A 40,659-nucleotide genomic window follows, 5' to 3' on the forward strand; every position below is an offset into this window, starting at 1 on the left:
AAGACCTTGCCAAAGAATTGTTATATCCAGTCAAAGAAATAGAAAATGCCCCGAAGAATCTTTATGGTCGATTCTTTTGGGGCATTTTCTTTTATGTGAAACAACGTGTTCATTTTTTGACGCTTACGTGAAAAAATCATTAGAGATCATAACGGAAGCTTAACGCTGCATACTCAAATTGGTAAAGGAACAACCTTTACCGTTAGTTTCCCGAAATCCTAACTGAAATGAATCGCAACGAAAAAGAAGTTGACGCCAGTCTAGGCTCCAACTTCTTTTTTCTGAATTATCCCAATAAACTGTAGCTACTTCATTCAAATAATAACATTCAACAATATACTCAACGTCACCACACTCAACACTGTAGAGAACAACGTAATCGTCGAGACTAGCTCGGGTTCCGTGTCAAATTCAATTGCGTACATCGTCGTAGTGGCCGCTGTAGGCATTGCGGAGATAATGATGAGGACTGTACCTACTAAAGGGTCCACGTTTGCGAATAGCACGAAAATGAAAGCGAGTATCGGCGCTATGAACATTTTCAATACGACGCCTGAAATGACTACTTGCCAGTTTGGCTTCTTCCTCATGACGGATCCCAGTTGCATACCAAGCATGATCATCATGACAGGAATCGCTGCATCCCCTACCATGGAAGTCGTAGACATAATGGATTCCGGTACGGTTATTTTAAAGTACTGGAAGATGAAAGCGAAAATAGCGGCATAGGTAGTCGGCATTTTGAAGACCATTTTAACCGAGCGCATCATGCCACTCGTACTGCGCGATGCATAATACACACCGAAGAAGTTGTTTTGGAGAGATTGGATGACCATGATGAAGATCGCATACGGTAGCGCTTTTTCTCCTAAGCTGAACAACACTACGGGCAAGCCATAGTTTCCCGAGTTCATGAAACCCGTCGCCAGTATCGAGGCGCTTTCCACTTTTTTATCCCATTTAAAGATTTTCGCCAATACTTTGTTTAGAAACACCATGGCGTAAAAAAGAGCAAACATGTAAATCAAGATTGTCGTATAGCTCGCATTAAAATCCGCCTTATACAACGAAGTAAAGACGAGCGCGGGTGTTAGTATGTAAATTGAAAGAGATGAGATCGATTTGATATCTAAGTTTTTGACTCTTTGTAATAAGAATCCCACTGCGAATACTGCAATGATCGGTAAAATCACCGTGAAAAATAAGCCCATTTATACACCTCTGACGATAGTCTCTTAGTAGTTTCTTGTATATATGTAAGTGTTTTCTACTGTTTATAGATAACCTACTGAATCTATATTAATAGTAATCATGTCGATTGTCTCTCTATTTGGCGTAATGGTTTTTACTGGACACTAAGAGTGCATGCAAAAGACGTTACTTCTCCCGTTTTGGGAAGTAACGTCTTTTGTATTACGTTCTACGAATCGCGACTGCTTCATCATGCGTTTCCGTAATATACTTCGCAATTTCTGATTGTTCTTCCGTCAATTCAGTCAGCGTCGCATTTAACTCCTCTACTGTTGCTGTACTTTGCTCCACTACCGCAGCAAACTCGACTGTGTGCTTGCGGATTGTCGATGTCCGACCTGTAATGACGTCAAATTCACGTATAAATTCAGCCAATCGGTTAATTTCAGTTCTTCTATCTTCATTTTACATTCTCCTTCGACAGGCGATAGGCCTATGAGAGTTAGAGAATTCCTTATGTAAAATGTACCATTTATAGGGAATTATATATATGGGCATTATGCTTCAATTATATTAATATAACTTATCCACATTCTGACTGGAACTGGTATCATGTCCCCATAGAACATCGATACTACACGTATCTATCATACAATCCTTCCAACTCCGCATCCGTTAAACGCTCTAAATAGCCCACTGAATAACTTGCCCGTAGACAGATGACTAAAATCAAGACACCACGTTCTTCCTTGCTCATGCCCCCGCCATCCGATACAAAGTCCGCTCTCCTGCTTTCGCGTGTCCCACATACGCAGGGTACATGAGTACTTCTTTCTTATGATCATACAAACTTTCCTCAGCACCTGTATCCGCGAACGTCATCACGTTGATCATCAGTCGGTCTGCTCGCGTAATTTTATGCTGGTTTTGACGGAACAGCTCTTCGTGTAGCCGGTACGCATCGAGCGAATGCTCTGCTAAGTAGAACACGTACCAGTCGTTTTCTGTATCCATGACGAACAACTTCACCTTGCCGATATCCAAGATGTTCTGCTCCATCATGCGCTGTACTTCTGCTTCGTCGAATTCGATACCTTTTAATTCTTCACTATCGTCTTGTAAAGTGATTTGGTTGGTCATGAGCGCCCAGTAAATACTGTGCGCCAAGTGTGATAGATCGATTTCGAATGCGTAATCCAACATATCTTTCACTGTGATCATAAGTTAGCTCCCCCTTTATATTTGTTTTCATCGAAATCGTAAAGCTTGCCAGTTTGCTTGCTGTAGATGGTGGTGATCTTACCGGTCGGACCATTACGGTGTTTAGCAATTTCGATTTCCAGTAGATTCGTCGGTGCTTTTTCTTTTTCGTAGTAATCTTCCCGATAGAGAAATGCGATGACGTCTGCATCTTGTTCGATGTTTCCGGAGTCACGCAAGTCACTCATCATCGGATGCTTATCGTGGCGATTTTCAACATTTCTCGAAAGTTGGGATAAAACCACAACCGGACAGTTGAACTCTTTGGCCATCGATTTCAAATCACTACTGATTTGACCAATAGCTAATGTTTGGTTGACTACTTTGCCTTCCGGACGAATGATTTGTAAGTAATCAATGAAAATAATTGGACGTTTCGTTGGATTCGCTTTAATAACCGATCTCGCTCTAGCTTTTATTTGACTTACTGTAAGTCCGCTTTCATCATCGATACGCAATTTCGCACTACTTAAGTGATTTAATACTGTCGTCCACTCGCTCTTTTGCTTTTCCGTGAAGTATTTATATGGATCGCGCATTTTCAAACGACTATACTCACCTGTCGAAGCAATCAAACGATCAATCATCGTTTTTCGACTCATTTCAAGTGAGAAGACTAGTGGCATATGTCCTTGCCACCCAGCTTGCAGAGCAAAATGGTTCAGTGTGTCGGTCTTTCCCACGGAAGGTCTGGCAGCGACTACGATATATTCACTGTCTTGAAAGCCGTTTAGCATTTTATCCAAATCGGTAAGTCCTGTTGGTATGCCTGTCATGGTTTCCATCGGGATATACGGTCTTTCATATTGTGTAACTAAGTCTTCAGTCAAAGTGGTACGACTAGTTTCGGCGTTAAGGCCTTGCAAGTCATCAAATGCTTGCTGAATGTCCACGATACTCCAGTTTTGCTGGCTAGCCCGGTGCAAGATTCTCGACTTTTCATGCTCTTTCCATTCGGTGATGATCAATTCTTCGTATTCGTCAAAACGTGCAGGATTGGAGAATCGCTTGAGGTCGAATAGATAATTGGCTCCACCTAAGTCACTCGGATCTCTTCTCGTCAGCACGGTGATATAGTCTACCGGCTTCCCTTCTTGCGCTAATTCTCGCATGACCGTATAGATCGTTTGATTGACATGTCCACGAAAGAATTCGACTTGCATGTTGCTATCCAAAATCAAATAGTTTTCATTAAACATCGTTCCTAGTATGCTTTTTTCAGCTAATTCATAACCCATATATATTCTCCCCTTTTCCGAAATCCAGTTCCGGTGATTTGTACACTTCATATCCGATCGAACGAGCCGTTTTAACAGGTGCTTCGTTTAGATAGTTCTCGAATTTCTCCGCTTTGAATAATGTCGAAGGCTGTAAGTAGTTACGGAATTGCGGATCATTCAGCCATTGTGCTGTTTTGGTATCGATGACAAGTTTGAAGTCTTCGAGTGTATAGCCTTCTTCCATGCGGTCCTGCAAAATATTCATAGTCGCATTCGTTCGGCATTTGAATCGTTTAGAAGCTTTTTGGTTTAAATACTCAATGACAGAAGAAATAGTAGCGAGATTTTTCTCGCTCGCTCTTTTATTCTTTGTCGTTTGTTTAAGTTCTTTGGTTATTGCTGGGAGCAAAACGCTCTTCTCTGACAGACGATTTTGCTCTTCTGAGTAGACTGATTCCGTCTGCTCGAAGGGTACAAATTCGCCCCCTTGCTGTGACAGCTTTTCGTAATCAATTCGATACCACTTCGTTCTGTCCATCGGCATTTTGTTATACTCGGATGTAATGATCAATCCTTCTTTTTCGAGTTTGGTGACGAGCCGTTTAATTAGATGAATCGTCCAGCAAGGAAACTCATCCGTCCATTGCTTGTAGGTGTTATACACCCACTTATGGCCGTGATGGATGTTGGTTGATATCTGCAATCGATAATGCAATTGTTGCAAAAATAATGCTTCGTTAATGCCGACTACTGCTGCGAATTTAGGTGAAAACGGTATTCTGACACTTTGGATTGGTCTTTTCATTTCTCGCGCCCCTCTCTGGTTATTTTCTCTTTCATTAGTCATATAGAGAGTATTTTCAAAAAGGATACTGCTTTTTTATTTTTATTTTTTATTTGCTTACATTCGCGCACAAAAAAAGAAGTTACGGCTCGTATTTTGAGCTGTAACTTCTTTTTTGTGGCGTATTATTACAATTGACCAATGATAGTATTTTTCATATATGCTTCTGGACGTCGTCGACTGCGAGCCTTACTTCTTACCCGCAATAATTTCAAAAATGATATTCGCATGATCCGTATTATCTAACAGACCTGTAAAGCGCTCTTTGGACAGTCCATACGCATAAACAGGTACATCTTCACCTGTATGTCCACCGGTTGTCCAACCCGTATAGGAGCGTTTGTCGATGATTTGTTTGATAGCTGTTTCAATATCATCGGTCTCTGTATCTGCCGCTTGGACTGCTTCTATTTCCTTCTGGTCTAACGGAAAACTTTCTTGGTCGATGTAGCGTATTAATGTCTCTTCTACATCTGAACCGTTTGCTATTTCTTGAGAAATGAAGGCCGGTGTGCGTTTCACTGCTTTGATCACATCAACTGACCAATCATATACGCCATCCGCTCCTATGGAAAATCCGCCAGTTGAATGATCCGCAGTCGCAACGACTAATGTATGCTCATCTTGTTTAGCAAATTCGATGGCTGCCTGGAACGCTTTATCGAAGTCTTCCATTTCACTCATCGCACCGACAATATCATTATCATGCCCCGCCCAGTCGATTTGGCTTCCTTCAACCATAAGGAAAAATCCATTTTCGTTTTTCTTCAGTCGCTCAATCGCCGCTTCTGTCATATCTTCCAATGAGGGTGTTTCTGCTGGACGGTCGATCATTTTGGACATGCCGCCATCCGCGAACAATCCAAGTATTTTATCATTCTTATTCTTCAATAATTCTTCTTTTGTTGTGACATATCCATATCCATCCAGTTCGAATGAATGCGCATGGCTCAAGTCTTCCCTGACAAAGTGTTTTTTCCCACCGCCCAGAAGGACATCGATTGTATGCTCACCGTTGATGCGTTCATTGTAATAATCATCGGCAATCTCATCCATATTCTTTCTACTTTCATTATGGGCACCGTAAGCTGCAGGTGTCGCATGTGTAATTTCAGAAGTAGCAACAAGTCCAGTCGATTTCCCGGCTTCTTTTGCCGCTTCGAGGACAGTTTGCACACGCCCTTTCTTTTTATCCACTGCAATTGCATTATTATATGTTTTAATACCTGACGACATAGCCGTTGCTGCGGACGCTGAATCTGTAATTGACTCTTCGTCATCATCAGGATACGTCATTTGTTGTCCAACTAGATGTTGATCGAATGCTGTTAACTCGATCTCAGGGGTAGTCGGGTCATCTTTGAAGTAACGATAAGCGGATGTATAGGAACTCCCCATGCCATCTCCAATCAAAAATATGACATTCTTAATCTCCGGTGTGTCGTCCTGTTTCACTTCATCAGCTGAACTCGTTGAATAATTCCCAGTCCAGATGGCTCCACCAATTAATGCAGCCGATAGTGCTACTACGGGTACGATTTTCTTCAACAATAAACAACCTCCTGTATTTGTAATCAACTTCTACTCTACTGGAAGTTTATTAATATACGGAGAAGGCTGTGTAAATGTTTTGTAAGGAAAGAGTGGTTATAATCACTAGATTATTTTCAATTTATCATGGTAGGCGGACATTTTTTACTTTTCTATAGCCATTCCACATGCGCAAACTCGGTAATTTGTTGATATCCAATCTCTCGATAAATTTTATTCGCTGTTGGATTGGCGAGGTCTGTAAACAAGATACAAAAATCGTATTCTTTTAGTAATTCTGCAGATACTTTTGCGACAAGCGATCGTGCATAACCTTTCTTGCGTTCATCTTCAGGAGTGAATACCATCGAAACCGTCACACCATGTTTCGTCGGACGCGCTTTTTTCATCATAGACACGACGCGTCCATCCACGTCCCAAACAAATACTTCCTTGTTTTGAATGAATGCTTCTACTTGTTGCTGCACTACGTCATTTTCTGTAGGTGGCAACTTCGCATCGATTTCGAATAACGTGTACCATTTCGCTATCAACGCCACATCTTCATCCACTGCATTGCGCCAGTGGCCTTCGCTATATGTAGGGTCGGTTTGGATGGTATCGAGACGATAAATGCCTTCGTTAACTACTTTACGTCCTGTCGCTTCTACGTTTGACCACTTGCCGGCAAAGTGAAAAGCTACATGTGTAACGCCAATAACGGATGAAATGGCTACGGCTTCTTCTCGTAACCGAGCTACTAACTCGTCGATAATGGATTCTATAGAGTCTTCTTCTACAATAATGATATTCAGCGGATAAGGGGCCGTCATTTGTAATAACGCCAACACTTGTCCTTCTTTCTCAAGCACCGCCATAAACGGATTTTGATAGGTTCCTGACTTAATGGATTCGAGTACTCCATAGAACAAGCTATATACATCTTCATTACGTTCGAGTATCGGGTCTGCTTGTATGGCAAATTGGTGTGGGTTTGTGTGGATGGTGAATTTCATGCGCATACCTCCTATTTTAAATAATCTTGATATTTGATTATACACTTGTTCTAAATTCAATAAAAATGTATACTAATTTAAAAAACCGAGTATATTTGAATTAAGGAGTTGTTTATACTATGACTTATGAAAAGTTAAGCAAGCTATTTTACAAATTAGATGCGGTTTCCTTCGAGAATGAATATAAGAAACGAGTCACTAGTTATGGAAGCATGAACACATCATTACCTATTCGGGCATTCAGAAAAGGAAGGGTTGACCGGGAGCATTTTGAGCTTTTCTATGTAATGACACCCGAGCTCATAAAACTGAACAATGAAGCGCTTTTAAACAGTGGTAAAATTCTATCACTGGTTGGTAAACTTCCTGCTTTTGCAGCACAACCTTACTTTCAACGTCTAATTATTAATGACGCACAAAGTAATAATGAAATTGAAGGAGTTAGGAGTACAAAGAAAGAACTAAGCCATGCGCTTCAACGCTTACATGAGCCTAATGCAAAAATGAAACGTTTCACTGGGATGATGAAAACCTATCTTCATATTGAAGAGATCGGTCCTTTTCGTTCACTTGAGGATTTTAGAGCGCTATACGATAATCTGGTTTCCGATGAAATCCCTATGAAGTATGCTCCGGATGGTCGTCTGTTTAGGAAAGATGAAGTGGAAGTCACAGTGGGATCAAGAATTACACATGTTGGTCTGCAAACTGAAGCAAAAATTGAAGAGGGACTTTTTCTTCTTATTCAATTTTTACAAGACGATACACATCCAGAGTTATTCCGGTATTTAATTGCACATTATTACTATGAATATATTCATCCTTTTTATGATGGTAACGGTAGAACGGGAAGACTGTTAGTTGGTAGTTATCTTTCCAAATATCTAGAACGCTACTCAGCAGTTACGTTCTCCTACGCTATCAATAAAGATAAAGCTAAGTATTATCAGGCATTGGAAGACGTCCCCTTTCCTATGAATAAAGGAGAATTGACATTCTATCTGAAAAGTATGCTGGAGTTATTGGTTACTGGACAAAATAATATACTAGATGACTTATCAATTAGTGAAGCGAAACTAGTTCGTATACAACATTTTCTAATTAACAATTCTCGAGAATTAGGGAAAGAGGAGCAAGAAATTCTTTTCTACTTACTTGTATTGACTGTATTCAGTTCCCAAGACGATATATTGGTTAGTCGACTGATTACCTTATCAGGTTACTCGCGATACAAAGTCAAGCAGGCCCTTGATAAGTTAGAAGAGAAGGGAATTGTCTTTCCACAACAGCTTCGACCGATTTCATACAGTCTGACTGACGACTTTTTGCATGAAACACTACATATTTAAACCTGTTGATTCCATTCTATTCGTTCTCTTCTTCAACGGGCGGAAGCTGCTTGCTCCGACTCCTTATGAACATCTCCAAAGAACCTGAGCCGAAGATCACACCTGCCACAATAAATATCAACCCGATAAAGTGAGCGGGATAAATGGATTCTCCTAAAAATAGACTAGCGCCAATCAGTGCGAAAAATGTGTTGAAGTTTAAAAAGATGGAAGCGCGGGCTGCTCCTATTGTTTGAATGGCGGAATTATACGCCATGTGACCCACAGCGGTTGCGATCAAGGCAGAGAAGATGAAAACGCCCCAGACAGTAGGTGTTCCTTTACTTAATTCAGCAAAGCCGCCTGGTTCCTTAATGAATGAGACGATGACTAAAATGACGGATCCAACTAACATCATATATCCTGTCAATAGTCTAGCATCCATTGTTCTGGATGCTTTTTTGATCAGCATGAAACTAATGGCTTGCGACAAGATCGATAAGAAGATTTCTACATCTCCAAATGACGTTTTGCCCAATGTTCCACTGCCGCCAAGCACTACAATACTTACGCCTATACCACCGAAGATAAAACCCATAGCCCGTACGCCCGTGATTTTTTCTTTCAAAATGAAGACCGCTAACGTCGCAGTCAATAGCGGCCCTAGCCCTAAAATCAGCCCCCCGTTAGCGGCACTTGTTCTGGACAGTCCTTCTGCCAGAAAATAATGATGCAACACGACATTGGTCGCGGCGCCGCCTATGATATAGAGCCATTCTCGATTTCTAGGTAAACGAATTTGCTTAAGAAAAAACAAGATCATAAAGACTAAAATCGCGGCTGACATAATACGCATCGATGTCATCGTGATGGGATCAAAATACGTGACAAGGTATTTGAGAGCTGACACGTTAATTCCCCATAAAAACATGACGAGGATCAACGTGATGATGACTTTTAAATCTTTCATAGTGTGTATACCTTTCTTGCAGAATATTTTATAAGCAGTACATCGATTCACAAGCATAGGTGAAATATTTATTATTAGTTCGCACCAATGTGATTTTATTTAAGTAAACTTTATCAATACTTCAAATTCAAGTGAATTATAATCTAAAATAATACATTCTTCTGTCAATCTATCACCAAAAGACCGCTTGCGCAAATTCATATTTGCACTAGCAGTCTTTAACAATTAATGACTAAATTATTTACTGTGAGACGACTCCATCGAACGCAGCCCTATAAATTTTGATGATATCCTCTTTCGCAAGTTCTCTTGGACTTCTAGAAAGAAGCCTTGTTTGTTTCATCGCATCTTTTGTCAGTTGATCTAGAGCAGATTCAGGAATATCAAAACCTCTTAAAGTTAATGGAATACCTACATCCATTACCAATCTGGTCAATTCTTCTACACATCGACTAGATGCTTCTTCCTGTGACATACTAGCAGAACTGAACCCCATTGTTTCATAAATATCTTTCATCCTTTTTTCACAACTAGAACGGATATAGCCCATCACATAAGGAAGCAGAACCGCATTTGAGTTACCATGTGCAATCTGGAATTGCCCTCCAAGGGGATACGCAAGTGCATGCACACCCGCGACTCCTGCATTGAAAAAAGCTAAACCAGCCAAATAGCTACCATAACTCATATCAGTGCGCGCTTGACGATTTTCTCCGTCCTTAACAGCCGTCCTTAACGAACTGCTGATTAAGCGAATAGCCTGTAAAGCCAGCGCATCTGTTATGTTATTTGCACTTTTTGAGAGGTATGCTTCTATGGCATGAGTCAATGCATCCACTCCCGTAGCCGCAGTCACACCGGGTGGCACAGAAATGGTAAGCGCTGGATCCACGATAGCAACATCTGCTAATAAATAATCATGAGTCACGACATCTTTAGTTGTTTCTAAGGAGAGTACAGAGATATTTGTAATTTCAGATCCAGTCCCTGCGGTAGTTGGTATCAAAATAAAAGGAAGCCCTTTTTCAATGACTCTTTTTGTACCGGTTAAATTTAAATAATCTTTTACTTTTCCTTCATGAGGAGCCAAAACGGCGGCTAACTTCGTCAGATCAAGCGCACTGCCACCTCCAACACCTATCACCATGTCAAATTGATGAGCGCGTGTATAGTCGACCAATGATTCACCAAGTGCTAATGACGGCTCAGGCATTACATCTGTATAAACATCTATGTCGAACTTTCCTGATTTCAGTAGATCCGTCACTTTATCTGTTATTCCGATATCCTTTAGAAACGGATCGGTGACCACTAATATTTTTTTCACTTTAAATCGTTCCACTTCACTTAGTAAATGATCCAATGCTCCCCATCCTGTATAACTGACAGGAACAAATGTAGTTTTCTCTGTCATATCTATCTCCCCTTACTCATTTTATTACTCTTTAAATAAAAAAATAGAAAGAGATGAACTGTCCCCAATAGAACGATTCATCTCCCTCCTCAAAACGCCTTTATGCCCCTCGACCTCCGTCTACATCAATTAAGCTACCGGTAATCATGCTTGCTTCATCTGAAGCAAGGAATAATACAGCATTTGCGATATCTTCTGCTTTTGCTAATCTGCCAAGTGGTACAGTGGAAGCAAACTTCTCTTTGCCTTCACCATAATCACCATCTCCAATAAAGCCTTGTAGCATACTTGTTTCAGCCGCTACTGGATTTACACCGACTACACGTACTCCATATTCAGCCAATTCAAGTCCTAATGACTTCGTCAGCGTAATTACAGCTGATTTCGTAGCAGAATACATACTGTTGAATGGGCGTGGTTTTACACCATTGATAGATGCCGTATTGATGATAACACCAGACTTTTGCTTTTGCATATAGGGGATGACAGCTTGTATTCCAAAGAAAACACCTTTCAGATTCACGTCAATCAAAAGATTAGCTAGGTTCTCTGAGACATCTTCAGTTTTCGTCGAGGACATCGGTACTCCTGCATTATTAAACATAATATCAATTGTGCCAAATTCTTTAGCAGCCTCATCGACCATATCGATGACTTGCTGACGGTTAGATACATCACATACTGCAACTCTAGCCACGCCGCCATCTGCTTGAATTGCTTTCACTGTTTCTTTTGCTGGTTCTTCATTCAAGTCGACAACAATTACATTAGCCCCTTCTTTCGCGAATCTATATGCAGTTTCTCTACCCATACCAGAACCTGCTCCTGTAATTACTACTGTTTTATTTTCAAACTTCTTCATGTCATTATTCCCTCCTAGTAATTTATCGATAGTCGATCCATACATTTTTTACTGTCGTGTAGTTTTGGATTGCTTCCAGACCCTTTTCACGACCAAAACCGCTCTTTTTATATCCTCCAAACGGAATGGCTACGCCGCCGCCAGCTCCATATCCATTCACGAAAACTTGTCCCGCTTGGATCTGATTTGTCATATGATGAACTAACTTCAAGTCATTACTGAATACACTTGCTACAAGTCCATACTCTGTTCCGTTAGCAATCGCCAATGCTTCGTCAGCTGTATCAAACGGCATTACACTCAATACAGGGCCGAAGATCTCTTCCTGTTCAATGAAACTCCCTACTTTGACATTGTCAAATAGTGTAGGCTGGATGAAGTACCCGTTTTCCAGACCTTGTTGTTTACTACGGTTTCCACCTAATACAACATTTGCATTACTTTCACGCCCATTGGAAATGGCTTGCAGGATACTATTCATTTGTCTCTCACTAACTACTGGCCCCATATCCGGGTTATCTAGACCCCTGCCTAATTTTACTTTGGACATTTTTTCTGCAATCTTTTCTACTACTTCCGCATGAACTTTATTGTTCACTATAATACGGGAAGCTGCTGAACAGGTCTGTCCTGCATTTTGAATGATTACATTTGACGCCGTTTCAACTACTTTATCAATATCTGCATCACCAAATATTATGATTGGTGATTTACCTCCTAGTTCCAGATTAACTGGAGTGATATGATTGGCGGCTGTTTTCATAACCTGAATACCTGTATTAAGTGAACCTGTAAACGTTAAGTGATGAATATCAGGATGATCAGATAGCGCCTGCCCTGCTACTGAACCATATCCTGTGATAACATTCAATACACCTTTAGGCAAACCAGCCTCGTGAGCAATTTCCGCCAGACGCAAGATTGAAAGGGATGCATCTTCTGCAACTTTTGCCACTACCGCGTTACCTGCCGCCAAAGCAGGTGCAAAACCACGTGAAGACAATTGTAGTGGATAATTCCATGGAATTATTTGCGCAGATATGCCAATAGGCTCGCGTATCGTATAATCTGCTATTCCTTCACCCAAGGGAATACTCGTACCAAAGATCTTGTCTGCTATTCCTGCATAAAAACGGAAATAACCTATGGCTGCATCTACGTCTGCTAGTGCCTGTTTATGTGGTTTGCCCACGTCCAGACTTTCGATATATGCCAATTCTTCTTTATACTGTCCTATTCGGTCCGCTACGCTAAATAAAATATTTGCACGCTCTGAAGGCGTAAAGCGCTTCCAATCAGCTTCATATGCTTTTTGACTGGTGCTCACTGCGTGGTTAACGTCTCCCGTATCCCCCGCAGCAATCGTTGACATCACTTGTCCTGTGGAAGGATCATACACATCGATTTCCTTTCTGGAAATTGCATCTACACGTTCCCCATTTATAAACATTCTTCCATCCAATCGATATTGAGCATCCATTTTAAAACTCCTTTTCTCTATGATTTCAACTGATACTTCTTTTGAAGTACATTCCAGCTGTCAACTGTTCTTTTAGAAATCGCTACTGCTTCCCCTATATAATGAAGTGGATTACATGCTTCCTTTATGTCCGCCACAGACAGAATCCGTGTAACATCCCGATCTTTAATTAAAACATCTACAAGCTCTTTGTCTTCCTGATCAGCTCTTTGACAGACGTCATACATTTTCTCATGCGCCACCTGTTTTCCAAGCTTGTTCGTTAATTTCATCATTACGGATTCCGCCATGATCAAGCCATGATCTTTTTTTAGGTTGTTTTTCATCATTTCAGAATCAACCGCCAATGAATCTAGCGTTTCATTCATCAATAAAAGTGATCCAGCAGTACCTACACAAATCATCGGCACCATATCCCACTCTGCTTGCCATTCTCCTGTAGCGCGCTCATGCCCTGGCGCTAATGTCTGGAAAAGACCAGATACTAATGAGATGTTGATAGTCGTCATGCCGATAATTGTCTCGCTGCTTATTGGATTTTCTTTTTGAGGCATCGTGGAAGAGGCCCCACGCAACTTCCCTTTCGCTTCAGAAACTTCTTTAATTTCTGTACGCGCCAAGTCCGCAATCTCTCGTGCCATCTTTTTAAGAGTACCGCTAATCAATGCTTGTAGATTTGCATACTCTACAACGATATCTCTCGCGACATGCCATGGACCATCAGGCACATTCAGCTCCAAAATCTCACAATATCTGATACGGACCTGTTCAGATTTCCCACCGAGCGTTGCCAATGTACCGGCTGCTCCAAATAATTGCCCTACCAATAATCTGCTTTTCATTTCTTGTAGACGTTGAAGATGACGAGTGATTTCCGCCAGCCAAACAGACACTTTCATTCCGAATGTGATTGGAACCGCTTGCTGACCATGTGTTCTGCCTGCCTGTGGTGTATTCGCATGTTTCTCAATAATAACGGCACATGAATCTCCCGTATGCACCAGTAATTCTTCCAACCGATGTACTGCATTTTTTAGTTGCAGAATAATGCCGGTATCCATAATATCTTGTGTTGTCGCACCCCAGTGTACGTATCCGCCAGAATCACCTGCAGCTTGAGATAGCCTTTTGACTAAAGGTACGATTGGGTAGCCAACATTTTTTACTTCATCCCAAAAGCCCGTTATATCTAACTTTTCGTATTTTGCACTTTCTTCTATTTCTTTCGCCGCTTCTGCAGGAATGATTCCCACTTCAGATTGCGCTTTGGCTAGTGCTACTTCCGACCTCAACCAACCCTCGAACATGGCTTCCTGTGTGAAAAACTCTACAGTCGTTTCATCGCCATACGTATCAAATAACGGAAATATCATTCTGTTTTTCATAGTCTTCACTGTCAAACACCACTTCCCTATTCTTCTAGTTCGTTCAATCTGTATGAAAGTGCTTTAGTTTGTGTATGCAAGTCTTTATAGATGGAGAACAAGGACTTGTACAACTGAACCGTCTCAATATTCGGTTCTATATGTGTTGTGACGATTTGATTCACTTTAACCGCTTCAGTTAGATTTGAATACCAGCCTACTGCAGTCGCCGCTATCAAACATGCACCAAAAGCAGCGTCTTTATGCTTTGGTACTTCTATTGTGACATCCAGTATATTAGCCAAGATTTCAGACCAAACCTCGCTCTTACCTCCACCACCTAGTATTTTGACACTTTTAGAAGGCGTACCGGGCAATTCACTCGATGCGTCTTTCAATGAGTAACCGACCCCTTCCAAAACTGATCGCGCAAAATGAAAGCGATTATGTCGAGCCGTCATCCCGAAAAAGCTAGCTCGTAAATATGGGTCCCAATGCGGAGATCGTTCTCCATTTAAATATGGTTGGAATAGTAATCCTTCTGAACCTACTTTAATTTTTTCTACTTCACGGTCTAACTCCATATATACGTTCTTTATATCTGGATTCTCTAGCCAGTCACTGAAAAAAGTTTCTGTGAACCACCGATAGGAAGAAGCCGCGAAGTTCGTACCACTGTTTTGATATTTTAAACCATTTGTCGGAAAACTGTATGAGGTCAAGTTTTGATTGGTATGCCGCTCTTTAGAAAGTAATGAAAAGTTTCCTGCAGTCGCTAGCTTCACTACTGCATCACCTTCTTCAGTTGCACCGCTACCATACACCTCAGCTGCCGTGTCTGTAGTCCCCATAATAATTGGTATTCCACTTGGAAGGCCTAAGATGTCCGCCATTTCTTTTGTCAGAGAACCAGCTTGCGCCGTCGCCTCATAAATAGAAGGGAAGATGGATGCATCTAATCCCACCAAGTCCAGCAATTCTTGGGACCACTTTCCCTCATAGATATCAAACAGCATTGATCCTTCCGCTTCAATTAGATCAGTACCTAGTTCACCTGAAAAACGATATCTCACATAGTCTTTTTCGAATAACACTTTGTGGACTTGCTTTAATACATTCGGTTCATGTTTCTTCAACCAGTATAGGTGGGGGAGCGTCCATGTGGGCGTAGGATAATGATTTGTCTGTTTATATATTAGTGAACCATATTCTTTTTTTAATTTTGTTGCTTCTTTCCCACTCCTCTGATCATTCCACATGATAACGTCACGCAAGACATTCATGTCTTTTCCTAATAAAACACCAACATGTGCAGGAGCAGTAAAAGAAATACCTTTAATCTCCTTTTTCTGCTTAGGTGAAAATTCTTTTATAACCTCTCGAATACCTTTAATCGCGGCATCGATCCACTCTTCGGGTTTCTGCTCCACCCACCGTGCGTGCTTATAATAAGATGGATAAGAAACAGATGCCTCAGAGATAATATTCCCATTGGAATCCAAACAAGTTGTTTTACAGCTTCCTGATCCATGATCGATCCCCAAAACATATTGTGTACTCAAATCATCACACCTCGTTTTCTACTGAAAGAAGCACCTTGACAATCGGATTTCCATCTTCAATAGCTTGGAAAGCTCCCTCTAGTCCGTCTTCCAGATTAATCACCTTAGAGATAACATCTTGCGCGTCAAAAGACTTGGTTGCGAGAAGCTCAATAGCACTACGGTAGTCTTCAGAAGTATAAACACGTGTTCCCTTAATCAGAAGTTCTCTTTTGATGACCTCATATACATTCAGCTCACTAGTTTGTGTAACGCCTGCAATGAGAACTGTTCCACCAGGCTTTGTCGATAGGATACAGTCATTTAGTCCGATTGAACTTCCTGTTACTTCAAATGAAAATGCCACACCCTCTGGAATTTCTTTCTCTACGAACTTAGGCACCTTGATTTCTTTTGAATCAATTACATTGAATCCCAAATTCTTTGCGGTTTGTAATCGAAATTCATTAATTTCTGATATATGTACATCAGCCCCGTAAGAACGTAGAACGAGTGCAGCTATCAGGCCTATTGGTCCTCCACCTACCACTAGCACTTTGTCTGACTCTTTGACCTCTACTTGATTAATCATATGGACAACGACTGCAAGCGGTTCAATAAGTGCTGCAGATTGTGCATCCACTGAATCCGGCAATGAGTGAACTTGATATTCACTAGCCACTACATACTCAGCCATACCTCCATCAAAGTCGATACCTATCAATGTCAATTTACTACAGCGATTATAGTGTCCGCTTTCGCATGCTTCACATTTCCCACATGAGGCCAATGGCTCTACAACTACTTTTTGACCTATTGTGTACTCTGAGTTTGCGTTGGCTACTTCTACGATAGTACCGCTGAACTCATGACCTAGTGTTACAGGCGGATTGACTCTTGGATAATTTCCGTTCCATGCTACCATATCGGATCCGCAAATCCCGACATAACTTACTCTTATCAGTACTTCGTCGGCTTTAATTTGTGGTTTAGGTAAGTTCTTTATTGTTAACTTCTTATTTCCTTCATAAACAAGTGCTCTCATAATAGTTCACCTCTATTAAATTTCTTGTTAGTAGAAAGGCACATCTCAAGCGATGTGCCTTCGTTTTTCCTGTAAACTTTACTTACCAGATACCAAATCCTAATTTCCCTGGATTCATAATTCCTTTTTCATCAAGTGATTTCTTGATATTTAATAGAACTTTAAATGATTCTTCATATTGATCTTCCATGAACCAGCCAAGTTTGAATCCGATACCATGATGTTCATTTAATACCGCACCATGGTCCAGATTAATACGTGTACAATCAGCCATTAATTCATTATGCAGTCGGAATGCTTCTTCAGGATCCTCAGGTGGATGTTCAACATAGAATCTATCATAGATCATCGTGCCCCAAGGATACCAGTGAGAGAAGTGGGCCGTATATTTGGCATTCCACTTTGCATACTTCGTTTCGACAAGTTCTTTCTTTGCATCGTAGATTGCATCAATTTTATCGTATGTTGTAACCGTTTCAGGCGTACCGTACAATAACGGGAATTCTGGGTGGACCGGTGGCTTATACGCAACATATCTTGTATCCCACCAATGCTTACCCAATTCCTCGCCTAAATCTTCACCTTTATTAGCTATGCAAATTTCATATGCCTTTTTCGCTTCTATTTCCGCAATTTCTTTATACCCATCAAACATCAATACCAAGTGGTTCCCCTCAAGTTTTACGCCCGTTGAGTTAAAGGATTTGTCAGTTGAACCTGGATCATATAAACGCATGACAGCTGGCTTAATACGACTCGCCATGATTTGTCGTCCTGCTTCAATTCCGTCATGAATATCCGGGAACTTGAACATTCTGAAGACACGCGCTTCTGGTAGAGGGTCAATTCGAATACTGACTTTTGTGATAACACCTAGTGTCCCTTCGGAGCCAACAAACAGCTGAAGCAGACCTGGCCCACAAGCATGGTTTGGAACAGGTAATGTATTGATAATTGTTCCATCCGGTAAAACAACTTCTATTGAAAGAACCATATCTTCTGCTTTTCCATATTTAGTAGACATTACTCCTGATCCTCGGGCTGCTAAATATCCACCTAGGGTTGCAATATCAACAGATGAAGGATAATGCGCCAACATCAAACCTTTTTCATTTAACACATTTTCTAATACATTTCCAAAGATTCCTGCTTCTGCAGTCAATACAAGTGATTTTTCATCAATATCAATAATCTTATCCATTCTTGTTAGGTCCAGCACGATACCACCGTGGAGAGTGGATGCTCCTCCTGCACTCCCTGATCCCCCACCACGTGGAACGACAGGTACTTTATAAGAGTTACAAATTTTCATTACCTTTGAGACTTCTTCAGTATTTCCAGGTCTTACGACGAAATAAGGGATAATCATCTCCTGATCACGTTCATACCACATATGAGTTAACCACGTATAATCACGAGATAGTTCTTTACGTCTTTCTTCTGATGTAATTACGTTCTCCTGTCCAATAGCGTTTTCTAATTGTGATTTAAATAGCTCTAAAGCAAAACCTCTTAGTTCAGTCATTCAATTTCCTCCTAATGATTTTATTTATATAGTTGTATATACAACTATATGTTAAATATGAATAATGTCAACTATTCATATTATTTTATACACTTTATCTCATACTCTTTTTTCTCATTTTCATCGATCTGATTAATCCTTGCACCATTGGAAGAGCAATAGTAAATACGGATAATAGAATAAATACCAATGCGATTGGCTTCGTTAAAAATACTGACCAGTCGCCTTGTGATGCAATTAGTGCCCTTCTTAAGTTAGGCTCAGCAATAGGACCTAGCACAATTCCCAAAAGCATCGGAATAAGCGGGAATCCAAGCTTTATTAGGACGTATCCCAGTAATCCGAAAGCAATCATAACCTTAACGTCAAACAAAGTATTATTTACAGAATAAGACCCTACGAAACAAAGGGTAATTAATATTGGGATCAACACGTTCATTGGTACGGAAGTAATTTTCGCAAAGACTTTTGAAGCAATTCTCCCTTGAATATAAAGAATTACGTTGATAACCAGCAATCCGATCATAACTCCATACATAACATCAGCGTGTTCTGTGAATAATTGTGGGCCTGGATTCAACCCCTGAATCAATAATGCTCCCAAAAGGATAGCTGTTACCGTGTCACCTGGAATACCAAGGGTAAGCAATGGAATCAAGGTAGCTCCTGTAACACCGTTGTTTCCTGCCTCACTAGCGATAATTCCTTCCATCGACCCTTTTCCATACTCTTCCTTCTTCTTGGAACTACGATGGGCCTCGTTATAACTCAAGAACGATGCTAATGGTGCTCCAGTTCCTGGTATCATACCAATGAAAGTACCAATAAGACTAGATTTCAAAATAGTTTTCCAATATTTAAAGAAATGGAATAGCGACTCTTTCTTATCCGTTATCTTTGCCTGAACTTTTGCCTTCACTTCATTTGCTGATTGTGTTTGTACAAAGATTTCAGTAATAGCGAACAAGCCAACCAATACCGGAACGAGTGCTAACCCACCTAATAAATTAGTATTCCCAAAAGCAAAACGGGGTGTACCTGTTATAGGGTCCATTCCGACTACTGACACAAACATTCCCAGCATCCCCATGAACGTCCCTTTAAGAACTGACTTCGCACTTACTTTTGAAATCATTGTTAAACCGAATAACGCAATCGCAAAGTATTCAGCAGGGCCGAATTTCAGTGCGAATTTTGCCAATTGAGGTGCAACAAATAGTAAGATCAACGCACTAATAAAGCCTGCAACTGCGGAAGCAAATACCGTGGCCCGAAGTGCCTCTCCAGCTCTTCCTTGCTTGACTAATGCTGCGCTATCTTCAAGAATTGCTGCTGATGCAGGTGTACCCGGTGTTTTAATTAAAATTGCCGGAATGGAAGAGCCATAGATACCTCCACAATAAACTCCTAACAAAAACAGGATTCCAGTTGTTGGATCCATACCAAACGTTACAGGTAATAAAACCGCAACACCCATAGTAGCTGTGAGTCCTGGCAACGCACCGAAAATAATACCTAACGTCACACCCAGGAACATAAATACTAAGTTATTCAAGGCAAATACATCACCTAGACTTCCTAAAATCACCTGCGACACACCGCATCATCTCCTCTCTATGGAAGTTGGATACTCAATAGATCTCTGAACACAAAATCTATACCGAATATTATGGCAATTATAATTAAATAGAAGTACCATTTTTTAACTGAAAGAGCCAGCATTACTCCAACCATTGCAATAATGGTTGAGTAGACAAATCCTAATAAGTCCACTAATACGAATATGTGAACAAGCATAATTCCAAACACGATGGCTACATTTTTATAATTGAGATTTGAGGTTGGCTCATATGATTCATATTCGGCCTCGACACTTTCTTCCGTTTCTTCTATAGCAATAGGTCTGAATTTAGCATCAAATATACTTTTTACTATCATACCGACACTTAAAACTATCATGACTACAACTAATAATTTGGGGAAGAAATCCGAACCAAGATCACTGCCCTTTTTAGCTCCTGGAATACCATAAGGAATTAAAAAATAGAGTAGAATGCTGAAAAGCAGTAAAGCAATCCCTGAATATCTATCTTTTTTTGCTTCAGACAAATTTTCACCCCACTTACTAATTTTAGAAATCCTGTGCACTTTATTAATCAAGATAGACAGACGAAGGACTTCATACACACTTCGTCTGCAATCTATTAAAGTAATTGGCTATTATTCTGCCATTCCGGATTCTTCTATAATCTTTTTACTTGTTGTATAGCGATTTTCAATAATCTCTGCTAACTCATCAGGACCTAAGAATGCAGGTTCCAAGTTTGCGTTATTCATCTTGTCTATAAACTTCTCATTTTCCATAGCTTGTTTAAATGCGTCGACAAGCATATCAAGTGTCTCTTCAGGCATTTCTTTTGGTCCTACAATAGATGTTTTAGCATCCATGATAGGAAGATCTAAATCTTCCTCAGACAAGCTCGGAGTACCTTCGGGCATGAATGAATATTCATCTCCACCACTATTCCAAAGAATTGTAACATCGCCTTCCTTAACGTATGGAAGTAACCCTGGTACCTGTAAGTGACCACCATCAATGTGACCGCCCAAAATATCGTTAACTACTGGTGCTGCGCCCTCGTAAGGAATATGTTCGATCTTGATTCCCTCTTTCAGAGCAATCCCTTCCATTACGATGTGATCAAGCGTTCCTGCTCCGCCGGTAGCGTAAGTGAACTTTCCGGGATTTTCTTTTGCGTATTTAACAAAATCATCGTAAGTCTTCATATTGCTATCTTTTTTTATCGCAAATACTGTAGGAGTAGAAAGGACTTGCACAACCGGTTGAAAGTCTGTGTATTCATAAGGTGTAGTGGTAAAGCTTGGACTTTCCGTTACTGGTACTAGTGGAGAAATAAGTAAAGTGTGACCATCTGGTTTAGAATTTGCAACTTCTGTAGCACCAATTGTGCCACTTCCACCTGGTCTGTTTTCAACGACGATATCAGTTCCCTCAGGTAAATATTTAACCGCCTCTTCTGCTAGGAGTCGGGCAGTTACATCCGTTATTCCTCCTGCTGACCAAGGAACAATTAATTTAATTGGACTTTTGGAAAAGTCCGCATTTGCTGTATCCCCTGCTTCTTTTTCGCTACTGCAACCTGCTAGTACTAACAATGAACCCACCATTGACAACAATAGAATTTTTACCTTTTTTTTCATTACAGTTCCCTACCTTTCTATTTTAGTAAACGCTTACATAGACTAGTTGTATATACGACTAGTGGTATGTTTATATCCTAACTTGTTAAATTTTTAAAGTCAATAAGTATTTTTATAATATTTAAACTTCATTGTACAACTTAATTAGTGAATCGGCCGTAATTCTCATTCTCCTATAATAAGAGAAAATACAATTTGCAATTTTAAACGTATAAAGTAGTTTATCAATTTGTATTTCAGCAGGAGCGAAGGTATGGAATTTTGGCCATCTGGCAGTTTAGAGTATGAACAATTTATAGTTTTAACGGTTGAATAAATAGGATTAATTCTAATGTAGTTGTAGCCAATATTACCTTTTTCTTACTTACTCACTTACTTCCTCTTCTATATGGTTTGATAACTGAAGACTATACGAAAACTTATCGCCTCTAAAATAGGAATGAAAAAGCTCTACCGCTTCATTATTTGCTAAAAAAGAAACACGCTTAATCTTAAAAAAAGGAATGTTTTCAGAAATTCCTATTAATTCGTTAATCTCGGGTTTGATTGCGACTTCCATGTGTTGATTTGCATAAGATATCGGTTTTTCCAACTTATTCATATATGTGTATAATGAGCTCTTTTCTATATCCTCTTTTTTTAAATCTTGTAATAAACGAACTGGAATAACAAGTTCCTGATAGCCGTAAGGAACGTCATCTATGTAACGAATACGGTTGATTTCAAATACTTTATCATTCTTTCTAATTTTTAATTCATGCTGTTCCTTAGCATCAGGCAATCGTGTAATAAACTTTATTACCTTTGAAGATGGATTTAACCCCATTGAAAGCATATCTTCGTGAAATCCTGTTACCTTGTTCAAATTTCGTTCGATTTTATTTTTACTAACAAAAGTTCCCCTACCGTGCACGCGATATACTAAATTTTCTTCGACCAGTTGAGTGATAGCATTCCGAGCAGTCATTCTAGAAACACCGTACTCAACACCAATTTCATCTTCAGTAGAAATTTGTTCTTCTTCCAAATACTTACCACTGAGAATTTTCTTACGAATATCCATGGCTATACGTATATACATTGGTATGTGTTCTGACAATTGATCATTATATTCGTTTGACAATAGTATCTCTCCTATATATATATATTTACGCTTTTTTCTTTCATTGTACATAGTTATAAAATTACATCATATTAGAAATCTATATTCTAGCTTTGTTATTGTCAAGACAGCAAATGAAAAATATTATTAAAAAGTGTCGATGTCTCCCTCTACAACACAACTATGTGTATACTAAATAACAAAACATGTTAACTAAAAAAGAGTATAGAAAAGGTGGGGGTTCGATGATTAAATTACGCGGGCATCATATATTTTGTTTACTCGGGTACCGTGGGATGGGGTATTCAGAAGAGTACGCAGCCAATATGACGAATATCCACGACATACTACGTGAACAGCCTGATACGTTCATTCAAATCATGAAAGGGCCTGATTATTTATGTGCAAAGTTTCCTGAAGGGCAACCGTATCATTGCGAGGATGACGGAATCTATGTGAGAGATTCGGAAATTTTACGCAAGCTTGGATTGAAGGTCAGCGACGTGCTGCCTTGGCGTGAGGTCGAGAGAAGAATTCGAGTGCATGTAGTACCCGAAGATATTGCGGTGGTCTGTGAGACGTGTTCTTGGCGTTCGTATGGGTTTTGTCAGGAGGGGGTCGCAAGTGTGATTGAGTCCAAAGGTCTAAAGAAAGTGTTGCCAAGCGGAATGGATTAACAAAGTTCATCGGTAGATCAACCTTTCAGCGGCCCCCATTCCAACACCTTGGTCGCCGTGCGATATGAATTCACACAAAAAATGTGCACACCATCCCAATCGACGGTGTGCACGTTTCTTTAGTTAGTTCACAAACGAAGTGAAGCCATCTGAAGAATTGAATTTCACTTTGAAGCGTCCATTATCTGAATCCAGATTGAATGTATACTGATCAAATGTGTACTTGGCATCTGTTACGGGATCCAATTCAATTTGCTGAGTGGTTGTAACGTATTTAGCCACTATATTTTTATGTCCATAGGATGTAAACTCGGCTTCCAACACTTTTTTAGCTTCATTGATCGTCAGCTGGAAGTTCTTCGTCCCGACCTTCGTATACTTCAACGAATTCATCTTCCACTTATTATCTTGTTTTTTAAATTGATAGGCTACGAATCCGCCGACCGTATAGCCATTTTGGAATTCCACTGTGTTTACATTCAATGTAGTGGAATCGGGTTGTGTAAAATCGAAACGTACCAATGGCTCATTATTAATATATGGCAAAACGTTCATATAGCAGTCCTGGCATTTAGGGTCATAGTAACCTTTTAGATCCCCATCTACAAACGCTTTTGTCGCATTCATACGTAGAGTAGACTCTATATCCGAATATCTCCACTGATTCATCCGCGCATCCCGCATCGTCTTCTCTAGTTCAAACGTTCTGCGATTGACGAGATCCCACGCTTTACCTTTTGTTACTTTATCCGTAGCTGGACGCGCTTCCTTCACTTTGATAGCTGCGTATAAAAACTGTGCGTAGTGCGCGCGTGTAACGGATTCGTTCGGCCTGAATTCACCGTCTGGATAACCACCCGCAACTCCACTAGCTTTTAGCGCATTGGCATGTGTGTAACCCCAGTGCTCAATATACACATCATAAAATGAATTTTGTTTCGTCATGTATAGATCAAATGCGATATCGAGTACTTTCGCCATTTGAATCCGTGTAATCGGTGCTTCGGGATTGAAATAGCCATCTGTTCCACCACTGAAAATGCCTGCCGCTGTCATTTTCATGATCGAGCTATAATATGGATGATTCTTCGGTACATCATAATACGTCACGCCTGTTGTGGCTTGTGGTAATTTCAATGCTTGGTCCAGTAACTTCGCCACGTGTTTACGGGATATTTGTTCCTTCGGTCTGAATGTGCCGTCCGTATAGCCCCCTATAAAGCCTTTATCCTGTAAATAATGGATCGCTTCATAGTTCGGGTGATTCTTCGACACATCCTTGAATTCCTTTGTTGCTGCTTGCGCGGAACCAAGTGATACAAATGAAAGCATAACGATCAATACAGTCCAAACGAAAATCCGACTAGTCTTCTTCATAATCTTTCCTCCTCAGTGATTTATTTTGTCGGCTGTTGGTTACTTGTTATTAATATTCTACCAAGTTTCAAATGATTCGTATATATTTATTTTCGGAATATTTAAAATAATTAAAGGTTTTCTCGAGAATTGTCTTATTTTAGATCTTAATGACCAGAAACAAAATACGATTACTATTTTTTGAAAATATGCTTATTTTGGAACTAGTTGATTGACCAAAGTTTGGTAATTTGATAGCATTAAATTTTATAGTACTTTCGATTTTTTTCGACTTCATTCGACAGTTGGGAATAGTTCAATTGAAAGTGCCTGAGTAAGTACCTATTAAAAGTAAGGGGGAAATGAAGTGGCAGATTCTAAAAAAGGCGTTTCAAGACGTGACTTTTTGAAGACAAGCGGGATCGCGGCAGGAACACTAGTTGGTGGCGGAATAATCGGCGGGTTAGTCGGCTATAACGTCAAAAAGGATGGTCCTGCGACGACGACTGAAGATTCCCACGCAGCAGGTGACACGAATGTGAATCGGGGTTTGATGTTTTTCCAAAACCGTCATGATTTTGATGTGTTATCGCAAGCAACAGAGCGTATTTTTCCAGAAGATGATCTTGGACCAGGTGCCATCGGTTTAGGAGTACCTTTCTTCATTGATAATCAATTAGCGGGTAACTATGGCAGTAACTCCAAAGAATATATGCAAGGACCGTTTTTCCCTGGTGCGCCAACACAGGGCTATCAGTCTATACTTACAAGATCAGAAATTTTCTTGCAAGGTGTACACGTTATGGAAAGCGAAGCAAAGAGTCGATTCGATAAGTCGTTTACAGATATCGAACCTGAACAGATGGATGAGATTTTGACAGACTTACAAAAAGATGAAATTGAAATGAGAGGCGTAACAGCAGGCTTCTTCTTCAAACTACTTCGCAGCGCGACAATCGAAGGCGCGTATTCAGATCCACTATACAACGGTAACGTCAACATGGAAGGATGGAAGATGAAAGGGTTCCCTGGCCATCAGATGTCTTATCTCAATGTTATTGAAGAAGAGAAATTCCAGAAGATCGAACCAAAATCACTCAGCAGTATGCAACATTAAGAACAAGGGGGCTAGATTGTGGCTAAAACACTCGATAAAGTAGATGTAGTAACGGTAGGCGTTGGTTGGACAGGCGGCATCATTGCAGCCGAATGCGCAAAAGCTGGCATGAAAGTACGTGGTTTGGAGCGCGGCAAGGAGCGTAGCACGGCAGACTTCGCCATGATTCATGATGAATACCGCTATGCACAGCGCTATGAATTAATGCAAGATTTATCAAAAGAAACCGTGACATTCCGCAATCATCGTAAAATGCGTGCATTGCCTATGCGCCAAATGGGTTCTTTCCTATTGGGTGAAGGGTTAGGCGGATCCGGTACACACTGGAACGGCATGACGTATCGTTTTCTTCCTTATGATTTTGAAATTAAGTCAGAAACCGAAAAAAAGTATGGTAAGAACAAGTTGTCATCTGATTACCTTCTCCAAGACTGGGGCGTCACGTATGACGAAATGGAACCGTACTTCGATACATTTGAAAAAACACTCGGTCTTTCAGGAGAAGATACCAATCCATTCTGGGGCAAGCGTTCATCCGATTTCCCTACTCCTCCACTAAAGAAAACACCGATACTGAAGAAATTTGAAACCGCAACTAAAGATCTAGGGTTCCATCCGTATATGGTACCTTCCGCAAACCTTTCAGAAGCATATGAAAATCCAGATGGTTCCAAGCTGAATGCTTGTCAGTACTGTGGTTTCTGTGAAAGATTTGGTTGTGAATACGGCGCGAAAGCTTCTCCGGAAGTGACAGTCGTTCCAGCAGCAATGAAAACAGGGAATTACGATGTAACATTCAATGCGAACGTCGTAGAAGTATTGAAACAAGGCGATAAAACTACAGGCGTCCGCTACATCGATACGATTACAGGAGAAGAGTTTATTCAACCTGCTGATGTCGTCGTCTTGACAAGCTATATGTTAAACAACGCAAAATTGTTGATGGTTTCGGATATCGGCGAGCAGTATGATCCCGATACTGGCAAAGGTACGCTCGGTAAAAACTATTGCTACCAACTCGGACCTGGTTCTATCGGATTCTTCGATGAACAGATGAATACGTTCATGGGTGCAGGTGCGCTCGGCATGACGATTGATGATTTTAATGGGGATAGTTTCGACCACGCGAATCTTGATTTCATCCATGGTTCAAGTATTTCAATTGTTCAAGGCGGTAACCGACCAATCGGCTCGAATCCAATTTCTGAAGATATACCTCTATGGGGTGCAGAATTCAAAAAAGCATCCATTGAGAACTACACACGTACACTAAGCGTATTCGGACAAGGTGCTTCGATGCCGCATAAAGAAAATTTCCTGTCTTTAGACTCAACATATAAAGACAAATATGGTGTACCATTGATGCAGTTGACGTATAACTTTACGGAACAAGACCGAAACTTGCATAAGTTCATTACGCAGAAGACAGTCGATATTATGGAAAACATGGGTGCGAAGAAAACATTAGGTGGCGGTCCACTCGGTGATTATGATATCGTACCGTACCAGTCCACGCATAACACGGGTGGTACGACTATGGGTAATGATCCAAACACGAGTGTTGTGAACACATATATGCAACATTGGGACATGGAAAACTTATTTGTTGTGAGTGCGGGCAATTTCGCTCATAATAGTGGGTACAACCCTACTGCAACAGTCGGTGCACTTGCCTACCGTACTGCGGAAGGCATTCAGAAATACCGTAAACAAGGCGGATCACTCGTATAAATTAACTAGGAAAGGATGGGATATTTATGAATTTAGCAGCGATCGGTGTACCTGGGCTTATTATCATCCTAGTTATCATCTTGATTCTCTTCGGACCTCGTAAGTTGCCTGAAGTCGGCTCAGCAGTCGGCAAAACGTTGGCAGAGTTCAAAAAAGCAACAAAAGATATTATGGGTGATGATGAAGAGAAAGACAAAACAACTGTTACCCCTGCCAAGACTATTGAACACGACAAAAAAGATATTAATTAAGTAGGTGACAAGATGGATCCGTATAGTGATCACAACCGTAAAATCCTTAGCCCGTTAGACAAAAAAGCAAAAGATGAAGAAGCTGCGCTACCCGATCACTCTGCGGAGACTTCTTCCACTACACAATCTGTACCAGAAGAACTAAAACCAGAACCAAAACCGGAAGAGCCTAGAATGCCACCTCCAGAAGAACCCAAAAAAGAAAAGGAAGATGTAGACCCAGCGCTCATCGACCACCTCACGGATCTTCGGAAACAGCTGATCAAAAGTGTCGTTGTATTCCTAGTTTTCTTCATTGCAGTTTTCAGTACAATCAATCTATGGTTCCCGTACGTTACGCGTGGTTATACACTGATCGTCTTGAGTCCGCTTGAAGTCATTTCGTTCTATACGACGATTTCTGCAGCCATGGCATTCGGTCTATCGGTCCCGTTCGTCTGTCATTTCCTTTGGCAGTTCGTCAAGCCAGGTCTCACGCAGAAAGAGGGTCGCTTCTTAAGCCTCTACTCTCCTGCAATCCTGCTCTTGTTCGTCGGCGGTCTGGCATTTGGTTATTATGTAGTCAATCCACTGAGCTATAACTTTTTAGTAAAGCTCGGTAAAATGAACTTCGATGTGATGATTACGGCAAAGGAATATGCACGTTTTCTATTGATGACGACGATGCCGATCGGTTTATTGTTCGAACTACCGATCGTCGCGCTCTTCTTGTCCGCAATCGGAGTTTTGACGTCAGCCACGATGAAAAAAGTGAGAAAGTGGTCGTATGTAACACTCGGTGTAGTGTCTGCATTGATTACGCCTCCTGACTTCTTAAGTCAATTGATCATTTTGATTCCGATGATTGGCTTGTATGAAGCAAGTATTTTCATTGTCACGAAAACGGAAAAACGTCTTGTACCGGATGCCGATGCATCATAATGAATAGCAAAAAGCGTTCCACTTTACAAAGTGGGACGCTTTTTTGTGTGTAGAGTAGGAGACTATTTTATAGGTAGTGCAACACGATCAATACATTAGACCACTATCAGAATGGAACGTCACCGTATCACGACCTATATTACTGTCCACTGTGAATTTGTATTGATCGAATGAATACGTTTCATGAGTGGAATAGTCTTGATTGGTCATTTTAGTTTTCGATACGAATTTCACTTGTACCTGTTGGAAACCGTGACGCTTATACTCGTCTTCAATCGCAAACTTCGCTTCGTCTACTGTCAGTTGAAAATTCTTAGTCCCCGGATACTCAATATCGTAATCAGAAATTCTCCATTGTCCTTTTTCTCGCGTAAATGCGGCATGCACAAATCCACCCGTGTCATCGTTTATAGTTCTGAATTGGATCGTTTCAACATGTAGCACATCTGGGTCAGGTTGTGAGAAATCAAAACGCAAACGTACTTCAGAGTGCAACGGATGATTTACATACTGCAAATAATCAAACTCTCCTGTATACACTTTTGCAATGACGTCATCTACGTACCTTGCTGTTGCGTATTGAAGAAATTCTGGACGGGCTTTAGTGAACGTTTGATTGTTCTCTTTGCTTAGCACGAAAACACGTTCAATTGATGAGGTTAATCGATTTAATTTGTCCAAGGCACCATCTTTATTCATCTTTGCACCACCCGGTTGAGCAGCACGTGCGATAATGGCGCGATTCAGGAACTCCGCATAATGCGCGCGCGTCACTTTGTCATTCGGCTTAAACTGTCCGTTATCCCCTTTCGTTACCCCTTGTGAAAATAATGCATTCGCATGGACATATCCCCAGTGGGTAACAAGAAGATCATAAAAACCCGCATGCTCTGTCATATTGAATTCAAATGCCAAATCCAGCATTTTGGCCATTTGGATACGTGTAACAGAAGCTTCAGGATTGAACTTCCCATTGGAACCACCTACAATTCCTTGATCGTACAACTTCATGATGGGGGTATAATACGCATGATTCTTCGGTACATCTGTAAAAACAGCTTGCGTAGTAGAAGGCCGTGGCAACTTCAGCGCTTTATCCAACAACACCGCCACATGCTTACGACTCACCGGCTCATTCGGACGAAAATTCCCGTCAGGATAGCCATTAATGAACCCCGCTTTTTGCATTTCTTGGATTGCTGCATAGTTCGGATGCTTTTTCGATACATCTTTGAACTCTTTTGCAGACGCTTCATTGATTCCGGCATGAACAAATGACAAAGCAAGCAACAGTAACGTCCATAAACCAATCTTGAACATCTTCTTCATGCTTTCACTCCCTTTATATTTTATTCATCGACAGTCTCCTACTACCATACTACCAAGTAACTAACTAGTTTGATATACATTATTAGAATAATCTGTTATTTATCTACCGAAACTATTTTGCAGAGAAAAAAACTCCTACAATCCACTTTATTGTGGTGTAGGAGTTTTCCTCTTATTCTATCCATAGATTTGGATCAGTACGTAAAGCCGTCGTCTGAATTCACAACAACCGTTTCCCGACCATCTTCCGTTTCTACAGTGAATTTATATTCAGTAAATGGATACTTTTCTTTCGTTGCATAATCTTCACCTGTCTTTTTCGCTTGTGAAACATACGTCACCTTCACCTTTGAAGAGTAGCGATAATTCATTTCCACTACACGCTTAGCTTCTTCTTTCGTCAGTTCAAAATTCTTTTTTCCAACGTCCTCACCTGAATAATCGTCCATTTTCCATACACCTGATTCGTTCTTGAAGACATAATGAACATAACTAGCAGACGATAACATATTACGTAATGAAATCGTGTGCACTTGAAGTGTCTTGGCATCTGGTTGCGTATATTCGAAACGCAGTGAAGGTTCGATCGTTAAATCTGGGAATAAAAATGAATCACATTGTGTACATACATCCGGGTAATCGGCTTTTAACAACCCATCGACAAATGCTTTTGTAGCATAAGGCAACTGCTTTGAACGAAGCTGACTGTATGTTTGCTTATCCAATTTTCCTTGAACGCGAATTCCTTCAATCACAACAGGAAGGCGCATAGTCAAATCAACCGCTTTTTCTTTACTAACCATACTACTAGAAGGTGTTTTCCCCACTTTCATAGCACGATATAAAAACTCTGCATAATGCGCACGTGTAACGGATTGATTCGGTAAGAACTTTCCGTTATCGCCTTTCGTTACGCCATTGGCATACAGCGCACTTGCATGTGCATATCCCCAGTGCAAGAAGTGTAGATCTTCAAATAATGCAGGTTCTTTCATATTAAATTCAAATGCCAAATCGAGCATCTTCGCCATCTGGATTCGTGTAATCGATGCATTCGGATTAAATTTCTTGTCCAGTCCCCCACTGATGATTCCCTTATTGTATAACTTCATGATGGGCGTATAGTACATATGGTTCTTCGGCACATCGGCGAAAACCAATTTATCCGTTGGCGGTTGCGGGAACTTCAACACTTGATCAAGCAACGAGGCGACGTGTTTACGACTGACTGGTTCACTCGGGCGGAACGTTCCATCAGGATACCCATTGATATAGCCCGCTTTTTGCATCTCTTGAATGGCCGTGTAGTTCGGATGCTTCTTCGATACATCTTTGAACTCTTTTGCCGACGCTTCATTGGAATTTGCATAAACTAGCGATAAAGCCAACATGCACGCTGTCCATACTAGAACTCGTAAAGTTTTTTTCATACTTTTCCACTCCCTTAGTAGTTAGTAGACTAGTAAAAACTAGTTATTTCCATAATACCAATGAACATCCTGTTATTGTAGGGTATTTAGAACGCTTTGCAGAGGATCTATAACAGAAAAATCCATTTAATCTTAAAATTACGATCAAATGGATTCCTATCATCCTCTTAAATAACTCAACGCCTGAATGGTATTTTGCAAACTCCGCATAATATGTGCGCGCATCGCTGTTTCAGCACCTTCTGCATTTCCGCTAGTTACAAAATTCATAATTTCTTCGTGCTCATCAACTGGCTTTGTCGCTGGATACTCCCTACACTTGCACATCATATCTTCTCGAACCCCAACTGACATCTCTTCATAAGGCTAGGTCCAGCTCTTTCCTTAAAGCAAGGTTCTTCTGTCAGAAATATAATAAAAAAATTAAATAAACGCTAAATAATTTTATATTGTTTATTATTCGTTTTATTGAAATCTTCTTGACATACCATGACGAATTAGGTAAAATTGTCAAATTACCAAACTATCTATTTAACATTAAAGATTTTTTGAAATTAGGGGGATGGAAAATGACCGATCATAAAGATGTAAAACCAGGCGGATCGAATGCTGGACAAGCACCCGATACAAGTCGTCGTCAATTTATGAAAAATTCCGGTTTAGTCGTCGGTGGAGTCGCAGGTGGTTCATTGTTAGGTGGACTACTGACTAACCAATTTAAATCCGATAAAAGCGCACCCGTTAAAACGGATACGAAAAAAGTAGAGCTAACTGAAGCACGTATGTTCTTTTCGAGATATGAAGACTTCGTCGTTCTTGAACAAGCAACTGAGCGCATATTGCCAAAAGACGATAATGGTCCAGGAGCGATTGAATTAGGAGTTCCTTACTTCATCGATAAACAAATGGCTGGCTCTTGGGGCATCAATGGTTCCGATTACAGACAAGGACCATTTTTAACAAATGATCCGCCCGTTGATCAAACTAGTTTAAACAGAGGCCAAGTAATTATCACTGGAATTAGAAAAATGAATGATGAAAGTAGAAAACGTTTTGATGTAACGTTTGATAAAGCAGAAGAAGAGCAGCAGATCGAAATTTTACAAGACTTCGAGAGCTCTAAAGTAAAACTTCGCGGCGTAAATGCGGGTAGTATGTTCCAGTTACTTCGTGAATTGACAATGGAAGGCGCATATTCTGACCCATTATATGGTGGAAATCGTAATATGGCTGGCTGGGAAATGCAAGAATTCCCTGGTGCTGTGCCTTCATACGCAGACATCATCGAAAAAGACGAATTCGTTAAACGCGATCCAATGAGTCTAACAAGTTATCAACAAAAATCGTAATGTAAGGGGTTTAATACATGGCTGAAAAACTAGAAAAAGTAGACGTTGTCGTTGTCGGAAGCGGTTGGGCCGGAGGAATCGCATCGGCTGAATTAAGTAAAGCTGGCTATAAAGTGGTCTGCCTAGAACGCGGTAAGGAAAGAAGCACAAAAGATTTCATCGGTTCAAAAGACGAACTTCGTTATACAAAACGTCATGAGTTAGCTCAGGATTTAACGAAACAAACGATGACGTTCCGAAACAATATAGGTGATGACGCAATTCCTATGCGTAAACATAATGGATACCCAATCTACGACGAAGGTACTGGCGGGACATCCGTGCATTGGTCAGGTTGGTCGTATCGCTGGCTTCCCTCCGACTTTGAAGTCCGTACTAAAATCGTAGAAAAGTACGGTGAAGAACGAATCCCTAAAGATATGCCGATTCAGGACTGGGGCGTTACATACGATGATATGGAACCGTATTATGATAAGTGGGAAAAAACGGCGGGGATCTCAGGTGAAGTGAATCCATTAGGACCACCACGTGCAAACGATTATCCAAACCCACCAATGAAAGAGTCTCCACCTATCAAATTATTCAAAGAAGCTACGGCTAGTCTTGGGTATCACCCATTCCGTATGCCAGCTGCAACGATTTCACAACAATATGTAAATCCAGATGGCGAAACAATCAACGCATGTGTATTTTGTGCATTTTGTTCTATGTACGGTTGTGACTTTGCGGCAAAAGCAGATCCGATCGTTACAGTTCTTAAGACAGCACAAAAAACAGGAAACTTTGAGATCCGTAACAATGCACACGTAAAACGCATTCTACATGACGGGAAAAAAGCAACTGGCGTATTGTACGTTGATCCACTTACTCTTGAGGAATTCGAACAACCGGCGGACCTTGTTGTATCGGCTGCATTTTTCTCAGGTAATAACCGTTTGATGATGCTATCTGGAATCGGAGAACAATATAATCCCGAAACCGGAAAAGGCGTAATCGGTAAAAACTTCACTTCTCACTACACAGGAACTGGCGGAAACTCCGCTACTGCATTCTTTGAAGATAAGAAGTTCAATACATTCGCAGGCGCTGGAGCACTCGGTTGTGTAATCGATGACTTTAACGGAGATCATATCGATAACACGGATACAGACTTCCTTCTTGGATTTAATATCAGTATTTTCCAAGACGGTGCGGCGGCTATCTCGAATAACCGTGTTCCTCAAGGTACTCCATATTGGGGTAAAGAGTTTAAAGAGAAATCCATTCATTATGCACATCGTTATTTAAATATTGGTGGTATGCAAGGTACGTTACCACGTACGCACAATTACTTGGACTTGGATCCAACGTATAAAGATATTTACGGTGATCCTCTTCTACGAATCACAGCTAAGTTTACAGACCAAGAACGCAATATGGCGAGAGCAATAGCTGAAAAGTGTGCAGAAATCGCAGAAGAAATGGGCGCGGATATCGTCAATACTCCTCCTGTATCGGACGATGTAGAAATGACTTCATCCAGCGTCAATACACACGCAGCAGGTGGCGTGATCATGGGTACAGACCCAGAAATCTCCGCTGTTAATACGTATTCACAAGTATGGGATATGGAAAACGTATTCGTCGTTGGCGGATCATCATTCCCTCACTTCGGTAACTCGAACCCAACAGAAACGATTGGCGCATTCGCTTATCGTGCAGCTGAAGGTATGATTAACTACCTTAAAGGTGACGGTGGTTTATTGGTTGAACCGAAGAGCAGTAAAGCTACAGTTTAATAGTATACAAGCCATGCAAAAAACCAGACATCTTCGTCTGGTTTTTTGTTGTTTTCTTATCCTTCTATATCCCGGTTCGTATAGCGATTGATGCCAATCATCATCAACAAGATCGCCACTGCTATCAACCCACCAGCATACAACCAATTCATATCCTCTATCGGCAATTTTGAAACGAATCCGAAAGGTGACAACTTTTCCATCCACACAGGAAATTGGAACAGCCCGCCTAAATAAAGCGTCATAAATCCATAGAAAAGATATAACCAAACCAACCCGACTGCTTTCTTGACAATGCCGATCAAACATGAACTGACACCGATCATCACCGCAATGGCTGGAAAATGTACGATTGCTGACTGCCAAACCGTTTGGATAGAAAAAGGTTCTTCCATTGAAGTAGTTCCTGCTAGCCATAAACCAAGTGCTGCAAAACTCAACATCATAACAGCCGTAATACATGCAAGCACTAGATACGACATAAATAACGCAGTTCTAGATACGGAACGGCTAAGCACTACATCCACACGAGATTTACGTTCTTCCCCCACCACTTTATGAATCGATAGCAACGCGGGAATCGTACTGATGAATGCTAACACCGCCATGAGCATAGGCAAGAATTGGGCGGTTAACGAACTGTTTTCATCCGCCACAATCATCGAAGCGAGCATATCATTGTCTTGAAAAAACGCATCTAAATCACCAAGGACTGAACCATATGACACACCGAGCACCAACATGCCGATGGACCACGATATGAATGTCGTCCGTTGTAATCGCCAAGCGAGGCCAATCGGCGAACGCAACAAAACAGATGCATGCGCACGACCGTTTCTTGACGGAATCAAGCCAGATCCAATATCCCGTTTTCCTAGTAACATCACCGCAAATAAAAACAACACAGCACCCGCGACGAGTAAGCCACCTACAGGTAACCAGTTATTCTCACTGTACGGCTGAACTTGCGTCAACCAGCCAAATGGCGGAATCCACTCCGTACCTGACCGTAGTAAATAGCAGGCGATCATCACCGTGAATGACAACCCGACCGCTCCCCGCGAACTTCCGGCCATTTGGGAACAAACGGCTGTGATACTCGCAAAAAATATCCCGATCGCACCAAGTCCCGCGCCATAAATGAACGACCCCGTTACTCCCATACTATCGAATGATAGACTATACAGACCCACACCAATCAATAAAGCTAGCAGTAGATTCACTCCGGTCAACGTCAGCATCGAAGCCGTCAACTGCGAATCCCGGGCGACTGGAAATGACCGCAATAACTCCGCTTGCCCTTCTTCTTCCTCTGCTCGCGTATGTCGCACCATCAATAAAATATTCATGATAGCGACTGCGATAGCGGTCATCAATAGCATCTGATGCGATACCATCGCACCTAGCGTGTAATTCGCAAGGTCACCAGGACCGACCATCGCCTCCATCACCGGGTTTTTCATCGTTTCCGCTAACACATCCCGGTCTTGCTGTGTTGGATATAATTCATTAAGAGCCGGTGGAACAATCAGCGTCAGCGCAATGATCCCAATAAGCCACCATACATATCGCAGCCGATCTTGGCGGATAATGAACATTGATAGACGAGAGACTCCTACAAAGCGCTCCTTCATCACGACTCCCTGCTTTCCGCTGTTCCTTCATAGTGTCGCATGAATAAATCCTCAAGCGTCGGTGGTGCACTTTCAATTCTTTGTATGCCATAACTGCCCAACTTCTGCATAATCAATTCCATCTCTTCTGCATCCGCATGAAATGTCCAACCTAATTCCGTCTGTACCACGTCATGGACGCCTTGCCAGGAAGCGAGCGATTCCATTGGAACTCTCGTTTCCACCGCTAGTTGCATACGTGTTAAATGTCGCAGTTCATTCAATGTGCCGCACTCGATTAGCCGACCTTGCCGAATAATGCCGACGCGATCACATAACTTCTCAACTTCGGACAGAATATGGCTCGACAGCAACACCGTCTTCCCTTCCGCCTTCACTTCTGCCACGCATTGTTGAAAGACTTTCTCCATTAACGGATCCAGTCCCGACGTCGGTTCATCGAGTAGAAATAACTCCGCATCCGAAGCGAAGGCCGCTACGAGCGCAACCTTCTGTCGATTCCCTTTCGAATACGTCCGACACTTCTTCGTTGGATCCAGCTGAAAACGTACCAGTAATTCATCACGTTTTTGCGTATTCATTTTCCCCTGAAGACTTGCGAATAAGTCAATCACTTCCCCACCCGTCAGCTGCGGCCATAAATTTACGTCACCTGGCACATACGCAATACGACGATGAATCTTCACCGCATCGCGCCACACATCCTCACCAAAAATCGTCGCCGTTCCACTCGTCTTACGAAGCATGCCAAGCAACACCCGAATCGCCGTCGACTTTCCTGCCCCATTCGGCCCGATAAAGCCGAATACTTCCCCTTTCATCACCGATAGATCCAGTCCATCCAACGCATGATGCGCACCGAAAGCTTTCGTCACTTGCTTCATCTCAATCACGTTCATCTGCATGCCTCCCTAAGTTCGAGTCAGACTTTTCTATTTAATTACAGTGTAGCATAGACGCACCAAACAGGCAGCCATCCACTCGACGGCTGCCTGTACTTTATACGGTGCATTCCTTCCATATATTAACTCAATCATTAAATATCATATCGTCTTCTTCACTACTTTCCGCATAGACATGCAGATAAGGCCCTAGTTTACTGACCCGTACCGTAATGCCATAGTAAATCCGATGACTTCCCGGTACTACTTTGCTGTCAGGGAAGTCGATAAAGAATTCTCCTGTTTGCTTCGGCGTAATTCGGAACACATTCGTCCCCGGATCTCTCGTCACCGTCGCAATCTGCTCACTTCCCTTAGGCAGCACATGCTGACCAAGTAAAGCTCCATCCCATATTTCCACCACTTCATCTGGCTTGATCGGTGTTACGTGCGTATAATAATAAAACGCATCGTCGACCTTAATCGACGAAATATAATAACGCACTTCTTTCCCGTCTGTATACGTAACTGTCGCAATGAATTCTCCCGCTTGATCGAGCTCAATACTATTACAATACTGCAGCTTTTGATTTTCGCATCGCTCGTACTCCACACTTTCATCCACTGGTGTTCCATCCTTTGTCGCGAGTGTGATGGATTTCGCATCAATGAATGCTTCATTGCTTTCTATTTGTTCATACTGCTTCCATAACTGTACCGGAGTCGAATAAATATCAGATGTCTCTTCCAATGAAATATCCCACTCACCCTTCACTTGTTTCACATGCACATAGTACTTTCTATAGTCTTTATCAGCAGGATTCGCTACTCCTCCTCCAGAGAAAGACAGTGTAGCTGTCCCTTCCTTCTTCGGAACGATATGGACCTTCGTCTTCAAATTGACATGGCTTGGAATTTCACTGTCCGCCACAATATCGAATACTTCCGAATTCGTTTGGCTGACGTCGCTAAACCGTTTCCACTTATAGTCTTTCGCGTGCAACGTCATAATCCCCGTCTTCACTTCTTCTGACGCTTTCAGTATTTTAGCTGCTTGCCCTCTCGTAATAGAAGCATTCGGGCTGTAAGTCGTAGGAGAAGTTCCCGTTGTCAAACCGAGCTGATACAAACTGTAAATTCCGTCCCTATGACCATTTTTATGCACAACATCTTTGAACCCATAGTCCGGATCTCGATACAATGGCAATTCAAACGCTTTGATAATAATAGAAGCCATTTGCGCCCGTGTGATGGAATCATTCGGTCCGAAGCGCCCATCGCCATAGCCATTGATCACCCCATTTTCTGCAAGGATCGCAATTGCCTTATAATAGCCATTTGCCATAGTGACATCTTTGAATTTCGGATCTTTCACATTCGCAGACTCCAGTTTTGTCAGCTTGACGATAATCGCAGCAGCCTGTCCCCGTGTAATGGAATTTCCAGGTTTGAACGTGCCGTCAGGATAGCCGCCAATAATATGGCGTGACGCTAGTTCATTGACGGCTTCCGCAAAGTGTTTTGACGCCGGTACATCCGGAAATGATTGTGCACTGGCTGACATACTTGCAACTGGCAGACTGCAAGCGAGTAAGAACATCGCACATCCAGCTAAAAACTTGTTCATTCGATTTCATCCTTTCTCTAGTTTGGTAAGTATCGTACAGACGAGAAACCAAAGAAATAGTTTCAAATCTTTTTAAATACTAATATACCGACTATAAGAACATCGTATTTTGAATAGTCTGTCATGCTAGTATATACTAATAGTAAGAAAAAGGGAGGCTGATCCAGTGGATACGAAACGTTTTGAAATCATCGAGAAACAGGGGAAAATGATGCAATTCCAAGTGATACGAGACAATGAAACAGGCGTGCTTTATATGTCGCAAGCACAAGGCTACGGTCTCGGGATGACAGTTCTCGTCGACGCCGAAGGAAAACCACTCGTGGATGAAGAGTATTTGCGATCTGGTCGCTAAACTATGTAGACATCCACACTCTATTTTTCAATGAATAAAATTCTTTCATGCGGACATACTGGCTACTACTAGATTGCCAATATGGGAGTGTGAATAGGATGTTGATTTGCGAAGCTTGGACGAAATACGAAGCAGATAAACGCATTGAAGGATATTCTCCTCTGACACTGAAAATGTACAGTTATCAATGCGACATGTTGAAACGATTTGTCGGTGATGTATCGATGGAGGATATCACGACGGACGAACTGAAAACCTATTTGATCGAATGTGGCAGTCACTTAAAACCTTCGAGTCTCGGACACCGTGTTCGATTCATCCGATCGTTATTCAAATGGACACATGAAGAAGGTTTTATGGCGAAAAACCCAGCGTCTAAATTAAAAGAGCCCAAAATGGGACAACGAATTCCAAAGTTTCTTTCCAAACATGAAATAGAACATTTGCGCGAAGCCTGTGATACTACGATGGAGAAAGCCTTGTTCGAGTTTTTCTATTCTACCGGTTGCCGTATTGGAGAAGTAGCTTCACTCAATCGGCAAGATATCGACTTCATCGGTAACTCGGTCATCGTGCTCGGTAAAGGGGACAAAGAACGCGAAGTGTATTTCAATGTACGGTGTGCGATTTGGCTAAAAAGATATTTAGAAGAACGCGACGATCAAGACCCCTGCCTATTCGTCACCGAGCGGAATCCGAAGAAACGTATGAGCATCGACACACTGCGATACACTCTCAAGCGCGTATCAAAACGCTCAGGCATTAACAAATCCATACACCCTCATCAATTACGGCATAGTTATGCAACGCATCTGATTAACAACGGCGCTCCCCTAGAAGTAATCCAAAGTTTACTCGGACACGAGAAAAGTGAAACTACACGAATTTACGCGCACTTAAGCGGGAAACTACGCCATGACTTGTATAGTAAGTATTTTTAATGTGGATCAACACTACCGAATTTACTTGGTAGTGTTTTTATTTTGTATTTATATAGTAAATCATAACTATCTTAAGTACACTATCAATATAGTAATTGACCAACAGTTTATTCAAAATTATGTTATAATGTCCCTAACTATACAGCGACTGTAATTTCAGTGCTGTATAGAGTGTTACGAGAATATGTTACTGTGGTCTGGATTTGAATCGATTAACTTTAACTTGGCAGTATTAAGCAAACGGGCCATTTTGTTTTATAAATGATCTTGTAAAGACTAGCGTTTTCTGTTGGTGTTATAATAAATAAAATTGTAGTTCAGATATAAAATTAAGGAGGAGATAAAATGAAGCAAACGCCGTTTGAACG

At 41.2% G+C, this 40,659-nt stretch carries 36 protein-coding genes; 10 read left to right on the forward strand and 26 right to left on the reverse strand.

From position 1 onward, the window contains the following. Positions 1 to 314 precede the first annotated feature (314 nt). The 8 genes from Q7P97_RS08720 to Q7P97_RS08755 all read right to left on the reverse strand — a co-directional run bounded on the left by Q7P97_RS08720 (position 315) and on the right by Q7P97_RS08755 (position 7,061). Positions 315 to 1,211, reverse strand: a complete 897-nt coding sequence (locus Q7P97_RS08720) for an AEC family transporter (protein WP_303968818.1) — start codon at positions 1,209 to 1,211, stop codon at positions 315 to 317. Positions 1,212 to 1,413: 202 nt separating this feature from the next. After that, a complete protein-coding gene (locus Q7P97_RS08725) occupies positions 1,414 to 1,626 on the reverse strand; it encodes a hypothetical protein (RefSeq protein ID WP_303968819.1) in 213 nt (70 codons plus the stop codon). A gap of 199 nt (positions 1,627 to 1,825) precedes the next feature. Then, positions 1,826 to 1,948, reverse strand: coding sequence for a BH0509 family protein (locus tag Q7P97_RS08730; protein ID WP_303968820.1), 123 nt, complete (start codon positions 1,946 to 1,948; stop codon positions 1,826 to 1,828). Continuing rightward, positions 1,945 to 2,412, reverse strand: coding sequence for a hypothetical protein (locus Q7P97_RS08735; protein WP_303968821.1), 468 nt, complete (start codon positions 2,410 to 2,412; stop codon positions 1,945 to 1,947). Before Q7P97_RS08735 ends, Q7P97_RS08730 begins: the two co-directional genes overlap by 4 nt. Further along, on the reverse strand, positions 2,409 to 3,689 hold the full coding sequence (locus Q7P97_RS08740) for a replicative DNA helicase (RefSeq protein WP_303968822.1): 1,281 nt from the start codon (positions 3,687 to 3,689) through the stop codon (positions 2,409 to 2,411). Before Q7P97_RS08740 ends, Q7P97_RS08735 begins: the two co-directional genes overlap by 4 nt. Further along, positions 3,679 to 4,476 (reverse strand): conserved phage C-terminal domain-containing protein, encoded by a 798-nt coding sequence (locus Q7P97_RS08745; RefSeq protein ID WP_303968823.1) that lies wholly within the window; start codon positions 4,474 to 4,476, stop codon positions 3,679 to 3,681. Before Q7P97_RS08745 ends, Q7P97_RS08740 begins: the two co-directional genes overlap by 11 nt. A gap of 228 nt (positions 4,477 to 4,704) precedes the next feature. Continuing rightward, positions 4,705 to 6,066, reverse strand: coding sequence for an alkaline phosphatase (locus Q7P97_RS08750; RefSeq protein ID WP_483315712.1), 1,362 nt, complete (start codon positions 6,064 to 6,066; stop codon positions 4,705 to 4,707). 152 nt (positions 6,067 to 6,218) lie between these two features. Beyond that, entirely contained in the window at positions 6,219 to 7,061 is an 843-nt protein-coding gene (locus Q7P97_RS08755) for a GNAT family N-acetyltransferase (protein WP_303968825.1), read from the reverse strand. 119 nt (positions 7,062 to 7,180) lie between these two features. On the opposite strand from Q7P97_RS08755, the gene Q7P97_RS08760 reads away from it, so the two are divergent. Beyond that, positions 7,181 to 8,410: a Fic family protein gene (locus Q7P97_RS08760; protein ID WP_303968826.1), complete on the forward strand. Its 1,230-nt coding sequence runs from the start codon at positions 7,181 to 7,183 to the stop codon at positions 8,408 to 8,410. Positions 8,411 to 8,426: 16 nt separating this feature from the next. Here the strand turns inward: Q7P97_RS08760 and Q7P97_RS08765 are convergent, their stop codons facing one another. From Q7P97_RS08765 to Q7P97_RS08820, 12 genes are all read right to left on the reverse strand, one after another. Continuing rightward, the gene (locus tag Q7P97_RS08765; protein ID WP_303968827.1) at positions 8,427 to 9,359 is read right to left on the reverse strand and encodes a DMT family transporter; all 933 of its coding nucleotides are present in this window, start codon (positions 9,357 to 9,359) and stop codon (positions 8,427 to 8,429) included. 241 nt (positions 9,360 to 9,600) lie between these two features. Then, positions 9,601 to 10,773 carry an iron-containing alcohol dehydrogenase gene (locus tag Q7P97_RS08770; protein WP_303968828.1) on the reverse strand — a complete coding sequence of 391 codons (1,173 nt, stop codon included), beginning with the start codon at positions 10,771 to 10,773 and terminating at the stop codon, positions 9,601 to 9,603. Positions 10,774 to 10,873: 100 nt separating this feature from the next. Next, positions 10,874 to 11,635: an SDR family NAD(P)-dependent oxidoreductase gene (locus Q7P97_RS08775; protein ID WP_303968829.1), complete on the reverse strand. Its 762-nt coding sequence runs from the start codon at positions 11,633 to 11,635 to the stop codon at positions 10,874 to 10,876. A 22-nt stretch (positions 11,636 to 11,657) separates the two neighbouring features. Then, positions 11,658 to 13,115, reverse strand: a complete 1,458-nt coding sequence (locus tag Q7P97_RS08780) for an aldehyde dehydrogenase family protein (RefSeq protein WP_303968830.1) — start codon at positions 13,113 to 13,115, stop codon at positions 11,658 to 11,660. A gap of 17 nt (positions 13,116 to 13,132) precedes the next feature. Then, a complete protein-coding gene (locus Q7P97_RS08785) occupies positions 13,133 to 14,509 on the reverse strand; it encodes a class-II fumarase/aspartase family protein (RefSeq protein ID WP_303968853.1) in 1,377 nt (458 codons plus the stop codon). Between the two features lie 17 nt (positions 14,510 to 14,526). Next, the gene (locus Q7P97_RS08790) at positions 14,527 to 16,041 is read right to left on the reverse strand and encodes a xylulokinase (protein ID WP_303968831.1); all 1,515 of its coding nucleotides are present in this window, start codon (positions 16,039 to 16,041) and stop codon (positions 14,527 to 14,529) included. 4 nt (positions 16,042 to 16,045) lie between these two features. After that, complete coding sequence (locus tag Q7P97_RS08795; RefSeq protein WP_303968832.1) at positions 16,046 to 17,065, reverse strand: zinc-dependent alcohol dehydrogenase; 1,020 nt, start codon at positions 17,063 to 17,065, stop codon at positions 16,046 to 16,048. A gap of 82 nt (positions 17,066 to 17,147) precedes the next feature. Beyond that, positions 17,148 to 18,590 (reverse strand): FAD-binding oxidoreductase, encoded by a 1,443-nt coding sequence (locus tag Q7P97_RS08800; protein WP_303968833.1) that lies wholly within the window; start codon positions 18,588 to 18,590, stop codon positions 17,148 to 17,150. A 94-nt stretch (positions 18,591 to 18,684) separates the two neighbouring features. After that, a complete protein-coding gene (locus Q7P97_RS08805) occupies positions 18,685 to 20,187 on the reverse strand; it encodes a tripartite tricarboxylate transporter permease (RefSeq protein WP_303968834.1) in 1,503 nt (500 codons plus the stop codon). A 17-nt stretch (positions 20,188 to 20,204) separates the two neighbouring features. Continuing rightward, positions 20,205 to 20,699, reverse strand: coding sequence for a tripartite tricarboxylate transporter TctB family protein (locus Q7P97_RS08810; protein ID WP_303968835.1), 495 nt, complete (start codon positions 20,697 to 20,699; stop codon positions 20,205 to 20,207). A gap of 111 nt (positions 20,700 to 20,810) precedes the next feature. After that, the gene (locus Q7P97_RS08815; RefSeq protein WP_303968836.1) at positions 20,811 to 21,812 is read right to left on the reverse strand and encodes a Bug family tripartite tricarboxylate transporter substrate binding protein; all 1,002 of its coding nucleotides are present in this window, start codon (positions 21,810 to 21,812) and stop codon (positions 20,811 to 20,813) included. A gap of 364 nt (positions 21,813 to 22,176) precedes the next feature. Continuing rightward, positions 22,177 to 22,935, reverse strand: coding sequence for a GntR family transcriptional regulator (locus Q7P97_RS08820; RefSeq protein ID WP_303968837.1), 759 nt, complete (start codon positions 22,933 to 22,935; stop codon positions 22,177 to 22,179). A gap of 224 nt (positions 22,936 to 23,159) precedes the next feature. Here Q7P97_RS08820 and Q7P97_RS08825 point away from each other — a divergent pair, with 224 nt between their 5' ends. Next, entirely contained in the window at positions 23,160 to 23,591 is a 432-nt protein-coding gene (locus Q7P97_RS08825) for a DUF1284 domain-containing protein (RefSeq protein WP_303968838.1), read from the forward strand. A 123-nt stretch (positions 23,592 to 23,714) separates the two neighbouring features. On the opposite strand, the gene Q7P97_RS08830 is transcribed toward Q7P97_RS08825, so the two are convergent. Next, positions 23,715 to 24,968: an S-layer homology domain-containing protein gene (locus Q7P97_RS08830; protein ID WP_303968839.1), complete on the reverse strand. Its 1,254-nt coding sequence runs from the start codon at positions 24,966 to 24,968 to the stop codon at positions 23,715 to 23,717. Positions 24,969 to 25,314: 346 nt separating this feature from the next. Here Q7P97_RS08830 and Q7P97_RS08835 point away from each other — a divergent pair, with 346 nt between their 5' ends. Genes Q7P97_RS08835 through tatC form a run of 4 tightly spaced genes read left to right on the forward strand, consistent with a single transcriptional unit; the run spans position 25,315 to position 28,967 of the window. Further along, a complete protein-coding gene (locus Q7P97_RS08835) occupies positions 25,315 to 26,064 on the forward strand; it encodes a gluconate 2-dehydrogenase subunit 3 family protein (protein WP_303968840.1) in 750 nt (249 codons plus the stop codon). Between the two features lie 18 nt (positions 26,065 to 26,082). Then, positions 26,083 to 27,795, forward strand: coding sequence for a GMC family oxidoreductase (locus Q7P97_RS08840; protein WP_303968841.1), 1,713 nt, complete (start codon positions 26,083 to 26,085; stop codon positions 27,793 to 27,795). 26 nt (positions 27,796 to 27,821) lie between these two features. Beyond that, positions 27,822 to 28,046, forward strand: coding sequence for a twin-arginine translocase TatA/TatE family subunit (gene tatA / locus Q7P97_RS08845; RefSeq protein ID WP_303968842.1), 225 nt, complete (start codon positions 27,822 to 27,824; stop codon positions 28,044 to 28,046). Positions 28,047 to 28,058: 12 nt separating this feature from the next. Continuing rightward, positions 28,059 to 28,967 carry a twin-arginine translocase subunit TatC gene (gene tatC, locus Q7P97_RS08850; RefSeq protein ID WP_303968843.1) on the forward strand — a complete coding sequence of 303 codons (909 nt, stop codon included), beginning with the start codon at positions 28,059 to 28,061 and terminating at the stop codon, positions 28,965 to 28,967. A gap of 87 nt (positions 28,968 to 29,054) precedes the next feature. On the opposite strand, the gene Q7P97_RS08855 is transcribed toward tatC, so the two are convergent. Continuing rightward, entirely contained in the window at positions 29,055 to 30,296 is a 1,242-nt protein-coding gene (locus tag Q7P97_RS08855) for an S-layer homology domain-containing protein (protein WP_303968844.1), read from the reverse strand. 194 nt (positions 30,297 to 30,490) lie between these two features. After that, on the reverse strand, positions 30,491 to 31,726 hold the full coding sequence (locus Q7P97_RS08860) for an S-layer homology domain-containing protein (RefSeq protein ID WP_303968845.1): 1,236 nt from the start codon (positions 31,724 to 31,726) through the stop codon (positions 30,491 to 30,493). 569 nt (positions 31,727 to 32,295) lie between these two features. Here Q7P97_RS08860 and Q7P97_RS08865 point away from each other — a divergent pair. Further along, entirely contained in the window at positions 32,296 to 33,075 is a 780-nt protein-coding gene (locus tag Q7P97_RS08865; protein ID WP_303968846.1) for a gluconate 2-dehydrogenase subunit 3 family protein, read from the forward strand. A gap of 17 nt (positions 33,076 to 33,092) precedes the next feature. After that, a complete protein-coding gene (locus tag Q7P97_RS08870) occupies positions 33,093 to 34,853 on the forward strand; it encodes a GMC family oxidoreductase (protein ID WP_303968847.1) in 1,761 nt (586 codons plus the stop codon). Between the two features lie 56 nt (positions 34,854 to 34,909). On the opposite strand, the gene Q7P97_RS08875 is transcribed toward Q7P97_RS08870, so the two are convergent. The 3 genes from Q7P97_RS08875 to Q7P97_RS08885 form a co-directional block, all read right to left on the reverse strand. Beyond that, positions 34,910 to 36,487, reverse strand: a complete 1,578-nt coding sequence (locus Q7P97_RS08875) for an ABC transporter permease (protein ID WP_303968848.1) — start codon at positions 36,485 to 36,487, stop codon at positions 34,910 to 34,912. Continuing rightward, the gene (locus tag Q7P97_RS08880; protein ID WP_303968849.1) at positions 36,487 to 37,386 is read right to left on the reverse strand and encodes an ABC transporter ATP-binding protein; all 900 of its coding nucleotides are present in this window, start codon (positions 37,384 to 37,386) and stop codon (positions 36,487 to 36,489) included. Before Q7P97_RS08880 ends, Q7P97_RS08875 begins: the two co-directional genes overlap by 1 nt. Positions 37,387 to 37,516: 130 nt before the next feature. After that, positions 37,517 to 38,995, reverse strand: a complete 1,479-nt coding sequence (locus Q7P97_RS08885; RefSeq protein ID WP_303968850.1) for an S-layer homology domain-containing protein — start codon at positions 38,993 to 38,995, stop codon at positions 37,517 to 37,519. A 166-nt stretch (positions 38,996 to 39,161) separates the two neighbouring features. On the opposite strand from Q7P97_RS08885, the gene Q7P97_RS08890 reads away from it, so the two are divergent. Together Q7P97_RS08890 and xerA are read left to right on the forward strand one after the other, a co-directional pair. Further along, entirely contained in the window at positions 39,162 to 39,350 is a 189-nt protein-coding gene (locus Q7P97_RS08890; protein ID WP_303968851.1) for a DUF6440 family protein, read from the forward strand. A gap of 98 nt (positions 39,351 to 39,448) precedes the next feature. Then, positions 39,449 to 40,291 (forward strand): site-specific tyrosine recombinase/integron integrase, encoded by an 843-nt coding sequence (gene xerA, locus Q7P97_RS08895; RefSeq protein ID WP_303968852.1) that lies wholly within the window; start codon positions 39,449 to 39,451, stop codon positions 40,289 to 40,291. The last annotated feature ends 368 nt before the right edge of the window (positions 40,292 to 40,659 follow it).

The organism is Sporosarcina ureae, assembly GCF_029267015.1.
Taxonomy (GTDB): domain Bacteria; phylum Bacillota; class Bacilli; order Bacillales_A; family Planococcaceae; genus Sporosarcina; species Sporosarcina ureae_D.

Coding starts and splice junctions, on each gene's coding strand:
- Q7P97_RS08770 (WP_303968828.1), bottom strand. CDS start 10,773: ATGACAGAGAAAACTACATTTGTTCCTGTCAGTTATACAGGATGGGGA.
- Q7P97_RS08740 (WP_303968822.1), bottom strand. CDS start 3,689: ATGGGTTATGAATTAGCTGAAAAAAGCATACTAGGAACGATGTTTAAT.
- xerA (WP_303968852.1), top strand. CDS start 39,449: ATGTTGATTTGCGAAGCTTGGACGAAATACGAAGCAGATAAACGCATT.
- Q7P97_RS08870 (WP_303968847.1), top strand. CDS start 33,093: ATGGCTGAAAAACTAGAAAAAGTAGACGTTGTCGTTGTCGGAAGCGGT.
- Q7P97_RS08825 (WP_303968838.1), top strand. CDS start 23,160: ATGATTAAATTACGCGGGCATCATATATTTTGTTTACTCGGGTACCGT.
- tatC (WP_303968843.1), top strand. CDS start 28,059: ATGGATCCGTATAGTGATCACAACCGTAAAATCCTTAGCCCGTTAGAC.
- Q7P97_RS08795 (WP_303968832.1), bottom strand. CDS start 17,065: ATGAGAGCACTTGTTTATGAAGGAAATAAGAAGTTAACAATAAAGAAC.
- Q7P97_RS08855 (WP_303968844.1), bottom strand. CDS start 30,296: ATGAAGAAGATGTTCAAGATTGGTTTATGGACGTTACTGTTGCTTGCT.
- Q7P97_RS08765 (WP_303968827.1), bottom strand. CDS start 9,359: ATGAAAGATTTAAAAGTCATCATCACGTTGATCCTCGTCATGTTTTTA.
- Q7P97_RS08815 (WP_303968836.1), bottom strand. CDS start 21,812: ATGAAAAAAAAGGTAAAAATTCTATTGTTGTCAATGGTGGGTTCATTG.
- Q7P97_RS08760 (WP_303968826.1), top strand. CDS start 7,181: ATGACTTATGAAAAGTTAAGCAAGCTATTTTACAAATTAGATGCGGTT.
- Q7P97_RS08775 (WP_303968829.1), bottom strand. CDS start 11,635: ATGAAGAAGTTTGAAAATAAAACAGTAGTAATTACAGGAGCAGGTTCT.
- Q7P97_RS08720 (WP_303968818.1), bottom strand. CDS start 1,211: ATGGGCTTATTTTTCACGGTGATTTTACCGATCATTGCAGTATTCGCA.
- Q7P97_RS08875 (WP_303968848.1), bottom strand. CDS start 36,487: ATGAAGGAGCGCTTTGTAGGAGTCTCTCGTCTATCAATGTTCATTATC.
- tatA (WP_303968842.1), top strand. CDS start 27,822: ATGAATTTAGCAGCGATCGGTGTACCTGGGCTTATTATCATCCTAGTT.
- Q7P97_RS08745 (WP_303968823.1), bottom strand. CDS start 4,476: ATGAAAAGACCAATCCAAAGTGTCAGAATACCGTTTTCACCTAAATTC.
- Q7P97_RS08755 (WP_303968825.1), bottom strand. CDS start 7,061: ATGAAATTCACCATCCACACAAACCCACACCAATTTGCCATACAAGCA.
- Q7P97_RS08860 (WP_303968845.1), bottom strand. CDS start 31,726: ATGAAAAAAACTTTACGAGTTCTAGTATGGACAGCGTGCATGTTGGCT.
- Q7P97_RS08880 (WP_303968849.1), bottom strand. CDS start 37,386: ATGAACGTGATTGAGATGAAGCAAGTGACGAAAGCTTTCGGTGCGCAT.
- Q7P97_RS08865 (WP_303968846.1), top strand. CDS start 32,296: ATGACCGATCATAAAGATGTAAAACCAGGCGGATCGAATGCTGGACAA.
- Q7P97_RS08730 (WP_303968820.1), bottom strand. CDS start 1,948: ATGAGCAAGGAAGAACGTGGTGTCTTGATTTTAGTCATCTGTCTACGG.
- Q7P97_RS08885 (WP_303968850.1), bottom strand. CDS start 38,995: ATGAACAAGTTTTTAGCTGGATGTGCGATGTTCTTACTCGCTTGCAGT.
- Q7P97_RS08780 (WP_303968830.1), bottom strand. CDS start 13,115: ATGGATGCTCAATATCGATTGGATGGAAGAATGTTTATAAATGGGGAA.
- Q7P97_RS08800 (WP_303968833.1), bottom strand. CDS start 18,590: ATGACTGAACTAAGAGGTTTTGCTTTAGAGCTATTTAAATCACAATTA.
- Q7P97_RS08830 (WP_303968839.1), bottom strand. CDS start 24,968: ATGAAGAAGACTAGTCGGATTTTCGTTTGGACTGTATTGATCGTTATG.
- Q7P97_RS08735 (WP_303968821.1), bottom strand. CDS start 2,412: ATGATCACAGTGAAAGATATGTTGGATTACGCATTCGAAATCGATCTA.